The sequence below is a fragment of the Brevundimonas sp. MYb52 genome, from assembly GCF_002979535.1.
Taxonomy (GTDB): Bacteria; Pseudomonadota; Alphaproteobacteria; order Caulobacterales; family Caulobacteraceae; genus Brevundimonas.
Map to the genome: position 1 here is coordinate 609,557 of NZ_PCPB01000001.1, position 55,642 is coordinate 665,198.

55 protein-coding genes and 1 riboswitch (2 of these 56 cut by a window edge) are annotated in these 55,642 nt (G+C 66.9%); of the genes, 38 read left to right on the forward strand and 17 right to left on the reverse strand.

All coding sequences use genetic code 11. From position 1 onward, the window contains the following. A protein-coding gene (locus tag CQ039_RS02995; protein WP_105564496.1) for a DUF2177 family protein crosses the window boundary here: on the forward strand, nt 1–394 show its 3' portion. Its footprint begins 17 nt before the window's first position; only the last 394 of its 411 coding nucleotides appear in the window; its start codon lies beyond the left edge, outside the window; its stop codon occupies nt 392–394. Here the strand turns inward: CQ039_RS02995 and CQ039_RS03000 are convergent. Genes CQ039_RS03000 through CQ039_RS03010 form a run of 3 tightly spaced genes read right to left on the reverse strand, consistent with a single transcriptional unit; the run spans nt 391 to nt 2,404 of the window. Continuing rightward, nucleotides 391–1,194, reverse strand: coding sequence for a DUF1295 domain-containing protein (locus CQ039_RS03000; protein WP_105564497.1), 804 nt, complete (start codon nt 1,192–1,194; stop codon nt 391–393). The genes CQ039_RS02995 and CQ039_RS03000 overlap by 4 nt on opposite strands. After that, nucleotides 1,191–1,829, reverse strand: a complete 639-nt coding sequence (locus CQ039_RS03005; RefSeq protein WP_105564498.1) for a ChrR family anti-sigma-E factor — start codon at nt 1,827–1,829, stop codon at nt 1,191–1,193. Before CQ039_RS03005 ends, CQ039_RS03000 begins: the two co-directional genes overlap by 4 nt. Then, complete coding sequence (locus CQ039_RS03010) at nt 1,826–2,404, reverse strand: sigma-70 family RNA polymerase sigma factor (protein ID WP_233190306.1); 579 nt, start codon at nt 2,402–2,404, stop codon at nt 1,826–1,828. The genes CQ039_RS03005 and CQ039_RS03010 overlap by 4 nt, the downstream gene beginning before the upstream one ends. A gap of 124 nt (nt 2,405–2,528) precedes the next feature. On the opposite strand from CQ039_RS03010, the gene CQ039_RS03015 reads away from it, so the two are divergent. The 5 genes from CQ039_RS03015 to CQ039_RS03035 are packed head-to-tail and all read left to right on the forward strand — an operon-like array spanning nt 2,529 to nt 6,987. Further along, nucleotides 2,529–3,854 (forward strand): NAD(P)/FAD-dependent oxidoreductase, encoded by a 1,326-nt coding sequence (locus tag CQ039_RS03015; RefSeq protein WP_105564500.1) that lies wholly within the window; start codon nt 2,529–2,531, stop codon nt 3,852–3,854. Then, the gene (locus tag CQ039_RS03020) at nt 3,851–4,654 is read left to right on the forward strand and encodes a DUF1365 domain-containing protein (RefSeq protein WP_105564501.1); all 804 of its coding nucleotides are present in this window, start codon (nt 3,851–3,853) and stop codon (nt 4,652–4,654) included. The genes CQ039_RS03015 and CQ039_RS03020 overlap by 4 nt, the downstream gene beginning before the upstream one ends. Nucleotides 4,655–4,707: 53 nt before the next feature. After that, on the forward strand, nt 4,708–5,931 hold the full coding sequence (locus tag CQ039_RS03025) for a cyclopropane-fatty-acyl-phospholipid synthase family protein (protein ID WP_105564502.1): 1,224 nt from the start codon (nt 4,708–4,710) through the stop codon (nt 5,929–5,931). 20 nt (nt 5,932–5,951) lie between these two features. Next, the gene (locus tag CQ039_RS03030) at nt 5,952–6,134 is read left to right on the forward strand and encodes a lipocalin family protein (protein WP_105564503.1); all 183 of its coding nucleotides are present in this window, start codon (nt 5,952–5,954) and stop codon (nt 6,132–6,134) included. A 52-nt stretch (nt 6,135–6,186) separates the two neighbouring features. Continuing rightward, complete coding sequence (locus CQ039_RS03035; RefSeq protein ID WP_158256018.1) at nt 6,187–6,987, forward strand: DUF3313 family protein; 801 nt, start codon at nt 6,187–6,189, stop codon at nt 6,985–6,987. Nucleotides 6,988–7,215: 228 nt separating this feature from the next. On the opposite strand, the gene CQ039_RS03040 is transcribed toward CQ039_RS03035, so the two are convergent. From CQ039_RS03040 to CQ039_RS03060, 5 genes are all read right to left on the reverse strand, one after another. Then, entirely contained in the window at nt 7,216–8,751 is a 1,536-nt protein-coding gene (locus tag CQ039_RS03040) for a site-specific integrase (protein ID WP_105564505.1), read from the reverse strand. Nucleotides 8,752–9,054: 303 nt separating this feature from the next. Further along, nucleotides 9,055–10,062 (reverse strand): DUF2891 domain-containing protein, encoded by a 1,008-nt coding sequence (locus CQ039_RS03045; RefSeq protein ID WP_105564506.1) that lies wholly within the window; start codon nt 10,060–10,062, stop codon nt 9,055–9,057. Nucleotides 10,063–10,064: 2 nt separating this feature from the next. Further along, a complete protein-coding gene (locus tag CQ039_RS03050; protein ID WP_105564507.1) occupies nt 10,065–11,030 on the reverse strand; it encodes a DUF979 domain-containing protein in 966 nt (321 codons plus the stop codon). Further along, complete coding sequence (locus tag CQ039_RS03055; protein ID WP_105564508.1) at nt 11,027–11,764, reverse strand: DUF969 domain-containing protein; 738 nt, start codon at nt 11,762–11,764, stop codon at nt 11,027–11,029. The genes CQ039_RS03050 and CQ039_RS03055 overlap by 4 nt, the downstream gene beginning before the upstream one ends. Before the next feature lie 41 nt (nt 11,765–11,805). Further along, nucleotides 11,806–15,417: a hydantoinase B/oxoprolinase family protein gene (locus CQ039_RS03060; protein ID WP_105564530.1), complete on the reverse strand. Its 3,612-nt coding sequence runs from the start codon at nt 15,415–15,417 to the stop codon at nt 11,806–11,808. Between the two features lie 379 nt (nt 15,418–15,796). Here CQ039_RS03060 and ygiD point away from each other — a divergent pair, with 379 nt between their 5' ends. Beyond that, nucleotides 15,797–16,552 (forward strand): 4,5-DOPA dioxygenase extradiol, encoded by a 756-nt coding sequence (gene ygiD, locus CQ039_RS03065; protein ID WP_105564509.1) that lies wholly within the window; start codon nt 15,797–15,799, stop codon nt 16,550–16,552. A 21-nt stretch (nt 16,553–16,573) separates the two neighbouring features. On the opposite strand, the gene CQ039_RS03070 is transcribed toward ygiD, so the two are convergent. Together CQ039_RS03070 and CQ039_RS03075 are read right to left on the reverse strand one after the other, a co-directional pair. Further along, on the reverse strand, nt 16,574–16,993 hold the full coding sequence (locus CQ039_RS03070) for a DoxX family protein (RefSeq protein WP_105564510.1): 420 nt from the start codon (nt 16,991–16,993) through the stop codon (nt 16,574–16,576). Nucleotides 16,994–17,099: 106 nt separating this feature from the next. Next, a complete protein-coding gene (locus tag CQ039_RS03075) occupies nt 17,100–18,656 on the reverse strand; it encodes an AMP-binding protein (protein ID WP_105564511.1) in 1,557 nt (518 codons plus the stop codon). Nucleotides 18,657–18,853: 197 nt separating this feature from the next. Here CQ039_RS03075 and lipA point away from each other — a divergent pair, with 197 nt between their 5' ends. The 17 genes from lipA (at nt 18,854) to gcvA (ending at nt 33,167) form a co-directional block, all read left to right on the forward strand. After that, nucleotides 18,854–19,825 (forward strand): lipoyl synthase, encoded by a 972-nt coding sequence (lipA, locus tag CQ039_RS03080; protein WP_105564512.1) that lies wholly within the window; start codon nt 18,854–18,856, stop codon nt 19,823–19,825. A 7-nt stretch (nt 19,826–19,832) separates the two neighbouring features. Beyond that, nucleotides 19,833–20,285 (forward strand): type II toxin-antitoxin system RatA family toxin, encoded by a 453-nt coding sequence (locus tag CQ039_RS03085; protein ID WP_105564513.1) that lies wholly within the window; start codon nt 19,833–19,835, stop codon nt 20,283–20,285. Nucleotides 20,286–20,290: 5 nt separating this feature from the next. Then, nucleotides 20,291–21,409 carry an NAD(P)/FAD-dependent oxidoreductase gene (locus CQ039_RS03090; RefSeq protein ID WP_105564514.1) on the forward strand — a complete coding sequence of 373 codons (1,119 nt, stop codon included), beginning with the start codon at nt 20,291–20,293 and terminating at the stop codon, nt 21,407–21,409. Next, on the forward strand, nt 21,406–21,966 hold the full coding sequence (locus tag CQ039_RS03095) for a sugar O-acetyltransferase (RefSeq protein WP_105564515.1): 561 nt from the start codon (nt 21,406–21,408) through the stop codon (nt 21,964–21,966). Before CQ039_RS03090 ends, CQ039_RS03095 begins: the two co-directional genes overlap by 4 nt. Before the next feature lie 123 nt (nt 21,967–22,089). Beyond that, nucleotides 22,090–22,272, forward strand: a complete 183-nt coding sequence (gene rpmF / locus CQ039_RS03100) for a 50S ribosomal protein L32 (RefSeq protein ID WP_105564516.1) — start codon at nt 22,090–22,092, stop codon at nt 22,270–22,272. A 116-nt stretch (nt 22,273–22,388) separates the two neighbouring features. Beyond that, a complete protein-coding gene (locus CQ039_RS03105) occupies nt 22,389–23,003 on the forward strand; it encodes a hypothetical protein (RefSeq protein WP_105564517.1) in 615 nt (204 codons plus the stop codon). Nucleotides 23,004–23,101: 98 nt separating this feature from the next. Continuing rightward, a complete protein-coding gene (eno, locus tag CQ039_RS03110; RefSeq protein ID WP_105564518.1) occupies nt 23,102–24,379 on the forward strand; it encodes a phosphopyruvate hydratase in 1,278 nt (425 codons plus the stop codon). A 148-nt stretch (nt 24,380–24,527) separates the two neighbouring features. Then, nucleotides 24,528–24,848, forward strand: coding sequence for a septum formation initiator family protein (locus CQ039_RS03115; RefSeq protein WP_105564531.1), 321 nt, complete (start codon nt 24,528–24,530; stop codon nt 24,846–24,848). 114 nt (nt 24,849–24,962) lie between these two features. Beyond that, on the forward strand, nt 24,963–25,994 hold the full coding sequence (gene pdhA / locus CQ039_RS03120) for a pyruvate dehydrogenase (acetyl-transferring) E1 component subunit alpha (protein WP_105564519.1): 1,032 nt from the start codon (nt 24,963–24,965) through the stop codon (nt 25,992–25,994). 3 nt (nt 25,995–25,997) lie between these two features. Next, a complete protein-coding gene (locus tag CQ039_RS03125; protein ID WP_105564520.1) occupies nt 25,998–27,332 on the forward strand; it encodes a pyruvate dehydrogenase complex E1 component subunit beta in 1,335 nt (444 codons plus the stop codon). Beyond that, nucleotides 27,329–27,646: a DUF5076 domain-containing protein gene (locus CQ039_RS03130; protein WP_105564521.1), complete on the forward strand. Its 318-nt coding sequence runs from the start codon at nt 27,329–27,331 to the stop codon at nt 27,644–27,646. Before CQ039_RS03125 ends, CQ039_RS03130 begins: the two co-directional genes overlap by 4 nt. After that, on the forward strand, nt 27,646–27,954 hold the full coding sequence (locus CQ039_RS03135; protein ID WP_105564522.1) for a DUF5076 domain-containing protein: 309 nt from the start codon (nt 27,646–27,648) through the stop codon (nt 27,952–27,954). The genes CQ039_RS03130 and CQ039_RS03135 overlap by 1 nt, the downstream gene beginning before the upstream one ends. Further along, nucleotides 27,951–29,243 (forward strand): pyruvate dehydrogenase complex dihydrolipoamide acetyltransferase, encoded by a 1,293-nt coding sequence (locus CQ039_RS03140; protein ID WP_105564523.1) that lies wholly within the window; start codon nt 27,951–27,953, stop codon nt 29,241–29,243. The genes CQ039_RS03135 and CQ039_RS03140 overlap by 4 nt, the downstream gene beginning before the upstream one ends. Before the next feature lie 15 nt (nt 29,244–29,258). After that, nucleotides 29,259–29,738 carry a glutathione peroxidase gene (locus CQ039_RS03145; protein ID WP_105564524.1) on the forward strand — a complete coding sequence of 160 codons (480 nt, stop codon included), beginning with the start codon at nt 29,259–29,261 and terminating at the stop codon, nt 29,736–29,738. Between the two features lie 2 nt (nt 29,739–29,740). Beyond that, nucleotides 29,741–31,147 carry a dihydrolipoyl dehydrogenase gene (lpdA, locus tag CQ039_RS03150; RefSeq protein ID WP_105564525.1) on the forward strand — a complete coding sequence of 469 codons (1,407 nt, stop codon included), beginning with the start codon at nt 29,741–29,743 and terminating at the stop codon, nt 31,145–31,147. Nucleotides 31,148–31,215: 68 nt separating this feature from the next. Further along, nucleotides 31,216–32,220 carry a cysteine synthase A gene (locus CQ039_RS03155; RefSeq protein ID WP_105564526.1) on the forward strand — a complete coding sequence of 335 codons (1,005 nt, stop codon included), beginning with the start codon at nt 31,216–31,218 and terminating at the stop codon, nt 32,218–32,220. Next, a complete protein-coding gene (gene gcvA / locus CQ039_RS03160) occupies nt 32,217–33,167 on the forward strand; it encodes a transcriptional regulator GcvA (protein WP_105564527.1) in 951 nt (316 codons plus the stop codon). Before CQ039_RS03155 ends, gcvA begins: the two co-directional genes overlap by 4 nt. Before the next feature lie 5 nt (nt 33,168–33,172). Here gcvA and CQ039_RS03165 read toward each other — a convergent pair whose 3' ends face one another. The 4 genes from CQ039_RS03165 to cobU form a co-directional block, all read right to left on the reverse strand. Beyond that, the gene (locus tag CQ039_RS03165) at nt 33,173–36,562 is read right to left on the reverse strand and encodes an error-prone DNA polymerase (protein ID WP_105564528.1); all 3,390 of its coding nucleotides are present in this window, start codon (nt 36,560–36,562) and stop codon (nt 33,173–33,175) included. Beyond that, on the reverse strand, nt 36,559–38,112 hold the full coding sequence (locus CQ039_RS03170) for a DNA polymerase Y family protein (protein WP_233191902.1): 1,554 nt from the start codon (nt 38,110–38,112) through the stop codon (nt 36,559–36,561). The genes CQ039_RS03165 and CQ039_RS03170 overlap by 4 nt, the downstream gene beginning before the upstream one ends. Further along, entirely contained in the window at nt 38,009–38,734 is a 726-nt protein-coding gene (locus CQ039_RS03175) for an ImuA family protein (protein ID WP_233190319.1), read from the reverse strand. The genes CQ039_RS03170 and CQ039_RS03175 overlap by 104 nt, the downstream gene beginning before the upstream one ends. A 136-nt stretch (nt 38,735–38,870) precedes the next feature. Beyond that, nucleotides 38,871–39,392 (reverse strand): bifunctional adenosylcobinamide kinase/adenosylcobinamide-phosphate guanylyltransferase, encoded by a 522-nt coding sequence (gene cobU, locus CQ039_RS03180; protein WP_105564682.1) that lies wholly within the window; start codon nt 39,390–39,392, stop codon nt 38,871–38,873. A gap of 37 nt (nt 39,393–39,429) precedes the next feature. Beyond that, nucleotides 39,430–39,639: riboswitch (cobalamin riboswitch) on the forward strand. Nucleotides 39,640–39,770: 131 nt separating this feature from the next. On the opposite strand from cobU, the gene CQ039_RS03185 reads away from it, so the two are divergent. The 12 genes from CQ039_RS03185 to CQ039_RS03240 are packed head-to-tail and all read left to right on the forward strand — an operon-like array spanning nt 39,771 to nt 51,052. After that, nucleotides 39,771–41,729 carry a TonB-dependent siderophore receptor gene (locus CQ039_RS03185; RefSeq protein WP_105564681.1) on the forward strand — a complete coding sequence of 653 codons (1,959 nt, stop codon included), beginning with the start codon at nt 39,771–39,773 and terminating at the stop codon, nt 41,727–41,729. A 4-nt stretch (nt 41,730–41,733) separates the two neighbouring features. Next, a complete protein-coding gene (cobD, locus tag CQ039_RS03190; RefSeq protein WP_105564680.1) occupies nt 41,734–42,744 on the forward strand; it encodes a threonine-phosphate decarboxylase CobD in 1,011 nt (336 codons plus the stop codon). 38 nt (nt 42,745–42,782) lie between these two features. Next, nucleotides 42,783–43,592, forward strand: coding sequence for an ABC transporter substrate-binding protein (locus CQ039_RS03195; protein WP_105564688.1), 810 nt, complete (start codon nt 42,783–42,785; stop codon nt 43,590–43,592). After that, nucleotides 43,589–44,569, forward strand: coding sequence for an iron ABC transporter permease (locus tag CQ039_RS03200; RefSeq protein WP_105564679.1), 981 nt, complete (start codon nt 43,589–43,591; stop codon nt 44,567–44,569). The genes CQ039_RS03195 and CQ039_RS03200 overlap by 4 nt, the downstream gene beginning before the upstream one ends. Then, a complete protein-coding gene (locus CQ039_RS16920) occupies nt 44,566–45,342 on the forward strand; it encodes an ABC transporter ATP-binding protein (RefSeq protein WP_105564678.1) in 777 nt (258 codons plus the stop codon). Before CQ039_RS03200 ends, CQ039_RS16920 begins: the two co-directional genes overlap by 4 nt. Beyond that, the gene (gene cbiB / locus CQ039_RS03210; RefSeq protein ID WP_199183598.1) at nt 45,332–46,276 is read left to right on the forward strand and encodes an adenosylcobinamide-phosphate synthase CbiB; all 945 of its coding nucleotides are present in this window, start codon (nt 45,332–45,334) and stop codon (nt 46,274–46,276) included. Before CQ039_RS16920 ends, cbiB begins: the two co-directional genes overlap by 11 nt. Continuing rightward, a complete protein-coding gene (locus CQ039_RS03215) occupies nt 46,264–47,739 on the forward strand; it encodes a cobyric acid synthase (RefSeq protein ID WP_105564677.1) in 1,476 nt (491 codons plus the stop codon). Before cbiB ends, CQ039_RS03215 begins: the two co-directional genes overlap by 13 nt. Next, nucleotides 47,736–48,779 (forward strand): nicotinate-nucleotide--dimethylbenzimidazole phosphoribosyltransferase, encoded by a 1,044-nt coding sequence (gene cobT, locus CQ039_RS03220; RefSeq protein ID WP_105564676.1) that lies wholly within the window; start codon nt 47,736–47,738, stop codon nt 48,777–48,779. The genes CQ039_RS03215 and cobT overlap by 4 nt, the downstream gene beginning before the upstream one ends. Then, nucleotides 48,776–49,546 carry an adenosylcobinamide-GDP ribazoletransferase gene (gene cobS / locus CQ039_RS03225; RefSeq protein WP_233191903.1) on the forward strand — a complete coding sequence of 257 codons (771 nt, stop codon included), beginning with the start codon at nt 48,776–48,778 and terminating at the stop codon, nt 49,544–49,546. Before cobT ends, cobS begins: the two co-directional genes overlap by 4 nt. After that, a complete protein-coding gene (locus tag CQ039_RS03230; protein WP_105564675.1) occupies nt 49,543–50,070 on the forward strand; it encodes a tyrosine phosphatase family protein in 528 nt (175 codons plus the stop codon). The genes cobS and CQ039_RS03230 overlap by 4 nt, the downstream gene beginning before the upstream one ends. Then, nucleotides 50,067–50,675, forward strand: a complete 609-nt coding sequence (cobO, locus tag CQ039_RS03235) for a cob(I)yrinic acid a,c-diamide adenosyltransferase (RefSeq protein WP_105564674.1) — start codon at nt 50,067–50,069, stop codon at nt 50,673–50,675. Before CQ039_RS03230 ends, cobO begins: the two co-directional genes overlap by 4 nt. Beyond that, the gene (locus tag CQ039_RS03240; protein WP_105564673.1) at nt 50,675–51,052 is read left to right on the forward strand and encodes a DUF1636 domain-containing protein; all 378 of its coding nucleotides are present in this window, start codon (nt 50,675–50,677) and stop codon (nt 51,050–51,052) included. Before cobO ends, CQ039_RS03240 begins: the two co-directional genes overlap by 1 nt. Here CQ039_RS03240 and mazG read toward each other — a convergent pair. Next, nucleotides 51,049–51,837: a nucleoside triphosphate pyrophosphohydrolase gene (gene mazG, locus CQ039_RS03245; protein WP_105564672.1), complete on the reverse strand. Its 789-nt coding sequence runs from the start codon at nt 51,835–51,837 to the stop codon at nt 51,049–51,051. The genes CQ039_RS03240 and mazG overlap by 4 nt on opposite strands. Continuing rightward, nucleotides 51,838–53,202 (reverse strand): MFS transporter, encoded by a 1,365-nt coding sequence (locus CQ039_RS03250; RefSeq protein ID WP_105564671.1) that lies wholly within the window; start codon nt 53,200–53,202, stop codon nt 51,838–51,840. A gap of 112 nt (nt 53,203–53,314) precedes the next feature. On the opposite strand from CQ039_RS03250, the gene CQ039_RS03255 reads away from it, so the two are divergent. Both CQ039_RS03255 and CQ039_RS03260 read left to right on the forward strand, forming a co-directional pair. Further along, complete coding sequence (locus CQ039_RS03255) at nt 53,315–54,202, forward strand: D-alanyl-D-alanine carboxypeptidase family protein (RefSeq protein WP_105564685.1); 888 nt, start codon at nt 53,315–53,317, stop codon at nt 54,200–54,202. Beyond that, on the forward strand, nt 54,177–54,641 hold the full coding sequence (locus CQ039_RS03260) for a hypothetical protein (RefSeq protein ID WP_105564670.1): 465 nt from the start codon (nt 54,177–54,179) through the stop codon (nt 54,639–54,641). The genes CQ039_RS03255 and CQ039_RS03260 overlap by 26 nt, the downstream gene beginning before the upstream one ends. Nucleotides 54,642–54,687: 46 nt before the next feature. Here CQ039_RS03260 and hmpA read toward each other — a convergent pair whose 3' ends face one another. Continuing rightward, nucleotides 54,688–55,642, reverse strand: the 3' portion of a protein-coding gene (gene hmpA / locus CQ039_RS03265; protein ID WP_105564669.1) for an NO-inducible flavohemoprotein. It continues 251 nt past the right edge of the window; only the last 955 of its 1,206 coding nucleotides appear in the window; its start codon lies off the right edge, out of view; the stop codon is at nt 54,688–54,690.

Below are 55,642 nucleotides of genomic sequence, written 5' to 3' on the forward strand. Positions count from 1 at the left end.
CTACCTTCTGACCCTGGTCGCCTTCGCCGTGATCGACACGGCCTGGCTCGGGAGCATGGGGGATCGGCTATACCGCCCGTTGATCGGGTCAATGCTGGCTGACAACTTCAGGCTCGCGCCCGCCATCGCTTTTTATGCGCTCTATGCTGGCGGTCTCACCCTGTTCGCCGTCCTGCCTGGATTGGCCGAGGGCGGCTGGAAGAAGGCGTTGATCTGGGGCGGGTTGTTCGGCCTCTTCGCCTACGGAACCTATGACCTGACCAATCTGGCCACGCTGAAGACCTGGAGCCTGAAGCTGTCGCTGATCGACATGGCCTGGGGCGTGTGTGTCAGCGCCGGGGCGTCGTCGATAGCGTGCGCATTGGCGATGCGATTGCTTCGAACGCCTGTCTAGCGCCGGGGCGGTCGCGGGAAGAAGGCGCTGGTGCGGGCGACGTAGGCGGCGAAGGCTTCGGGGCGTGAGCGGCGCATATGGGCCTCCAGCAGCGGCACGCCCGATACCCGCGTCAGCAGCCAGTAGATATAGACAGGCCCGCTCAACGCCAACCAACCCCAGGGCCAGGCGCCGCTGAGTTCGATGGCGAACACCGGCCAGGCGCACCAGCTCAGCCATTCAAAGAAGTAGTTAGGGTGCCGCGACCAGCCCCAGAGGCCGACGTCGCAGACCTGCCCGCGATGGGCGGGATCAGCCTTGAAGGCCGCGAGTTGGCGGTCCGCGATGGTTTCGCCGAGCAGGGCGGACGCGAACATCAGGCCGGCCAGGCCGTCCTGCAAGGTCAGGCCCGGCGTCGGATTGCGCGCCGCCAGCAGGATGCTGAGCACCAGAAAGGCCGCGGCCCCGGCCTGCAACATGAGGAAACCAAACATCCTGGGCTGGAAGCTCGCGCCCCATTGGTCGCGCAGGTGGGCGTAACGCGGATCCTCGCTCTCATGAGCCGCGCGGGCGGCGATGTGCAGACCCAGCCGCAAGCCCCAAAGGCAGATCAACGCGGATGTCAGCCATTGGCGCGCGGATGGCGCTGCGTCGTCTATCGGAAACAGGGCGACGCCGACCCCCGCCGCGCCCAGACCCAGCGACCAGAAGGCGTCGGCCCAGCCGCCTTGGCCGGTGCGACGCTGGACAAGCCATGCAGCGGTCATCACGGCCACCATGAACAGCGCCGCCGCGCCCCAGAGCGGCAGCAGTCGGATCATAGCCGCACGAAGGGCTGCATCAGTCGGCCCAGCCATCCGTCGAGCTGGATCTGGCCGTCCAGGGCGACGACGCAGAGGCAAGGGCCGTCCGACACCACGCGCGGCTGGTGCAGAACCTCGGGGTCGGCTTCTTCCAGATCGCCGACGTCGAAGCGTTCGGTCTCGGTGGCGTAGGCGCCGAACAGGACGCAGGTCAGCTCGACCCCGCCGTGGGTGTGGCGCGGCGTTTCGCGCCCCGGACCGATCTCCAGCAGGATGACGCGGCAGTCGCCGTCGCGCGGAGCGTGGACGTCGCGCACCCGCATTCCCGGACCGATCCAGCGCCACCGACCCAGGGCGTAGCGGCGCAAGGGTTCGGGCAGTTCGGGCATGTCGTTGAGCGGCGCCGGGGCCTTTACCTCGCCCGCGTCGGTGTCGATCCGCGCCATGGCCCGCGCCAGGGCGTCGTCTGCCATGGGGGTGGGCGCGGCTTCGCTCAGGAACTCGCCGCCCACGGCCTGTAGCTGGCGCACCCAGGCGTCGTTGGCGGGGCGCAGGGCCAGATGCGCGGCGACCACCACGGCCTCGGGCGGGCTGAGGTTCCCCGCGGCATAGGCGAGGAGGCGTTCCTCGGAGGGGTTGCGAAGAGCCTTCATCGGGCGGCCTCCTCGGACGGTTCGAGGATCAGGCGCAGTTTGATCATGGCGTTGCGGATACGGGATTTGACGGTGCCCAGCGGCAGGTCGAGTTGGCGGGCGATTTCGGAATGGGGGCTGTCCATGAAGAAGGCGAGGCGCAGCACCTCGACTTGATCGGGTTTGAGCCGCGACAGGGCGTCGCGAACCCGCTCGGCGTCTTCGGACAGCACCAGAAGGTCGTCAGGTCGTTCGACCGTCTGTTCCGTCAGTTCGATCTCGGGGACGGGCAGGGGGCGGGCGTCGCGGCGCAGCATATCGAGCCGCCGGTTGCGGGCGATGGTGAAGATCCACGTGGCGGCCCGCGCCTTGCGCGCATCGAACAGGTCGGCCTTGCGCCAGACCGTCAGCATGGCGTCCTGGGCGAAGTCTTCGGCCGCGCCGGGCGTGGCGCCTGACTTGATCAGCCAGGCCTTCAGGCGGGGGGCAAAATAGCTGAACAGTTGGGCGAAGGCCTCGCGGTCGCGTCTCAGCGCCACGGCCTCGATCAGCCGGTCATGCACGAACGGATCGGGCGAGAGCGCGTCCAGGCTCATGCCGGACGCCCGCCGCGCAGGGGATGTGAATGACGAAGCCTCGGCATGCATGAAGCCTAATACGCTTCGTGGAAATGTCTGGATCATTCGCAATCCGATCGCGGCGCCGGTGCGTAATCGGGACATGTCCTATCCTGCCGCTGACAGTTTGAAGATCGCCGTGATCGGCTCGGGCGTGGCCGCCCTGTCGTCGGCCTGGCTGCTGTCGCAGCGCCATAGAGTGACGATCTATGAAAAGGCGGACCGTCTGGGCGGTCATTCCAACACGGTGACGGCGGGCGTGGCGACGGGGGTTGTGCCGGTCGACACCGGCTTTATCTGCTTCAACGACGCCACCTATCCCAACCTGATCGCCTTGTTCGCGCATCTGGGGGTCGAGACCCGCGCGACCGATATGTCGTTTGCCGTGTCGCTGGACGGCGGACGGTTCGAGTACGCCGCGCCCGGCCTGTTCGCCCAGCGCCGCAACGTCCTGCGTCCGCGCTTCTGGTCCATGCTGGGCGAGATCATGCGCTTCTATCGCGAAGCGCCGATCGATCTGGGCGACCTGACCGATCCCAATCTGACCCTGGGCGCCTATCTGAAGCGCGAGGGGTTCAGCGAGGCCTTTCGCGATGATCACCTGCTGCCGATGGCGGCGGCGATCTGGTCGTCGCCGGCGCATACGCTGATGGACTATCCTGCGGAGGCCTTCATCCGGTTCTGCGGCAACCACGGCTTGTTGAAACTGGTCGGACGCCCGCTGTGGCGCACTGTCGAGGGCGGCAGCCGGGTCTATGTCGAGCGCCTGGCGCATGAAATCGATGACGTGCGGCTGAACCACGGGGTGACAGGGGTGCGGCGCACGGATCAAGGCGTCATGGTCCACGACAGTGAGGGCGGCGTCGAGCGCTTCGACCATGTCGTCATCGGCGCCCATGCCGATCAGGCTCTGGCCATGCTGGCCGAGCCGACCGCGCGCGAGAAGGAGGTGCTGGGCGCCTTCCGCTACAGCCGCAACCTGACCGTCCTGCATACGGACGCGGGTCTGATGCCGCAACGCCGCCGCGCCTGGGCCAGTTGGAACTATATCGGGGCCGACGAGGGCCTGTGCGTGACCTACTGGATGAACAAGCTGCAAGGGCTGCCGGGTCAGGACCTGTTCGTCACCCTGAATCCGCCGCGCCCGCCCAGGCCGGACAGTCTGCTGCGCAGCGAGCTGTACGAGCACCCCATCTTCAACTCCGCCGCCATTCAGGCGCAGAAGCAGTTGTGGAGCCTACAAGGGCAGGGCGGCGTCTGGTTCTGCGGCGCCCACTTCGGCGCGGGCTTTCATGAGGACGGCCTGCAATCGGGTCTGGCCGTGGCCGAGCAACTGGGCGGCGTGCGGCGGCCGTGGTCGGTCCAGAACGAGAGCGGCCGCATTCATCTGTCGCCCGCCGCATCGAAGGTCGTGGAGCAGGCCGCGTGACCCAGGCCTCAGCCCTCTATCGCGGCGACGTCATGCACAGGAGGCTGCGGCCCCGGGCGCATCAGTTGAACTATCGCGTCTTCTGGCTGCTGCTCGATCTGGCCGAAATCGACGGGCTGGACCGACATCTTCGCCTGTTCTCGCGCAATCGGTTCAACCTGCTCTCCTTTCATGATCGTGATCACGGCGACGGGTCGGGAACGGCGCTGCGCCTTCAGATCGAAGACTTCCTCGCGCGCGCCGGGGTCGACATCGGCGACGGGCCGATCCGTCTGCTGACCATGCCGCGTGTACTCGGCTACGTCTTCAACCCGATCAGCCTCTACTACTGCCATCAGGCCGATGGCCGGCTGGCGGCCATGGTCTATGAGGTGACCAGCACCTTTGGCGTGCGCCACGCCTACGTCATCCCGGTGCGGAGCGAGGATCAGGCGGCGGGTCTGATCCGTCAGGGCGCGGCCAAGGCCCTCTATGTCTCGCCATTCATGGGCATGGAGATGGACTATGCGTTTCGCGGCCATACACCCGGAGAGAAGCTGGATCTGACGATTGACGGTCTGGACGCCGAGGGTGTCCTGATCACCGCCGCCATGTCCGGCGAACGACGACCGCTGCAGGACGGACAGTTGTGGGCGGCGGCGCTGGCCTTGCCGCTGATGACCTTCAAGATCATGGCCGCCATTCATTGGGAGGCGCTGAAGCTGTGGCTCAAGGGCGTGCGTCTGACCAGACAGCCGCCTCCAGCCCGGGAACCTTTCACGATCCAGCGACGGGCACGTGAGAGCCGTCTTGCGCGTTGATCTTTGGAAATCCCCGGGGCGCGCCGTCCTCCGCGCAAGAGTCGTCTGATCTCATGACCACCACCTTCTATGGCGAACGTAACGACAGGCGGACGGCGTCTCCGGTTTTCGTCCTGGTCATGCGCCTGCTATCCGCCAACTGGACCTGGGGGCGGCTGACCCTCATCCTGCCCGACGGCGCTCGCCATCAGTTGACAGGCAGTGACCCCGGCCACGCCGCGGTCCTGACCATCCGCGACCCTCGGTTCGCCAGGCGCGTGCTGAAAGGCGGGGATATAGGCTTTGCAGAAGGCTACATGGCGGGCGAGTGGGACACCCCCGATCTGGCGATCCTGCTGGAGACCCTGGTCAACAACTACGACCACATCCGACGCCTGTTCGACGGCAACCCGCTGATGAATGGTCTCAACTGGCTCGGGCATCGGTTGAACCGGAACAGTCGACGCGGCTCGCGCCGGAACATCCACGCCCACTACGACCTCGGCAACGCCTTCTACGGGGCTTGGCTGGACCCTTCGATGACCTATTCGTCAGCGCGGTATGAAGGGGCGGGACAGTCCCTACAGGACGCACAGCGCGCCAAATACGCCTCTTTGGCGAGGATGATGGACCTGCAACCGGGGCATAGCGTGCTTGAAATCGGCTGCGGCTGGGGCGGTTTCGCCGAGTTCGCCGCGCGCGAGGTCGGGGCGGTCGTCACCGCCGTCACCATCTCGCGAGAACAGCATGACTATGCGCGCCGTCGCCTGTTCGAGGCGGGGCTGGCCGAGCGTGCCGACATCCGCCTCATCGATTATCGCGATGTGGAGGGCCGGTTCGACCGCGTCGCCTCGATCGAGATGTTCGAGGCGGTGGGGCGCGAGTACTGGCCGACCTATTTCCAGAAGGTCCATGAGGTGCTGACGCCCGGCGGCCGCGCGGGCCTGCAAATCATCACCATTCAGGACGACCTGTTCGACGAGTATGACGCGCGTACAGACTTCATCCAGAAGTATGTTTTCCCCGGAGGCTGCCTGCCGTCCGAAGCGCGGATGGCGCCTGACATCTCCAGCGCGGGCCTGGTCGAGGCGGGGATCGTGCGTTTCGGCGGCGACTACGCCGAGACCCTCGCCGAATGGGCCCGACGCTTCGAAAGCGCCTGGGGCGAGATCGTCAGGACGGAGGCGAGCTTCGATGACCGCTTCCATCGCCTCTGGCGCTTCTACCTCGCCTACTGCGAGGCCGGCTTCCGGTCGGGCCGTACCGATGTGATCCAGATGGCCCTGCAGCGCGCCTGATCCTCAACCGTGGATTCCCGATGGCTTTGAGACGCGCGTCCATTCTCCTCGTCGTCGCGGCCGGCGAGCCGTCCGGCCGGTATCTGTGGCTGATGAGCCGGACGGCGAACCCCTCGGATGCGGTCAAGGCGACCATCATGACCCGCACGGCCGCGATCGGCTATGATCTCGCCCTCGTGCGCGAGACCCGGCATCTGCCGTAAATCTGATCACTCAATCCGTGCGTATTCCTCCGCAGAAGAGGGAGACACGAGGATGGCCGGCAAGGGGTTTCGCGGGATGGGGGCGGCGGTTCTGGCCATGGCCACGGGAGCCTGTGCCAGCGGCGCCGCGCCGTCGCACACTGGCTTTCTGACGACCTATGAAGGCCTGGCGCCCAGAACGGACGTGGTGCGCGCCTCGGTCTCGCAGCGGCGGGACGAGGCCTTGGCTTCCAGCATCACCCGGCTATGGGTGGCGCCCGCCGAGGTCTTCGGCGTCAAGGATCCAGTGCTTTCTGATGACGACCGGCGCGCGGTGATGAACGAGGTGGATCGGCAGCTCTGCTACGAATTGAGCGAGCGGTTCGAGATTTTGGATCAACCCGATCCCCAGGCCGGAACGGTGCGCGTCGGCGTTACCTATATTCGGCCGACGCATCAGGCCGGCTCGGCGGCGGCTGCCGTCGCCAACTTCTTCATCCCCGGTCCGATCAAGGTGAGGGCGCCCGGCGGCACGGGCGGCCTCGGCGCGGAGGCCGAGCTGCTGGCGCCGGACGGTCGCCAGGCCGCCGCCATTGTCTGGCGGCGCGACGCCATGGTGGTGGGCACCGATAGGCCGTCGCTGTCGCGCATCGGCGATGCTCATCAACTGGCGGAGCCCCTGGGCGACATGGTAGGCGACGCCCTTGCGCCCAGTGACCGTGCGTTGCGCCCGAGACCTGACCTGGATCCCTGTCGGCGGTTCGGTCCGCGCGTACGGGTCGAAGGGATCCTCGCCGGCATCGCCACGGGCCTGTACGAACCCGGTCTGAGCGGCGGGCGGCGGGCTCCTGAAAGCGAAGCGGACAGCGACTGATCGTGTGGCTCATCAGGAGCAGCCCGGGTGAGCCCGCGCTCCTGGAAGGAGGCTGGCCGCCGCGGACAGTTGCGGGATGCCTTTGACTCAGGCGGCGACGCCGAAAGGGCGGCCACTGCCTGCTGTGACGGCCATGGCGAGCGTGCCCCAGAAACCACGCGTCACAGATCAGCCGGTGGGCGCCTGATCGGGGTCTGGCCGAACGTCCCCAGGTTTCGATTTCACCGTTCAGCCAAAGCCGTTGATCCACGCCTCCAGCTCCGACCAGTCATTGCGGCTGGCGAGGTCCAGGCCGACGGCTGACAGTAAATCGAGGTGGGTCTGTGATACCGAGCCCTCCCGACTAGCCGCCATGCACATCGTCAGCACCGCCTGCTGTGCTCTGCCGTCAGCGCAGAGCGCGAGTGCACGGACCTTGGCCGCCGCCAGATCCTCGGTTCGCCTGGGAGCAACGGCCTCGTCGGCAACCAAAGCAGAAGCTGCATCGGATCGCGTTCCGGTAAGGTGCTCCGACCATTTGACGAGAGCGCAGCGCTTCTCCGGTATATAGGTGTGACGGTCGTAGACGGCCGTGACTGCGGCGCCGTCTTTTGGCGTATGGCCGAGAACGAGCCCGACGATGAAACGGGTGACGCCGTAGCGCCCCGTCAAGGTGGTCGCACCCGTTCGTCGGACATCGTGAGGCGATCGGAGCGGTAGTTTTCTACGCTCGAAGATGCGGGAAAAGGTTCGCGTGATCGCCTGCTCGTCAATGCATTGATCGGCGACGCGCGGGGAAGGGAAGACGAAGGGACTGTCGGGATCGAGCGCAAACGCCGCCGCAAGCACGGATAGAGCCTGAGGGCTCAAGGGGACGACGTGCTGATGATTGGCCTTGGCCCGGTTGGCCGGGATCACCCAGAGCGCGGCGTCCAGGTCGAACTCTGACTTGCGCGCACCCGCGACTTCATTGCGGCGCGTCAGGGTGAGCATGAGCAACTGGATAGCGAGCGCCATCACGGGCTCCGGCCGTGCTGCAAGGCCGATGTTGAGGTAGCCCGGCGGCCGCGGCTGTACGCCGTCCCGCGCAATGTCCCAGACCAGCCTCAGTCCGGCGTCGTCCAGCATCCGGTCGCGGGAAACCAGGGCCAAAGGTCGAGCAAGCCCGACCACCGGGTTGGCGTCGACCATCTCTTCCTGAACACAGAAGGCCATGACGCTGTGAAGAAGCCCGCCAATCGAAGCCGCGCTGGCGGCGGAGAGGCGCCGCTCGGTCACGAGCGAACGCATGAAGGTCTTGACCTCCGCGCGCTTCAAATCGCGTGGCGCAGACGTGCCGAGGGAAGACGAGATATGACGCTTCCAAAGGTGGCGCTCGTTGGCGATCGTTCGAGGGCGTTTGGGCCTTCGGCGGCCGCCATGCAGACCCAACTCCGCTGCAGCCCAGTAGGTCTGCGCGACTTCGTCCAAAGTGTCCTGCGGCGGGGCAGGAAGCTGGGCGGCGGCGCGCGCCGCTACGGGGTCGACGCCCTTGAGAAGTTCCAACCTGAGTTCCGTCGCCTTTTGCCGGGCGTCGGCGAGCGACACCTCCGGATAGTCGCCGAGGATCACACGCCGTCGAGGTCCGTCTTTGATCGCGAATCGCACCTCGAACTGCCTCAGGCCCGACGGCCATACTCTGACGCTGAGGCCTCGCGCGCCAGAAACCCGGCGCTCGAATCGACACTCGAGCGGCTTTAGGCCGGCGATCTGGCGATCGGTCGTGATGATGACCTGGGTTGGCATCGCAGCAGCGTCCTGAGCAAATCAGACGCCGCCAGCCTACCATCAAGGGGGGCAATAGGGGGGCAGTTAGTGCAAGATTCGCTGCAAACCCGTGCACAGGTGTGAAAATACCAACTTCTATAAATTCATGTGTTTAGGGCTATTTTGTAATGCAATGAAATACCCTGAAATGGCATTCGGGGCGATTTACACCGAGAGGGTCGGCGGTTCGAACCCGTCGCCGCCTACCATTCCCTTCCTGGCGTTGAAGGCTTCTAGCTGGCCAGGATCGCGCCTTCTTGCAGCCTGCGGGGCGCGCAACCCTCACTCGAGCGTCATCAAGGCCAGCAGGGCGAAGCTGGCGAGCCAGTGCTCGCCCATGTAGTCGCCGGTCACGTGGGGCAGAGCGGCGTCGAGGTGGGTCTTGGCCGCCTGCTGTCCGACCGCGCGGCGGCGGTCTTGGGCGGGCAGGGCGGCGATGATCTCGCGCCAGCACCAGCCTCGACTCAGATTCAGCCCGTCCAGATGGGCGATCTTGCCGTCGGTGCGGTCGCTGACGCGGGCAGGGGACAGCAAGGTGGCGGGCTGGCCGTCGCTGAGGCGCGGTAGGAAGGCGTCGAACCAGACACGGAACTCGGGCTCGGGAAGGACACGCCGCATCAGCACCGCCTCCATCAGGGCCGGCGACAGGAACTCGTCCTGCGACGGCTCCCAGGCCTGACAGTCGCGGTCCCCGGCATGCCAGCGCAGGGCGGCGTCGTGGCAGGCGGCGGCCAGATCGGCGTCGTGGGCCTCGGCGTAGTCCAGCGTCAGCCGCAGGGCGAAGGCGGTGTTGTAGTGCGTCCCGACCCGCACCGGATAGTCGGCCAGCGGCAGGAAGGCCTTGAAGCGGTCGGCGAAGACCTGGGCTAGCGGGCGTAGGGTCCCGGCCCAGCGACGACCTTCGTCCGTTTCGTGCCGTTCCAGTTCCGCCGCCAACATCAACAGCCAGGCCCAGCCATAGGGACGTTCGAAACCGCGCGCTTCGGGTCGGGCCAGATAGGCGGCTTCTCCGGCGACGTTCTGCGACGTGAATAGCTCGTCGGCCAGGGCGCTGATCTGCGCCGCCTCGGCCATGTCGGGGTGAAGGCGATAGAGGGTGAACAGGGTCCACCAGCCGTGGACGCAGGAGTGCCAGTCGAAGCTGCCGAAGAAGATCGGATGCATGTCGCGCGGCGTGCGGGCGTCTTGCGGTCCCGTCAGCACATGCATGATGTGGTTGGGATACTCGCGCGTCACATGGCCCAGCGCCGTGGCGGCGAAGCGGGAGGCGAGGGCGTTGTCTATCGTCATTGTCAGAACCGGAAGGCGAGGAAATACATCAGCAGCATGTTGGCGACGAGCATGATGGCCGCCGTGGGGATCTGGGCGCGGATCACGCCGTTCAAAGGCGAGTTGCGGTCAGGCAGTTCCAGCAGGTTTGCGGGCACGACGTTGAAGTTGGCGGCCATGGGCGTCATCAGGGTTCCGCAGAAGCCGGCCAACATGCCGATGGCGCAGACAATGGCCGGGTCTCCACCGAACTGATGCACCACGATGGGCAGGCCGATGGCGGCGGTCATGACCGGGAAGGCGGCGAAGGCGTTGCCCATGATGATGGTGAACAGGGCCATGCCCGCGCAATAGGCGAAGACGGCGAGGAAGGCCGAGGTCATGGGGATGACCCGCGCGATCAGATCGCCCACCACCTGACCCACGTCGGCGGCCAGAAACACCGCGCCCAGCGAGGCCAGCATCTGCGGCAGCAGCGCGGCCCAGCCGATGGAGTCCATCAGGCGACGGCCTTCCTGCACCGGCGCCATGACCGGCGGGCGGAACCAGACCATGGCGACGACCAGGGCCACAACACAGCCCAGCCCCAGCGAAATCAGCGTCGTCTGCACCGGCGAGATCAGCCAGGCTCCGGTGGGGGTGTGCTTGGCTAGAAGGGTGCCGCCGACCGCCACCAGAGGCACCATCAGGGCGGGCACAAACAGGGCGTTCTTCCAGCGCGCGGCGCTGGCCTGACGCTGTTCCGAGGTGGTGGTGTCGGGCTTGCCGACGCCCAGCTTGCCGCTGGCGCCGATGATGACCAGGGCGATGACCAGCAGGCCATTGCCCAGTCCGCCCAGCCAGGAGCCGAACAGCATCGACAGGGCGATCAGGCCCCAGAACAGGGCGCTGCGGAACCGCGTCGGGTTCAACGGATCACGCAGGCTGAGGATGGAGAAGGCCGCGAACATCAGCCCCGTCGCGATATAGGCGTGTTCTAACGTGATCATTGGCCCATCTCCGATGCGTCATCGGCGACGTCCGACACGGCCATGTCCTTCTTCACCTGTCGGTCGAACATCAGCAGCCGCGCGCCGTGAACCAGGAAGGCGATGATGGCCGTGGGGATGGCCCACAGCGAGACGTGCAGGGCTTCGACCCGGATGCCCGCCTGTTCCAGGAAGCCGACGATCAGGACAATGGAGCCGATGGCGATGAAGATGTCCTCGCCAAAGAAGAGCCCGATGTTGTCGGTGCCCGCCGCCATGCCGCGAATGCGGAAGCGGGCCTTGTCGGTCAGGGGGCCGTGCTGAGTCTCGGCCGCGCCTTCGGCCATGGGGGCGATCAGGGGGCGGACCATCTGCGGGTGGCCGCCCAGAGAGGTCAGGCCCAGCGCCGAGGTCGCCTGACGCACCAGCAGATAGATCAGCATCAGTCGTCCAGCGGTCGCCGCCTTGACCTTGGTGACGAGGTCGCGCGCCCGTTCCTGCAATCCTGCCCGTTCCAGCAGGCCGATGACCGGCAGCACCAGCCAGGTGATGTGGAAGTAGCGGTTGTCGTTGAAGGCCTGGCCAAAGCGCGAAATTGTGTCGATCCCGGCCGTCAGCAACCCTTGCGCGTCCACGCCAGGACCGACCGCGGCCAGCACCCCGGTGGCGATGGCCGCGACCAGAATGACCACCAGCGGATTGATCCGGGCGACAAAGCCCGCGACCACGATCAATATCCCAAAAAGCACCAGCATGGTTCGTCCTCCCCGACGAAGGGTTGCGCGGTTCGGTCGGCTCAGGAAGCGTCTTTTGCGCCGAAACCGCCGCCGCCGGGCGTCTCGATGACAAAGACGTCGCCAGGTTGCATGGCGACCTCAGCGGTGGCGGCCAGAGCCTCGACCGCGCCGCCCGCCCGCTCGACCTGGTTGATCCCGACCGCGCCCGGCTTTCCGCCCGCGACCCCGAACGGCGGCACGCGACGATGGTTGGACAGGATGGCCGCCGTCATCGGCTCTAGGAAGCGCACGCGACGCATGGCACCGTCGCCGCCTCTATGACGCCCTTCGCCGCCCGAGCCGCGCCGAATGGAGAACTCTTCCAGCAGGACGGGGAAGCGAGTTTCCAGCACCTCCGGGTCGGTCAGGCGGCTGTTGGTCATATGGGTCTGGACGGCGGCGGTCCCGTCGAAACCCGGCCCTGCGCCGGACCCGCCGGCGATGGTCTCGTAATACTGACGCGCCTCGTCGCCGAAGGTGAAATTGTTCATCGTTCCCTGGCTGGAGGCCAGGACGCCCAGCGCGCCGTAAAGCGAATCCACCACGGCCTGGCTGGTCTCGACATTGCCCGCCACGACGGCGGCGGGATAGCGGGGGTTCAACATCGAGCCTTCCGGCACGATCAGTTCGATCGGTTTCAGGCAACCTTCGTTCAGCGGAATGGCGTCGTCCACCAGGGTGCGGAAGACATAGAGGGTCGCCGCCCGCGCGATGGACAGGGGCGCGTTGAAGTTGGTCGGCAGTTGGTCGCTGGTCCCGGTGAAATCCACCACGGCGCTGCGATTTGCGGCGTCCACGTCGATGCGGACGCGGATGACGGCGCCGTCGTCCATCTCATAGGCGAAGGCGCCGGGCTTCAGCGCAGCGATGGCGCGGCGGACGGCTTCCTCGGCGTTGTCCTGAACATGGCCCATATAGGCGGAGACGACGGTACGGCCGAACTCGCCGGTCATGCGGATCAGTTCGTCGGCGCCGCGCGTGCAGGCAGCGACCTGGGCCTTCAGGTCGGCCAGGTTCTGATCGACATTGCGCGACGGCCAGGGGCCTGAGGCGAACAGGGCGCGGGTTTCGGCCTCGCAGAGCTTGCCTGCGTCGACCAGCAGGAAGTCGTCGATCAGCACCCCTTCGTCGTCCACGCTGCGCGAGTTGGCGGGCATGGAGCCGGGCGTGATCCCGCCGACGTCGGCATGGTGGCCGCGCGCGGCGACGAAGAAGGCCGGGGCGTCATCGCTGTCCAGAAACACCGGCATGATGACGGTGATGTCGGGCAGGTGGGTGCCGCCGTTGTAGGGGGCGTTCAGCATATAGACGTCGCCCGACTTCATGCCGCGCCCGTCCGCACCGTCGCCGCGCGAGGAGATGACGGTGCGGATGCTCTCGCCCATCGAACCCAGGTGGACGGGGATATGCGGCGCATTGGCGATCAGGGCGCCGCCCGCGTCGAAGACGGCGCAGGAGAAGTCCAGGCGTTCCTTGATGTTCACCGAATAGGCCGTGGCGCGCAGGGCCTCGCCCATCTGTTCGGCGCAGGCCATGAAGCGGCTGTTGAACACCTCCAGCATGATGGGATCGACGTCGGTGCCGATCGCGGTGCGGGCGGGCAGGGCGATGACCCGTTGCAGCAGCAGGTTGGCCGCGGCGTCGACTGTGGCGCGCCAGCCCGGTTCGACCACAGTGGTGCCAGTGTCCTCCAGCAGGATGGCCGGGCCGTCCACGGCGACGCCGGGCGTCAGGGCATCGCGGCGATAGACGGGCGTGTCGCGGTCCTCGCCCGCCATGCGAACGGTCAGTTGGGCCACGGCAGTCAGTTCGGCGGTGCTGGCCGTCAGCGTCGTCGTCGGGGCCTGATCCGAGCGCCCGACGGCCTCGACCTCCAGCGTCTCGACCACCAGGGCCTTGCCCTCGGCGAAGAAGCCGAAGCGGCGACGGTGCAGGGTCTCGAACGCCTCGGCCATCTCGGCGGCCGAACCGAAGGCCACGACCAGAGGCGTATCGGACCCGGCGAACTTGATCTCGGCGCGGGCGAGGGTGGAGGCGGCCTCGGCGGTGAAGCCCTGGGCTTCCAGATCGGCGCGGGCTGCGCGAGCCAGTTCGACGATGCGGTTGGCCAGTTCGGCGTCCTGATCGGCGCCCAGCGACGCGGCCACGGTGGTTTGGCGGATAGTGCGCACCTCGGCCAGACCCATGCCATAGGCCGACAGCACGCCCGCGAACGGGTGCAGCAGTACTTGAGTCATGCCCAGCGCATCGGCCACCAGGCAGGCGTGCTGACCGCCCGCGCCGCCGAAGCAGTTCAGCACATATTTCGTGACGTCATAGCCGCGCTGAATCGAGATCGAACGGATCGCCTCGGCCATGTTCTGAACGGCGATGGTGACGAAGCCTTCGGCCAGTTCGCCGGGCGTGACGGGGCGGTCGGTGGCTATGGCGATCTCGGTCGCCATAGCTTCGAATTTCACGCGCACCGCCTTTGCGTCCAGCGGCTGGTCGGCGTCAGGGCCAAAAACGGCAGGGAAGAAGTCGGGGCTCAGCTTGCCCATCATGACGTTACAGTCGGTCACCGTTAGCGGCCCGCCACGCCGATAGGCCGCCGGTCCCGGCGACGCACCCGCCGATTCCGGCCCGACCCTCAAGCGTCCGCCGTCGAAGCGGCAGATGGAGCCGCCGCCCGCCGCAACGGTGTGGATGCTCAGCATCGGCGCTCGCAGCCGCACCCCGGCGACCACGGCGTCCGAGGTCCGCTCATAGTCACCGGCGAAGTGGGACACATCAGTCGAAGTGCCGCCCATGTCGAAGCCGATGACGCGGTCGAAGCCGGCGGCTTTCGCCGTCTCGGCCATGGCCACCACGCCGCCCGCCGGTCCCGACAGGATGGCGTCCTTGCCGCGGAAGGCGTCCGCCGCCGTCAGTCCACCCGACGACTGCATGAACTGCAAGGGCGTGGCCTCGCCTAGGTCAGCGCCGACCTGGTCCACATAGGCGCGCAGGATGGGCGACAGATAGGCGTCCGCTACCGTGGTGTCTCCGCGTCCGATCAGCTTGATCAGGGCGCCGACCTCATGACTGGCGGAAACCTGTTCGAACCCAACCTCGCGCGCAATCTGGGCCAGCCGCCTCTCATGGGCGGTGAAGCGCCAGCCGTGGACCAGGACGATGGCGATAGCGCGCAGCCCAGCGGCATAGGCCGCCGTGAAGTCGGCCCGCGCCCTGTCCTCGTTCAGCGGGCGGTCCAGCGCCCCGTCGGCGGTCACGCGCTCGTCGATCTCGACCACGCGGTCGTAGAGCTGATCATTCAACACGATGTGGCGCACGAACAGTTCGGGCCGGGCCTGCCAGCCGATCCTCAACGCGTCGCCAAAGCCGGCGGTGATGGCCAGAAGCGTCGGCTCGCCCTTGCGTTCCAGCAGGGCGTTGGTCGCTACCGTGGTGCCCATGCGCACCTCATCGACTAGACCCTCGGCCAGCGGGCCGGGGGCGGCCTTCAGGATGCGGCGAATGCCCTCGACGGCGGCGTCGGCGTATTGCTCGGGATTGACCGACAGCAGCTTGCCGGTCTGCAAGGCCCCGTCCGGCGAGCGGGCCACGATGTCGGTGAAGGTGCCGCCGCGATCAATCCAGAAACGCCAGGTCATGTTTGCATCGCCCATGCTCGGTTTCACGCCTGACACCCAGAGCCGTGAATCAGATCAGGATCGCCCATATGATCAGCGTTTGGGAGCCGTGATCTTGCGATCGGACGCTGTATTTCACGCTTCTCTGATGGCAGGGTTGCACAGAAGAATCACGCAGCAGGAGGCTGAGATGGCCATCGGCCGTGCAGGATTTGAGGTGTACCGCGGCCGAGGTCGGCATGCCCAGCGGGTTAAGGCGTCGTCAGGCGGCGTGCTCCTGAGTCTGCTCATCGCGTGGTTGCGTCGAGGCGTTTAGCGCCGGCCTCTTGCATGGCCGAACTGATGCACTAGTTACTGTAACAGTAGTTGGCGCAATAGGCGCCGCAGGAGTGGTCCAGCCATGCGTCAGCCCGCTATCTTCTTTGGTCATGGTTCCCCGATGAACGCCTTGGGCGGTCCCTATGCGGATGCCTGGCGCGCGCTGGGTGAGGCGATCGGCAAGCCCAAGGGCGTCGTCATGGTCTCTGCCCACTGGGAGACGCGGGGGCTGGGCGTGACGGCGCAGGAACAACCGGAAACTATCCATGATTTCGGAGGCTTCCCGCCCGAACTTCATGCCATGCAGTATCCTGCGCCCGGCTCGCCTTCGCTGGCGACACGGGTGGCGGAACTGACCGGGGCGCAAGCGACGACACAATGGGGTCTGGATCACGGAACCTGGTCGGTGCTGGGCCACGTCTGGCCCGAGGCCGACGTGCCCATCGTGCAGTTGTCGCTGGACCGCACCATTGATGCGCGCGCCCATTATGAGCTGGCGAAGAAGCTGCAGCCCTTGCGGGACGAAGGCGTCCTGATCGCCGGATCAGGCGATTTCGTGCACAATCTGCGGACGTGGAAGCGCGACGGCGGCGCACCCTATGACTGGGCCATCGACTTCAACGAGGCGGTGAAGCGGGCCTTCGTGAATGGCGACCACGAGGCCCTGATCGACTGGGTGAACCTGGCCGAGCAGGCCCAGCTCAGCGTGCCGACCGACGAGCACTATCTACCGCTGCTCTATGTGGCGGCTCAGCAGGCGCCGAGCGAGGCGGTCAGCTTCTTTACCGACGCTATCGAAGGCGGCTCTATCTCGATGACCGGCGCCCGGATCGGCTGATCCAGGCGCCGTCTCAGGCAGTCAGCGGCGGCGACCGCCGCGCATCATGCTGTCCAGGGCGATCGGGCCGGGACCGGCGAAGAACAGGTAGAGGAAGACAAAGCAGTAGAGAGCCGCGAGCTCGCCGCCGTTGTTGATCGGGTAGGGGCCTTGCGGCGCGTGCACCATCCAGTAGGCGACGGCAGTGAAGCCGGACAGGATGAAGGCGGTCGGGCGGCTGAACAGACCCAGGACGATCAGGACGCCGCCGACCAACTCGATCGGGCCGGACCAGCCGGCGAGGGTGGAGAGGCTTGAGACGTCGAACGCACCTCCATGTCCGCCGGGCGGAAAGCCCAGGATCTTCTGCGCGCCGTGCTGAAGCAGCAGCAATCCTGCCACGATCCGCAGAACGCTCTGAAAACGCGGGGCCCAGCCTGAAATAGACGCTGCACTCGCCATATGTCTCTCCTCCCGATGGCGCACGACCGCCGGGTCCGCATACCGGATCGACGCAAGGCGCAAAGGCGGAGGTTAGGCGAAGTCGCGGGCTCTGCAAGCCGTCCCGTCAGCCTGCCTGCAACGCATCCTCGACCAGCTTCTGGATGGCGACATAGTCGGTCTTGCCGGTGCCCAGAACCGGAATGGCGTCCAGCTTGATGAGCTTCTTCGGCACCGCCAGTTCAGGCGCGCCGTTTTCGCGAGCCCATTCCGTCAGGCGCGCGGATTCAGCCCCGGCATGGTCGGTGACCAGGATCAGGCGCTCGCCCTTCTTGCTGTCCGGCACGGAGACTGCTGCGTGACGATGATCGGGCCAGACGGCGCCGGCCATGTCCTCGACCGCCAACAGGGAGACCATTTCCCCCCCGACCTTGGCGAAGCGTTTCACTCGGCCAAGAATGGTGATGTAGCCCTCGTCGTCGATGTCGACGATGTCGCCGGTGTCATGCCAGCCGCCTTCCAGCGGCTCGATGCCCTCGGGATTGTTGGGTGAGATATATCCGGCCATGACGTTGGGGCCGCGCAGATACAGGCGACCGCCGCCCTCGATGCCCTCGACCTTGTCCAGGCGGTATTCCATGCCCGGCATGATTTGGCCGACGGTGCCAGGACGGTTGCGGTCGGGATGGTTCACGGCGACCACGGGCGCGGCCTCGGTCGCGCCATAGCCTTCCAGCAGTTCGACGCCGCCGAACTTGGTGTTGAACATCTGGCGCGTCTCGTCGCGGACCTTTTCGGCTCCGGCGACGGCGAACTGAAGGGTGGCGAAGTCGCCGGGCTCGGCCACGCGCGCATACTGGTTCAGGAAGGTGTCGGTCGCGAACAGGATCGAGGCCTTCACCTGGGGCAACAGGTCGGTGATCTGTTTGGCATGCAAGGGGGAGGGGTATTCAAACGCCTTCATCCCTTGCAGCAGCGGCAGGATGACGCCGCCGGTCAGGCCGAAGCAGTGGAAGGTCGGCAGTGGGTTGAACATCACCCACTCAGGCTTCAGGTCGATGTGGGCTGCGACCTGACGCGCATTGGCGACCAGATTGCGCTGGCTCAACACCACGCCCTTGGGCGCGCCGAAGCTGCCCGAGGTGAACAGGACCACGCCCGGCGAATCGGGATCGGTCTTCGTGCAGAAGCGTCGCGGCGCCATACCGGCGCTCAGGCCATACAGCTTGTCGGCCAGACCGATGGTCTTGCGCACGTCGTCCAGCCAGATGATCTCGGCGACTTCGCCGAGGGCCGTCATCAGGTCGTCCAGCTTGGCCTGGGTGACAAAGCGCTTGGCCGACAGGATCTTGGTGACGCCCGCCGTCTTCAGCGCCGCCTTCAGATTGGCCTCGCCTGAGGTGAAGTTCAGCATGACCGGCACGCGCCCGAAGGCGTGAAGACCAAAGAAGGTGACGACCACGCCCGCGCTGGACGGCAGTAGGACGCCGACGCGCTCGCCCGGCTTCGTCATGGCCGCGATCTTGCGCCCCAGCACAAAGGCGGCGCGGATCAGGCCGGTGTAGGTCAGGGGATGGCGATCCTGGTCCTCCAGGATCTCCTTGTCGCCAAAGCGGGCGCGCGCGTCGATCAGCGCGTCAAACAGGGATTCATCATAGACCTTAGGGTCCAGGGCAGCCCGCAAGCACGTCCTCCTTCGGAGAGCTCTCAGCGGCTCTCTCGGTTACAAGAGGCCGGAACCTAGTGACGTAAGGTCGCCTTGAAAAGATGCGTAACGTCGCGTGAACGTCGCATCTTCATCACTGAAACCGTCTGTGGCTTGCCATTGGCGGTCGGAAAGCCGACATACCGCCCTTCTGCACAGGAGCCAGACCGCCGGCTATGGTCACGCTGATCGACACCCTGACGAAGAAGCCTTCCGAGCTGCGTCACCCGGAAAAACAGAATCGCCCGGAATCGGCGGTGCTGAAGAAGCCTGACTGGCTGCGGGTCAAGGCACCCGGTTCGGGCCAGTACAACGCGACCAAGGACATTGTCCGCTCCAAGGGGCTGGTGACGGTCTGCGAGGAGGCGGCCTGCCCGAATATCGGCGAGTGCTGGAGCCAGAAGCACGCCACGCTCATGATCATGGGCGACACCTGCACGCGGGCTTGCGCCTTCTGCAACGTCAAGACCGGCCTGCCGCAGGCCCTGGACCCTGAAGAGCCCGCCAAGGTCGGTCTGGCTGTTCAGCAGATGGGTCTGAACCACGTGGTCATCACCTCGGTGGACCGCGATGACGTGGCCGACGGCGGCGCCGCTCACTTTGCTGAAGTGGTGCGCCAGATCCGCTTGCAGGCGCCCAACACCACCATTGAGATTCTGACGCCTGACTTCCTGCGCAAGGATGGCGCGGCCGAGGTGATGATCGACGCCACGCCTGACGTCTTCAACCACAACCTTGAGACGGTTCCGCGCCTCTATCTGAAGATCCGCCCCGGCGCCCGCTACTTCCACTCCCTGCGCCTGCTGCAGATGGTCAAGGAGCGCGATCCGAACCAGTTCACCAAGTCCGGCATCATGGTCGGTCTGGGCGAGACCAAGGAAGAGGTCATGCAGGTGATGGACGACATGCGGTCCGCCGGCGTCGACTTCATCACCATCGGCCAGTACCTGCAGCCGACGCGCAAGCACGCCGCCATCGACCGCTTCGTCACGCCCGAAGAGTTCAAGGCCTATGAGGCCATCGCGCGCGCCAAGGGCTTCCTGATGGTGTCGTCGTCGCCGCTGACGCGGTCGTCGCACCACGCCGGTGACGACTTTGCTCGCCTGAAGGCCGCGCGTCTGGCGCAGGCAGGCCGTTCGGCGCGCTAAGCCCTGAATGGCGGTTCATCGCGTTACGCGCATCCTTCCCTATGCGCCCGAGCAACTGGCGAGCCTGGTCGCGGACGTAGAAGCCTATCCCGCCTTCGTGCCGTGGATCACGTCGATGCGGGTCTGGAACCAGCGCGAAGAGGCGCCGGGCGTCCGTCTGCTGGACGCCGAGGCGGGCGTGGGATTCGCCTTCCTGACCGAGCGGTTCTCGACCTGGGTGCGTCATGACATCCACGCGCCCAAGGTCGAGGTCGGCCTGATCCGCGGACCGTTCAAGCATCTGAAGAACCGATGGGAGTTCCACCCGCACCCGGAGGGGACGCGGCTGGAGTTCTTCATCGACTTCGCCTTCAAGTCGCGCATGCTGGACATGATGCTGCACGCGAATTTCGACCGGGCGGTCGATAAGTTGATTCAGTGTTTCGAGGGGCGCGCCAAGGCCCTCTACGGCAAGAGGTAGGACCCATGAACGCGCCTTTCGACTTCGATGCGACGGTCGTGGGCGCGGGGGCTGTGGGGCTGGCCTGCGGGTGGGCGCTGGCCAAGCGCGGCCTGACGGTCCTGGTGCTAGAGAGCGAGCCCCACATCGGCCAGGGCGTGTCTTCGCGCAATTCCGAGGTCATCCATGGCGGGCTCTACTATCCGACCGGCTCGCTGAAGGCGAAGTTCTGCGTCGAGGGACGGCGGGCGCTCTATGACTTCCTGAGCAGCCACAAGATCGACCATTGGAAATGCGGCAAGCTGGTCGTGGCGACCGAGGAGACCGAGGTCGCGCGCATCGAGGCCATATTCGAGCAGGCGACGGCGAATGGCGTCGAGGGGCTGGAGCATCTGACGGGCGCCCAGGCGCGGGCGCTGGAGCCCGCACTGAACGCCCGCGCCGCCATCCTGTCGCCCGAGAGCGGCGTCTTCGCCAGCCATGACTATATGCTGGCTCTGCAAGGCGAGATCGAGGACGCGGGCGGATCGGTCGTGATCTCCACGCCGTTCGAACGGGCCGAGCCTCTGTCGGGCGGCGGTTTTCGCATCACGGCGGGCGGAGAAGGCGGGGCGGTGCTGACGACGCGCTTGCTGGTCACCGCGCCTGGCCTGTCGGCTCAAAGTGTGGCGGCGGCCATCGACGGCTATCCCGCCGCTGACATCCCGATCCGCCATCTGGGCAAGGGCGTCTATTTCCGCCTGACAGGGCCTGCGCCCTTTAATCGCCTGATCTACCCGCCGCCCATCGCCGGGGCCCTGGGCACCCACTATCGCAAGGATCTGGGCGGGCAGGGGGTGTTCGGTCCCGACCTGGCCTATGTCGAGACCGAGGACTATTCAGTCGATCCGGCCAAGGCCGATGAGTTCGCCCATTACATCCGCCGCTTCTGGCCCGGCGTGACGGTCGAGCGGCTGACGCCCGATTACGCGGGCATCCGCCCCAAACTGCACGGACCGGGCGAGCCTCAGCCGGACTTCCAACTGCATGGCCGCGAGCATCACGGCATCGAGGGTCTGATGGTCCTGTTCGGGATCGAGAGCCCCGGCCTGACCAGTTCCCTGGCCATAGGCGAGGCCGTGGCCGAGGCGTTGTGCAAAGCATGAGCATGACTGAGCGTGAGAAGATGTTGGCGGGTCTGAACTACGACCCCGGCGACGCCGACCTGGTCGCGGGTCGCGCGCGAGCGGTCGGCCTGACCATGCGAATCAATCAGGAACCGGATCGCGAAAAGCGCCGCGTCCTGGTGAATGAATTGGTCCATGCCGGCGACGGACGCGCCGCGATCATGCCGGGCTTCTTTTGCGACTACGGCGACAATATTCACTTCGGGGCGCGGGCCTTCGTCAATGCTAACAGCGTCTTTCTGGATTGCGCCGAAATCGTCATAGGCGACGACTTCCAGTGCGGCCCAGGCGTGCAGCTTTTGACGCCCGAACACCCGCTGGACGCGGCGGAGCGGCGTTCTGGCGTGGAGAGCGCTCGCCCGATCCGTATCGGGAATGACGTCTGGATCGGTGGCGGAGCAGTCGTTCTGGCAGGGGTGACGGTCGGAGATCGCTCTGTAATCGGAGCTGGATCAGTCGTGACGAAGGATGTTCCAGCCGATGTCGTGGTCGCGGGAAATCCCGCCAGGATCATCAAGCGGCTGTCATCCGACTGACGCCCTTGAAATCGGTTGCGGCTTCATGCATAAGCCCGCCCTCGCGTGGCGGCTCTTATCGGGGGGCCGGCACTGTATGTTTTCGCGTCTTCACGGCGCACCGACTTAGAGATTGAGACGGACATGGCCGTTCCGAAGCGCAAAGTATCCCCCTCGCGTCGCAACATGCGTCGTGCACACGACGCCCTGGGCGCCAACACCTATGTGGAAGACAAGGACACCGGCGAACTGCGCCGTCCGCACCACATCGACCTGAAGACCGGCATGTACAAAGGCCGTCAGGTCATGACCCCGAAGGAAGACTAAGGTCTTCACGACGGTCCCGGTTTCGACCGGACGATAGAATTCAACGGCGCGCGATGACATCGCGCGCCGTTTTCGTGCGTTATGCGCGGCGAAGCTGAATCCTTGGAGCGCTCCGTATGATCCGCAACGTCGTCCTCAGTTCCGTCGCCCTGCTGACCCTGGCCGCCTGCAATGCCCCCGAAGCCGCCAAGACGCCGGAGGAAAAGGCCCCCGAATCGATCGCTCCGGCGGCTAGGCCTGACGCCGCCTCGAGCGCGGTGCTGACTCCCCAGGGCTATGGTCCGCTGAAGATCGGCATGACCCAGACAGAGGTCGACGCCGCCGTAGGTCCGCCGCCCGCCAACGCCGCCGAGGCGGAGCCGTCGGAGTGTCGTCAGTATCATCCGCCGCGCGCTCCCGAGGGGTTGCTGGTCATGACGGAGAAGGGCGTGCTGACGCGGCTGACCGCCACCAAGGGGGCAACCATCAAGACTGCGGACGGCGTGGGCGTCGGCGATGACGGCGAACAGTTGAAGGCCCGCTATGGCGCATCGGCGCGCTTTGGCCCGCACAAGTATGAGGCGGCGCCGGCAGGCTATCTGACCCTTTGGCCGGGGGCGGAAAATCTGTTGGGGACCTATGTCTCCGACCCCGCCGCGCGCGGCCTGGTGTTCGAGGTCGGAGGCGACGGCAAGGTCGCCTTCATCCAAGCCGGCGGGCCCAGCATTCAGTATGTCGAAGGCTGTAGCTGACGTCCTGAGGAAGGAAGGCGGCGCCGCCGGTTGGCGATTCGGTGATGGCTGGTTTAAACCGGGAGCAGAACTTCTCCTCCTGACAGAGCGCCTACCTCATGACCGACATCGCCGACATCGTCGCCCGCCAGATCATCGACAGCCGGGGCAATCCGACGGTCGAGGTGGACGTCACCCTGGAAGACGGCAGCTTTGGCCGCGCCGCCGTGCCGTCGGGCGCCTCGACCGGCGCCCATGAAGCGGTCGAACTGCGCGACGGCGACATGGACATGTGGGGCGGCAAGGGCGTCCAGAAGGCGGTCGACGCCGTCAACGGCGAAATCTTCGACGCCCTCTCGGGCATGGATGCCGAGGACCAGCGCCGTCTGGACGAAGCCCTGATCGAACTGGATGGCACAGACAACAAGGCTCGCCTGGGCGCCAACGCCATCCTGGGCGTCTCGCTGGCCGCGGCCAAGGCTAGCGCCATCAGTTCGAACCTGCCGCTGTATCGCTACATCGGCGGCGTCTCGGCCCGCGTCCTGCCGACCCCGATGATGAACATCATCAACGGCGGCGCCCACGCCGACAATCCGATCGACATTCAGGAGTTCATGATCCTGCCGACCGGCGCTGACAGCTTCTCGGACGCCCTGCGCATGGGGGCTGAAATCTTCCACGCGTTGAAGAAGGCGCTGAAAGACGCGGGCCATAACACCAACGTCGGCGACGAGGGCGGCTTCGCTCCCAACCTGGCCTCGGCCGAAGAAGCTCTGGCCTTCATCACCAAGGCAGGCCAGGCGGCCGGCTATCTGGCGGGCGAGGACTTCCATCTGGGCCTCGACGTGGCCTCGACCGAGTTCTTCAAGAACGGCAAGTACAACCTGACGGGCGAGGGCAAGTCCTTCGACGCCGACGGCATGGTCGGCTACCTGGCCGATCTGGTGGAGCGTTTCCCGATCGTCTCGATCGAGGATGGTTGCGCCGAGGACGACTTTGACGGCTGGAAGCTGCTGACGGATCGTCTGGGCGACCGTGTTCAGCTGGTTGGCGATGACTTGTTCGTGACCAACCCGCGCCGTCTGGCCGCGGGCATCGGCGAGGGCCTGGCCAATTCCATCCTGATCAAGGTCAACCAGATCGGCACCCTGTCCGAGACCCTGGACGCCGTCGATATGGCCCACCGCGCTGGCTATACCTCGGTGATGAGCCACCGTTCGGGTGAAACCGAGGACTCGACCATCGCCGACCTGGCCGTCGCCACCAACTGCGGGCAGATCAAGACCGGCTCGCTGGCCCGTTCGGACCGGACGGCCAAATACAACCAACTGCTGCGCATCGAAGAGATGCTGGGCGACCAGGCCGCCTATTTCGGCGACGGCATGCTGCTGAAATAAGTCTTCTCACGAAGAAGTGCGTGACGCCGTCTCCGACCTCGGAGGCGGCGTTCGCAATTACGGCCAAGCTACGGTTCGTTAGGCATTTTCGGTCAGGATCAGGAAACCGTGTTCACGCTCAGAAGGAGCGTCAGTCGTGCCCGAGCAGATGAAGCCCTATCTTCCGTCCGCGTTCCTGCTGTTCCTGATCGTCTATCTGGGCGTTCAGGCCCTGACTGGGCAACGCGGCCTGCTGAGCGGGGGCGAACGCGATGCGCTTCTCGCCAAACGGGAGGCGCAGTTGGCGCACCTGACAGAGCAGCGTCGGGATCTGGAAGTTCGAGTGCGTTATCTGCGGACCGAGAGTCTTTCAAAGGACCTGTTGGAAGAGCGGGCGCGGGCGGTGCTCGGCTTTGCTGATCCGCGCGACTACGTGGTTCGCCTGAGTGCTCCTGCTGAGCACAACCGTGACGCGATCCGCGCCTCCTGAACTATTGTTACAGCTTGACCGGCTCGCTTTGCGTTTCGGGAACGAAGGCTGCTAAAGCCCCTTTCCGTAACGATAAGAGTCCCTGACAATTGGGGCGCAGCCGGGAGATGCCGGATGGCGAAAGCCGCCGCTCAGAAATCATCGTCCAGTGCGGGCGACAACAAGATTCCGAACACGCCTCAGGCTTCGAAAGAAGACCTGCTGCGCTTTTACCGCGAGATGGTCCTTATCCGCCGCTTTGAAGAGCGCGCGGGCCAGCTTTACGGCATGGGCCTGATCGGCGGCTTCTGCCACCTCTACATCGGCCAGGAAGCCGTGGCGGTGGGCGTTCAGGAGAGCGTCAAGCAAGGCCACGACAAGATCATCACCGGCTACCGCGACCACGGCCATATGCTGGCCGCGGGCATGGACCCGAACGCCGTCATGGCCGAGTTGACCGGTCGTATCGGCGGTTCGTCCAAGGGCAAGGGCGGCTCGATGCACATGTTCGACGTGCCGACCGGCTTCTATGGCGGTCACGGTATCGTCGGCGCTCAGGTGGCTCTGGGCACGGGCCTGGCCTTCGCCGGCAAGTACCGGGGCGATGACTCGGTGGCCTTCGTCTACTTCGGCGACGGCGCCTCGAACCAGGGTCAGGTCTACGAGAGCTTCAACATGGCCCAGCTGTGGAAGCTGCCGGCCATCTACATCATTGAGAACAATCAGTACGCCATGGGCACGAGCATCGAGCGCTCGTCGTCCACGACCGAGCTGTTCATGCGCGGCGCCAGCTTCGGCATCCCCGGCGAACAGGTCGACGGCATGGACGTCCTGGCCGTGCGCGACGCCACCGCCCGCGCCGTAGCCCGCGCCCGCGCTGGCGAAGGTCCCTACATCCTCGAAGTGAAAACCTACCGCTATCGCGGCCACTCCATGTCGGACCCGGCCAAGTACCGCACCAAGGAAGAGGTGGACGAGGTCAAGAAGACCCGCGACCCGATCGACCACCTGAAGATGCTGCTCGCCGCCGCCAAGGCGACCGAGGAAGAGCTGAAGGCCATCGACAACGAGGTGAAAGCCATCGTCGCCGAAGCCGTGCAGTTCGCACAGGAAAGCCCTGAGCCGGACCCGTCCGAGCTCTATACTGACGTCTACGTGGAGGCCTGATCCGTGACCGACATTCTGATGCCGGCGCTGTCCCCCACGATGGAAGAGGGCACGCTGACCAAGTGGCATATCAAGGCAGGCGACACCGTGTCGGCCGGCCAGGTGATCGCCGAGATCGAAACCGACAAGGCGACGATGGAAGTCGAAGCCGTGGATGAAGGCGAGGTGCTGGAGATCCTGGTGCCGGAAGGCTCCGAGAACGTGAAGGTCAATACGCCGATCGCCCGTCTGGCCGGCGAAGACAGCGCCCCTGCGCCCGCGCCCAAGGCTGAGGCTGCTCCCGTCGCCCCGGCTGCGGCCGCCGTTTCGGCTGCGCCCAAGGTCGAGCTTCGCGATCCGGAAATTCCGGCCGACGCCAAGCTGGTCAAGACGACCATTCGCGACGCCTTGCGCGACGCCATGGCCGAAGAAATGCGCCGCGATGACCGCGTCTTCCTGATGGGCGAGGAAGTCGCTCAGTATCAAGGCGCCTACAAGGTCAGCCGCGACCTGCTGCAGGAGTTCGGCGACCGCCGCGTGGTCGACACCCCGATCACCGAGCACGGTTTCGCCGGTCTCGGCGTCGGCGCCGCCATGGCGGGCCTGAAGCCCATCGTCGAGTTCATGACGTGGAACTTTGGCATGCAGGCCATCGACCACGTGATCAACTCGGCCGCCAAGACCCTCTACATGTCGGGCGGTCAGATCCGCGCGGACATCGTCTTCCGAGGCCCGAACGGCGCCGCCAGCCGCGTCGGCGCCCAGCACAGCCAGGATTACTCGGCATGGTACGCCCAGGTTCCGGGCCTGAAGGTCATCGCGCCCTATGACGCCGCTGACGCCAAGGGGCTGCTGAAAGCCGCCATCCGCGACCCGAACCCGGTCGTCTTCCTCGAACACGAGATGCTGTACGGTACTGAGTTCGACGTGCCGGACGTGGAGGACTACGTCCTGCCGATCGGCAAGGCCAAGGTCCGCCGTGAAGGCACGGATGTCACCATCACGGCCCACAGCCGCATGGTCGGTTTCGCCCTTCAAGCCGCCGAGAAACTGGCTGAGGAAGGCATCTCGGCCGAGGTCGTCGATCTGCGGACGCTGCGCCCGCTGGATCATGAAACCATCGTCGAAAGCGTCAAGAAGACCAGCCGTCTGGTCTCGGCCGAAGAGGGCTGGGGTCCGATGGGCGTCGGCGCCGAGGTCGTGGCCCGCGTGATCGAGCACGCCTTCGACTATCTGGATGCACCGCCGCTGCGCGTGCACCAGGAAGACGTGCCGCTGCCCTACGCGGCCAACCTGGAAGCCTTGTCGCTGCCTGGCGTGGACAAGATCATCGCCGCGGTGAAGCAGGTGATGGCGTGAGTGAAGCGCCAGAGTTCCAACTGACGACGCCGGACAGCGTCGCGGCCGATCCGCAGGCCATCGAAATCCTGCGGATGTGGTGGTCCAAGGATGAGCCGGTCATGTCGGTGAAGCCTGCCTTCAACGACCCGATCAAATTCGGGGAACTGCTGGCCTATGCCGCGCGTCACATGGCCCACGGCTATGCCGTTCGTCACGGCCACAATGAGCGTGAAGCCTATAACCGCATCCTTCAGGGTCTTTCCGAGGTTGTGAAGGCGGACAATGTGCAGACCGTGGCCGAGCCTTCGACCAAAACCAAGGGGAACGCCTGATGGACGCCGCAGCTCTGGAACAGCGTTCCTTGCCGGTTCCCGAGGGCCTGGACGCCCCCGAGGAACAGGTCATTGAACTGGCTCGGGTCTGGTGGAACGGCACGGGTCCGATCATGAACCTTCGCCCGGCGCTCGCTGAGCCGGGCAATATGGGCGTGGTGCTTGCTGAGATGGCTTGGCTCTATTCGCACGCCTATGCCGAGCATCATGGCCTGGACCGGGCGGTGGCGTTCAAGGCGATATGCGACAGCTGGGACAAATCGCACGCCCAAGTGGCGCAAGCGGCAGAAGCGGAGACCGCTAAATGACCGACATCCTGATGCCGGCCCTGTCGCCGACCATGGAAGAGGGCGTTCTGGCCAAGTGGCACGTCAAGGTCGGGGATGTTGTCTCCGCCGGCGACGTGATCGCCGAGATCGAGACTGACAAGGCCACGATGGAAGTCGAGGCCGTCGATGAAGGCGAAGTCACCGACATCCTGGTCGCCGAAGGCACGGAAGGCGTGAAGGTCAACACCCCGATCGCCCGCCTGAAGGACGAAGGCGGCGCGGCCGCGCCAGCGCCCGCAGCCAAGGCTGAAGCTCCTAAGGCTGAGGCCGCTCCTGCTGAAACGCCCAAGGCTGCTGCACCGGTCGCTCCGGCGCCGGCCGCGCCGAAGTCGGACACCGGTGAGCGCATTTTCGCCTCGCCCTTGGCCCGTCGCATCGCCGCCCAGAACGGCGTTGATCTGAAATCGATCAAGGGCACTGGCCCGCACGGCCGTATCGTCAAGCGCGATATCGAGGGGGCTCCCCAAACCGCTGGAAAGGGCGCTGCCCAACCGGCCGCTTCCACGGCGACCGCCGGCGCGACCTCGGGCATCGCCCCGCGTCAGGCCCAGTCGCTGGCCCAGATGGGCATCCCGGATGGCAGCTACGACCTGATCCCGCTGGACGGGATGAAGAAGGCCGTCGCGCGTCGCATGGTCGACAGCATCCAGAACGTCCCGCACTTCCCGCTCTTCATCGATGTCGAGATCGACCAGTTGATGGCTGTTCGCGCCAAGGTGAACAAGATGCTGGAGCCGCAGGGCATCAAGGTCTCGGTCAATGACTTCGTCATCAAGGCCGCGGCTCTGGCGCTGAAGATGGTGCCGGAGGCGAACGCCTCCTACACCCCCGAAGGCATCGCCATGCACCACAACGCCGACGTCTCGATGGCGGTGGCGATCGACGGCGGCCTGATCACCCCGATCATCAAGAAGGCCGAGACCAAGGGCCTGGCGCAGATCGCGACCGAGTCCAAGGACCTGGCCAAGCGCGCCCGCGAACGCAAGCTGAAGCCCGAAGAGTTCCAGGGCGGCACTTTCTCGGTGTCCAACCTCGGCATGTTCGGCATCAAGTCGTTCAGCTCGATCATCAATGAGCCGCAGGGCTGCATCATGAGCGTGGGCGCCGGCGAGCAACGGGCTGTCGTCAAGGACGGGCAACTGGCCGTGGCCACCGTCATGACCGTGACCCTGACCTGCGATCACCGGGTGGTCGATGGCGCGACGGGCGCTCGCTTCCTGCAAGCGTTCAAGCCGCTGATCGAAGATCCCGTGGCGATGCTGGCTTAAGGGAGGAGAGAGGTCATGACCTCGGTCTATGACTTCTCCGCCCGGGCCATCGACGGCACGGACGTGGCGCTGAACCGCTTTCGCGGTCAGGCGCTGTTGATCGTCAATACGGCGTCCAAGTGCGGCTTCACCGGTCAGTATGACGGGCTGGAGAAGCTGCACCGCGACTTCGCCGATGCGCCGTTCGAGGTCCTGGGCTTTCCCTGCAACCAGTTCGGCCAGCAGGAGCCGGGCAGGGCGGCGGAAATCGCCGCCTTCTGCGCCACCAGCTTCGACGTCACCTTTCCCCTGTTCGACAAGGTGGATGTCAACGGGCCGAACCGGCACCCGCTCTATGCCTGGCTGACCCGGCAAAAGCGCGGCTTCTTCGGCTCCCAGAACATCAAGTGGAACTTCACCAAGTTCCTGACCGACCGCGAAGGCCGCGTCGTCGCGCGCTATTCGCCCCAGACTGAACCCGCGGCCATCAAGGCCGACATCGAGAAGTTGATCTGATCATGGCTGCTGAATTCGATCTCGTCGTCATCGGTTCGGGCCCCGGCGGTTACGTCGCGGCGATCCGCGCCAGCCAACTGGGCCTGAAGGTCGCCATCGTCGAGCGCGAGAACCTGGGCGGCATCTGCCTGAACTGGGGCTGCATCCCGACCAAGGCCCTGCTGAAGTCAGGCGAGAAGTTCGAGAGCCTGTCGCACCTCAAGGAATACGGCCTGTCCGCATCGGGCGCCTCCTTTGACTTCGACGCCATCATCCAGCGCTCGCGCGGGGTGGCGGCGACGATGAACAAGGGCATCGGCTTCCTGATGAAGAAGAACAAGATCGAGGTGATCGAGGGCTCGGCCACGCTCGAGAAGGGCGCCGCGGCGCCCAAGGTCGTCGTCGCCCTGAAGGCTGGCGGCACGCGCGCGATTGAAGCCAAGACTGTCATGCTGGCCGTCGGCGCCCGCGCCCGCGCCCTGCCGCAGATCGGTCTGGAAGCTGACGGCGACAAGATCTGGGCCTATCGCGACGCCCTGGCCCCCAAGAAGCTGCCCAAGACCTTCGTCGTCATCGGCTCGGGCGCTATCGGCATCGAGTTCGCCAGCTTCTATCGCGCCCTGGGGGCCGAGGTCACGGTCGTTGAAGCGGTCGATCGCATCATGCCGGTCGAGGATGAAGAGGTCTCCAAGGCCGCTCAGAAGTCGTTCGAGAAGCGCGGCATCAAGTTCAAGGTCGGCGCCAAGGTCACAAAGGTGTCCAAGGATTCCAAGGGCGTGAAGGTCGCTGTTGAAGTGAACGGCAAGGCCGAGACGCTGGAAGCCGAGGTCTGTATCTCGGCCGTCGGCATCACCGCCAACACCGACGGCATCGGCCTGGAGGCGCTGGGCGTCGAACTGGACCGCGGCCATATCAAGACCGACAGCCACTGCCAGACCAACGTCAAAGGCCTGTACGCCATTGGCGACTGCGCCGGCGCGCCCTGGCTGGCGCACAAGGCGTCGCACGAAGGCATCCACGCCGCCGAGCACATCGCTGCCTACAAGACCCCGAACGTCCATTCGCCCATCGCCGGCTGCACCTACGCCCAACCGCAAGTCGCCTCGGTCGGTATCACCGAACAGGGCGCGCGCGAGGCCAAGCGCGAGGTCAAGATCGGCCGCTTCCCGTTCCGCGTGAACGGCAAGGCCGTGGCGGCGGGCGAGATCGACGGTTTCGTCAAGGTCATCTTCGACGCCAAGACCGGCGCCCTGATCGGCGCCCACATGATCGGCCACGAAGTGACCGAGATGATCCAGGGCTACGTCACCGCCATCACCATGGAAGCGACCGAGGAAGACATCCACGGCATCGTCTATCCGCACCCGACCATGTCCGAAGCCATGCACGAGGCGGCTTTGGACGCCTATGGCCGCGTAATCCACATCTGATCCGGTTGTTAGAAAATCTGAACTGTGGCTAAGAGGATCGCCCTCCTAGTCCACGGTTCGGAAGTTTCATGATCGTCGCGCCTGATGTTCTCGGCCTGATCGGCAATACGCCTCTGGTGCGCCTGAAACGCGCGTCGGAACTGACGGGCTGTGAGATCCTCGGCAAGGCCGAGTTCATGAATGTCGGCGGCTCGATCAAGGACCGCGCGGCGCTCAGCATTATTCGCAAGGCGCGGGCGTCGGGCGCGCTGAAGCCCGGCGGCGTCATCGTCGAGGGGACAGCGGGCAATACCGGCATCGGCCTGGCTCTGGTCGGCGCGGCGCTGGGCCATCCGGTCGTCATCGTCATGCCGCGCAGCCAGACGGACGAGAAGAAGCGGGCGGTTCGTCTGCACGGCGCGCGTCTGATCGAGGTCGATCCGGCCCCCTTCGCCAGCCCCAATCACTTCGTCGCCTATTCCCGCCGGTTGGCCGAGGAACTGAACGAGAGCGAGCCGAACGGCGCCTTCTATGCCGACCAGTTCGACAACCTGGCTAACCGTGAGGCCCACTACGAAGCCACCGCGCCTGAAATCTGGAAGCAGACGGACGGGAACATCGACGGCTTCATCTGCGCCGTCGGATCGGGCGGAACCCTGGCCGGATGCGCCACCTATCTGCGCGAACAAAAGCCGGAGATCGCCATTGGTCTGGCCGACGTGCCGGGCGCCGCCCTCTACAGTTGGTTCACCGAGGGCAAGCTGAGCGGCGAGGGCTCGTCGATCACCGAGGGGATCGGCGTCAACCGCATCACCGGCAATCTGGACGGGCTGGCGGTCGATCATCCCTATCGGATCGAGGATGCGGAGTTCCTGCCCATCCTGTTTGATCTGGTGAAGCATGAGGGCCTGTCGCTGGGGCCGTCCAGTGGGGTCAACATCGCCGGCGCCATTCGCATGGCGCGCGACCTGGGACCCGGCAAGACCATTGTCACCGTCCTGTGCGACTCCGGCCAGCGCTATTCCAGCAAGGTCTATGACCCCGCCTTCCTGACCGCGCGTGGCCTGCCGACGCCGGAGTGGCTGAACCGATGAGCCGCAATAAGGACGCAGCCATTGAAAGTCGTATTCCGCCGCTGAACGCGCTGAAGGCGTTCGAGGCCGCGGCGCGCCGCCTGAACATCACCCGCGCCGCCGAGGAATTGTCGGTCACCCCCGGCGCCATCAGCCAGCAGATCCGTATTCTGGAGGAACACGCGGGCGCGCCCCTGTTCCACCGCGAGGGGCGTCAGATCGCCCTGACCGACCTCGGCGCCGAACTCTATCCGTTGCTGCACGACGGCTTCGACTATCTGAAACGGGCAGGGGACCTGCTGTACCGTCCCGACCGGCGCCACGCCCTGGCCGTCAGCGTACCGCCGTCCTTCGCCGCCAAATGGCTGGCGCCCCGCATCGCCCGGTTCGCGGCGGCGCACCCCGAGGTCGAGGTCTGGATGTCGGCGGACATGCGGTTGGCCGACGTCGGCGGCGGACGTGTGGATGTGGCGGTTCGCTATGGCCGGGGCGATTATGCCGGCGTGCGGTCCGAGCGGTTGCTGTCGGCCGATGTGACCCCGGTGTGCAGCCCGGCCTTGCTGACGGGGCCGAAGGCGCTGAAGCGCCCGTCCGATCTGGCCCAGCACGTTCTGATCCATCTGCGCGCTGGCGAACTGGAAGAACCGCGCCCGGACTGGGCCGCCTGGTTGAAGGCGCGAGGCGTCGAGGGCGTCGACCCCACGATCGGACCACGTTTTGACCAGACAGCCCTCGCGATTGAGGCGGCTGCACATGGTCAGGGGGTAGCCCTCGCGCCCTATGCCTTCGTGGCTGAAGATCTGGCCTCCGGACGGTTGGTGTCGCCGTTCGCGGACGGCGCCTTCTCAACGGATATGGCCTATCACGTCCTGACCCGTCGCAGCGGCGTTTCTGAACCGGCCCGCGCCTTCGTCCGCTGGATGAAGGCAGAGGTTCAGGCGGCGGAACAGCGTGTGGACGATCTCTGATCGGGTCAGTGGAAATCTCGCGATCCCGGCAGGATGCGCACGTCGCGCGGATGCCGGTGCTGGGGATAGCGCGGCGGCTGCGGGTGGGCGACGATGTCGGCGCGGGCCAACTCGATTTCGGTTTGATGATCCTCTGACAGGCGGGACAGTTCGGCGCTGCGGTCGATGACGCGGCGGGCGACGACGTGGACGACGCCCTCGGGGCTTTTCTCGACCACGCCTTCGACCTGCATCAGGCGGGCGCTCATGACCTCGCGGCGGAACTGCTCCAACATCCGCGCCCACAGGACGATGTTGGTGATGCCGGTCTCGTCCTCCAGGGTGACGAAGACGGCGTTGCCCTTGCCCGGCCGCTGACGCACCAGGACCACGCCCGCGACCCGCACCATTGATCCGCCGCGTCTGGCCTCGGTCTCGGCGCAGGTCAGCACGCGGTCGGCGGCGAAGACGGGGCGTAGAATGCTCATCGGGTGGGCCTTCAGCGACAGACGCGCGGTCTGATAGTCGGCGGCGACGTGTTCGCCCAGCGGCATCAGGGGTAGATGGGCGTCGGGCTCTGCGCCTAGTTCGCGGGCGCCGCGTTCGCGCGCCTCAGCGGCGGCGAATAGGGGCAGGGGATCATCGTCGGGCAGGCGCCGCACCGCCCATAGGGCCTCGCGCCGGTCCTGTCCCAGCGAGCGGAAGGCGTCGGCGTCGGCCAGCTTGCGCATGGCGGCTGCGGGAAGGTTGGCGCGCCGGGCCAGGGTTTCGACATCGGCGAAGAGCGCCAGGGCCCGCGCCGCCGACAGGGCCCTGGCCCAATCCTCCCTGAAGCCGTCGATCTGGCGCAGACCCAGACGCAGGACGGGCGCATCCTCAGGCCCCTCCAGGCTGTTGTCCCAGTCGCTGTGCGAGACGTCGATGGGGCGCACCTCGACTCCGCCGACTTCCTGCGCCTCGCGCACGATCTGGGCGGGGGCGTAGAAGCCCATGGGCTGGCTGTTGAGCAGGGCGCAGGCGAAAGCCCCCGGGTGACGGTGCTTGATCCATGACGAGACATAGACCAGTCGGGCGAAGCTGGCGGCGTGGCTTTCAGGGAAGCCGTAGGAGCCGAAGCCCTTGATTTGCTCGAAGCAGCGCCGCGCGAAATCGGGATCATAGCCGCGCACGATCATCCGCCCGACCATGCGGTCTTCGTAGGTGTGCAGGGTCCCGTCGCCGCGAAACGTGCCCATGGCCTTGCGCAGGCCGTTGGCCTCGGCGTCGGAGAACCGGGCGGCGACCATGGCGACCTTCATGGCCTGTTCCTGGAACAGGGGCACGCCCAGGGTTCGGTCCAGCACCTGCTCCAACTCGTCAGGCGGACCATAGAGGCGGCCGGGCGGAGGATAGTGAACCTTTTCCACGCCGTTGCGACGGCGCAGATAGGGATGGACCATGTCGCCCTGGATCGGGCCAGGGCGGACGATGGCGACCTGGATCACCAGATCATAGAACTCTCGCGGTTTCAGCCGCGGCAGCATGTTGATCTGGGCGCGGCTCTCGACCTGGAAGACGCCGATGGACTGGCCCCGGCACAGCATGTCGTAGACCTCCGCCTCCTCCGGCGGAACGGAGGCCAGGTCGTGCTCGACGCCCGAATGGGCCTTCATCAGGTCGAAGGCCTTTCGGATGCAGGTCAGCATGCCGAGGGCTAGGACGTCGACCTTCATCAGACCCAGGGCGTCGATGTCGTCCTTGTCCCACTCGATGAAGGTGCGGTCCGGCATGGCGGCATTGCCGATGGGGACGGTCTCGTCCAGCCGCCCCTGGGTCAGGACGAAGCCGCCGACGTGCTGGGACAGGTGGCGGGGAAAGCCGAGCAGGCGCGTCGCCATGCGCACGGCGCGATCGACCATGGGATTGGCGGCATCCAGACCCGCCTGTTCGATCTGGCGTCCGCTGATCTCGGAGCCCCAACTGCCCCACTGGGTCGAGGCCAGACGGGCGGTAACGTCCTCGGTCAGGCCCAGAACCTTGCCGACCTCGCGGATGGCGCTGCGGGGACGATAGCGGATGACGGTGGCGGCGATGCCGGCTCGATGACGGCCATAGCGGTCATAGACATACTGGATGATCTCCTCGCGCCGCTCGTGCTCGAAGTCGACGTCGATGTCGGGCGGCTCGTCGCGGCTGGAGGACAGGAACCGCTCGAACAACAGGTCGTGGCGGGCCGGATCGACGCTGGTGATCCCCAGGACGTAGCAGACCGCCGAGTTGGCCGCCGACCCGCGTCCCTGGCACAGGATGCCCTTGTCCTCGGCCGTGCGGACGATGTCGTGGATGGTCAGAAAATAGGGGGCCAGGCTGCGCTCGGCGATGAAGGCGAGCTCCTTCTCAAGCAGGGCCGTGACCTTGGGCGGCGCGCCGTCCGGATAGCGGACCAGGGTGCGGCTTTGCACCAGTTTCTCCAGCCAGCCCTGAGGCGTTTCGCCCGGCGGCACGGGCTCCTCGGGGTATTCATACTTCAAGTTGCTCAGATCGAAGGTCGCGCGCGACATGAAGGCGGTCGTCTCGGCCACCGCATCCGGCGTGTCTTTGAACAGACGGGCCATTTCGCCCACGGGCTTCAGCCAGCGTTCGGCGTTGGCCTCCAGCCGGCGGCCGGCGGTTTCGATGGTCGCGCCTTCGCGGATGCAGGTCAGGACGTCCTGCAGGTCGCGGTCTTCGGGGGCGGCGTAGAGGACGTCGTTGAGCGCCAGCAGGGGAACCTCCATCCGCTCCGCCATGGCCTTGAGCCGGGCCAGCCGACGCCGGTCGTCGCCGCGCCTGTGCAGGGCGGCGCCCAGCCAGATCGCGCCCGGCGCCGCCGCGTTCATGCGGGTCAGCACCTCTTCCAGCCCCGTCAGTCGGTCCGGCGGCATGAGGATCAACAGCAGGTCCTCCGGATCGGCCAGCAGGTCGCGCAGGCCGATCTCGCACTCGCCCTTCCTGGCCCGACGATTGCCCAGGGTCAGCAGGCGCATCAGACGGCCCCAGCCCGCCCGCGTCTCCGGATAGGCGATGATGTCCGGCGTCCCGTCGTTGAAGACCAGCCGCGCCCCGGTCAGCAGGCGGAAGTCTGCCGCGCGGCGCTTCACTTCTTCGGACAGGGCCGGATCGTTCAGCGGGTCCTCGATGAAGGCGATCTCGCCGGGACTGCCGCCGTCGCGCACCCTGTCCGGCGGGGCCAGACCCTCGGCCCGCAGTTCCTTCAGCGCGCTCCAGGCCCGCACCACGCCCGCCACGGTGTTGCGATCGGCCAGCCCCAGCCCGGCATGGCCGCGCTGGATTGCGGTCAGCACCAGGTCCTTGGGATGCGAGGCACCGCGCAGGAAGGAGAAGTTGCTGGCCGTCGCCAGTTCGGCGTAGGCGCCGCAAGGGTCGAGCCTCCTCATGCGAACAGGCCGTGGATGAACCAGCGCGGCTCGGGTGTCTCGCCATAGAGGCCCTGGCGGAACAGCCAGAAGCGACGGCCGTCCCGGTCCTCGACCCGGTAGTAGTCGCGGGTGCGCTGGTTCGGCGCGCGCCACCATTCGCCGTTGATCCGCTCGGGCCCTTCGGCGCGCGTCACCTCGTGCAGGACGCGGCGCCAGCGGAACTTCAGGGGATAGCCGTCGGGGACCTCGGCTAGAGTCTCGACCGGCTGAGGCGGGTCGAACATCTGCAGGGGACGCAAGGGCGGATCGTCGGGATCGAGGTCGGGCCAGACTTCGCCGTTGGGGCGCATCGAGGCCGGGACCAGTCGCGCGGCGCGTTCGGGGATGTGCGAGGCGAAGGGTTCGAAGCGCAGCACCGCCTCTGGTCCCAGGCGCGCCGTCAGTCGGTCGATCAGACGGCTGAAGGCCTCTTCGCCAGGCATCTCGCGCTCCAGCCCCTGCTGAGTAGGCGACAGGATCTGGGTCCAGGGCACGGACATCCGCATCTGGTCGAAGCCGAAGCCGGGGTCCAGCGGGTTAGACAGGGCCGCCACCCGCTCGCGGAACAGCCGCAGGACAGCGGGCGCGTCGCGGGTCGGGCGACCGGTGCGGACGACGACGCGACGCACCTCGCCATCGACGCGATAGAATCCGGCCTCAAAGGCGCGGCCGCCCTGACCGGCCTGATCCAGCCGGTCCATGGTCTCGATCAGCAGGTCGGTCAGAACACGCTCGATGTCCTCGGGCGCCGAGACGGGCTCGAAGAAGACGCGGTCCAAGACCACGGGGGCGGGCGGGCGATGCGGGGTGATGCGCACGTCCTCGTCGCCGAGAACCCGCGCCAGCCGCGCGGGAAAGTCGGCGCCAAAACGGGCGGCCAGAGGTGCGCGCGGGCGATCGTCCAGATCGGCCAGACGTTTCAGACCGGCCCGACGCAGGGCCTGCTCCTCCTTGTCCGACAGCTCCAGCGCCGCAACCGGCAAGGCGCGGGCGGCGGCGCGGTCCTGGCCCGGTGCGAACAAGCCGCCGGGACCGAAGCGGGTCAGGGCGCGGGCGACCTGGGGCGTTGCGGCCAGAGTGCTGCGGGTCTGAAGCCCAGCGCGTTCAGCGCGGGTCTGGACGGTCTGGATCAGGCCCACCTCGCCGCCGAACAGATGGGCGCAGCCGGTCACGTCCAGCATCAGGCCGTGCGGCGGGTCGAGCGCGATCATGGGGGTGAAGCGGCCGAAATCCTCCAGAACCTGCGCCAGCAGGGCGTCGTCGGCGTCAGGGCGGTGGGCGACGGTGCGCAGGGCGGGCGTCCGCGCCCGCGCGTCGGCCAGGGTCAGACCCGATGTCAGTCCTGCCTGCGCCGCCGTGGGATCGACGGCGGCCAGCCGCAGCGCGCCTTTGACCTTTTCGACCAGAACGACGGGCGGGGCGCCATCAGGCGGCGCGTCTCTCTCCTGACGCCGCAGCCGGTCGCTGGGCAGCCAGGGGAACCAGACCGCCAGATAGCGGCGCGGGCGGGCGGAAGGTTCGCTGTTCACGATCCCACTCCATGATCCAGGCTCCGGTCGCCCCGCCGCCGCGCCGCCGCAGCAGGGTCGCGAAAAAAGACGGGCGGCCCGGCGCTCCGCCTTCCAGAGGTTCGGAGGCGCAGGCATCGATAGACCAACGGGTCTCGGCTGCGCTGGGGCAGGGGGCGGCGCCCGTTCGCGCCAGGAACAGCGTCGCGCCGCCGGTCTCGGCCGCCAGAGCCAGTCGTCGGCTAGCCGTCAGGCTAAAGGCCTTGGCCTCGCCCCAGGCGCTCAGCAGCACGGCGCCGACGGCAGGACTGCGCAGGGCTTCTTCGCCCACGGCCAGCAGGGTCTGTACGTCGCGCGCCCGCACCAGCAGCAGGTCGCGCGGCGACAGGCCCATTTCGTGTAGGCCGGACCCGTGCGGTCGCCCGGCTTCCTGTCCTATCATCTCATGCAGGCCCCAGACGATCGGTCGTCCCGCCGCCGCCTGCAGCGCCAGCCCCAAGCCAAAGGCGTTGACCGCCACGGCGTCGGCGGGGGCGGCGGCGTAGAGGTCGTGCACAACCCCTGTGGCCAGCGGCGCGAAGATGTCGTCGTCTCCTTCACGCGCGACCGTCTCGACGCGACGGGCGCCGGATCGATCCAGCATCTCCAGCCGAGTTTTCAGCGCCGTCAACGCTTCAGGTTGTGAACAAATGTTCTTCATTTGTTCTGTATGCGCTCTTGGCCCCGGGGGGTGTCAAGCGGAGCGGGATCGGTCGCTTATAAAATCCTCGCCCGGACCTTCAGCTTCTGTGCAGGTCCAGCTTCATCCCGGCGACGATCAAACAGGCGCTGTCGGCGATGGCGGCGATCCGTTGGTTCAACCGTCCGGCCTCGTCACGGAAGCGGCGGCCCAGGGCGTTGTCGGGCACCAGGGACCAGCCGACCTCATTGCTGACGACCCAAAGGCTGGCGGGGCAGGCGGCCAGGGCGGCCGTCAGATCATCGACGGCGGCGGGCAGGTCGTGATCTCCCAGCATCTGATTGCTGAGCCACAGGGTCAGGCAGTCAACCACCGCGACATCCTTGGCGCCCAAGCCTCGCACGGCAGCGGCCAGATGCAGCGGCGCTTCCAACGTGCGCCAACCCTCGCCGCGTTCGTCCCGGTGGCGGGCGATGCGGTCACGCATTTCGTCGTCGAAGGCCTCGGCGGTGGCGATCATCAGGGGGAAGCGACCGGTTTCCGCCGCCGCCTGTTCGGCCTGTTTCTGGGCGTAGGCGCTCTTGCCCGAGCGGGCGCCGCCGAGGATCAGGGTCAGGCTCATGAAACGTCTCCGGTTGACCTCTGGGGCGCGCGGTCCTACTGCCACGGTCGCGTCAGGTTCCCCGAAAGGGGATCAAAAGGGAACGGAGTGTGAAACTCCGGCTGTTCCCGCAACTGTAAGCGGCTAGCCCGCGCGTCATACGCCACTGGCGGTCCGGAAGGCCACGGCCTGAACGACTACTGGGAAGGCGACGCGCACCGGCCTTGATCCGCGAGCCAGGAGACCTGCCTGTCGCCGTCGTTCTCCGCGCGGTCGGGATGTGCCGAGCGGTCGAGGCAACTCGTGTGACGACAGTCGTAAACCAGCCGCGTCAGCGGCCGCTTTCGCTCATCCGGGCGAAGGCTGGTCCGGCGCGGCGTCGTCATATGGAGACCCGGAATGAACCGGACCGCATTCGCTACCCTGGCCGCCGCCAGCCTTCTGGCCGCCGCGCCCGCCTTCGCTGCCGAAACCGTCGATCAACAGGCCGCCGCTCCTGACGTGGCGGGCCGCGCCGGCGCCACCGCCGTCGAGGACGTGGTCGTCACCGCCAACCGCTCGGCCCAGCCGATCGAGCGCGTCGGTGCCTCGGTCACCGTCCTGACCCAGGCCGCCATCGAGGCGCGCCAGACCCCGGCCGTGGTCGAGCTGCTGGCCCAGACGCCGGGCGTCAGCTTCACTCGCAACGGCGGCGTCGGCACCTCGACGGGCGTCAACATCCGCGGCGCCGAGAGCCAGCACACCGTCGTCCTGATCGACGGGGTCAAGCTGAACGACCCGTCCTCGACGCAGGGCGGCTTCAACTTCGGCAATCTGCTGATCGGCGACACGGCGCGCATCGAGGTGCTGCGCGGCGCCCAGTCGACCCTGTGGGGCAGCCAGGCCATTGGCGGCGTGGTCAACATCGTCACCGCCGAGCCGACCGAAGCTCTGCAAGGCAGCCTCGACGCCGAGGCGGGCGCGCGCGGCACGACCTATTTCCGCGGCGGCGTCGGTGGCGCCAATGAGCGTCTGAGCTGGCGCCTGGCGGCCAGCCGCTATGACACCGACGGCTTCTCGGCCTTTGCCAAGGGGACCGAGGACGACGGCTACACCAACACCGGCCTGTCGGGTCGCCTGAACGTCAAGGTGACGGACGCTGTTTCTCTGGATCTGCGCTCGGTCTGGTCCAGCGGTCGCAATGATTTCGACGCTTTCAACGGCGACAGCCGCGAATACGGCAAGACCCAGGAGTTGGTCGCCTACGCCGGCCTGAACTTCGACCTGCTGGACGGCCGGTTCCGCAACCGCATCGGCTACGCCCACACCGACACCGATCGCCGCAACTTCAACCCGGACAACAAGGTCCAGACCCTGACCTTCGACGCTGAGGGCCAGAACCGTCGCTGGGAATATCAGGGCGCCTTCGCCGTCACCGAGGCGCTGAACGCGACCTTTGGCCTGGAGCACGAGAAGTCGGAGATGAAGACCCGCTCGCCCGGCGATTGGAACCCGAACCCGGCCTTCGGTCGCGGCGAGGCCGAGCTGAACAGCGCCTATGGCCAGGTGCAGTGGACGGTGCTGGATGGCCTGACCCTGACCGGCGGCCTGCGCTATGACGACCACGCCCAGTATGGCGACAACCTGCTGGGCCAGGTCGCGGCGGCCTGGGCCCTGAACGAGGGCGATACGGTGGTGCGCGCCAGTTGGGGCCAGGGCTTCCGCGCGCCGGGCCTGTATGAGCTGTACAGCGAGTACGGCAATCTGACGCTGCAGCCAGAAGAGTTCGACAGCTGGGAAGTCGGCGTCGAGCAGCGCCTGTTCGACCGCGCCGTGGTCTCGGCGACCTACTTCAATCGTCAGGCGGACAATGAGATCCGCTACAACGGCTGCTCGACGCCCTCGACGGACCCGCTGTGCACCGTCAACGGCGCGGGCCGCTGGGGCTATTACCGCAACGTCCAGAAGACTGAGGCCCAGGGCGTCGAACTGATCGGCCGCGTGGACGTGACGGAGCGCCTGAACCTCAGCGCCAACTACACCTGGACCGACGCCAAGAGCGCCTCGGGCGCCACGGACGGCAAGCGTCTGACGCGCCGTCCCGAGCACATGGCCAACCTGGCCGCTGACTACGCCTTCGCCTTTGGCCTGAAGACGAGCGTGGCGGTGCGTTACGTGGGCGAGACGTTCAATAACGACGCCAATACCGTTGTCGTCGGCGAATACACCCTGGTCGATATTCGCGCCTCCTATCCGATCAACGACAACCTGGAAGTCTATGGTCGGGTCGAAAACGCGTTCGACGAGCAGTATCAGACGGTCCTGAACTACGGCACGGCTGGTCGTGGCGTGTTCGGCGGCGTTCGCATCAGGTTCTGATCTGATGCAGGACGCCGCGTTTCTGACGACGGCGACCCGACACGGCGGCGGTCTGCTGAAGGCCGCCGCCGCCTGTCCCCACGCGCCGCGACCCTGGCTGGACCTGTCCACCGGCATCAACCCCGAGCCGTGGCGCGGGCCGCGTGCAGCGGAGGCGGAACTGAACCGTCTGCCCGATCCCGACGCGCTGGTCGCGTTGGAAGCGGTCGCGGCGTCCGCGTTCGGTTGTGCGCCGGATCGGACGGCGGCGACCGCCGGGGCCGAGGCGGCGATCCGTCTTCTGCCCCTGTTGCTGGGCGTTCGCTCGGTCGAGATCGTCGGTCCGACCTATGGTGCTCACGCCGAGGCCTGGCGGACAGCGGGCGTGGCGACACGCCTGATCGCAACCGACCAGGCGGCGGCATCGCAAGCCGGGGTGCTGGTCATCGTCAATCCGAACAATCCCGACGGCCGCCTGACCCGGCGGGCCGACCTGATCGCCATGGCGCGTGCGCGCTCGGCGGCGGGGCGATGGCTGGTGGTGGACGAGTCCTTCATCGAATGCGCGCCCGGCGACAGCGTGTCGGACGTGGCCGAGCCGGGGCTGATCGTCCTGCGCTCGTTCGGCAAGTTCTATGGACTGGCCGGGGTGAGGCTGGGCTTCATGCTGGCCGCGCCCGATCTTGTGCTGCGGCTGCGCGCCCTGCTGGGAGACTGGCCGGTTGGCGCCGACGCCCTGATCATGGGGCGCGCGGCCTACGCCGATCTGAACTGGCGCACGCGGACCGAACGGGCTCTGGTAGAGCGCACGGAACGGCTCGACGATCTGCTGGCGGGCTCGGGGTTCCAGATCGTCGGCGGGACAAGCCTGTTCCGCATGACGCGCTCGCCTCACGCCGCGCGCTGGTTCCAGCATTTGTGCGAAGCCGGCATTCTGACTCGCCCCTTCGACCATACGCCGGACGCTCTGCGTTTCGGCGTGCCGACCGAGCGCGACTTCCCGCGTCTGCAACACGCGCTGGAGACCTTCGCATGAGCGCGACGCGGCGAGGAACCTTGATAGGCGTCGGGGCCGTGCTCATCGCCGCTCCGGCGGTGGCGAAGGCCGCGCCGCGCCGCGTGGTGTCGCTGAACGCCTGTCTCGACGCCATCCTGGTCCATGTCGCCGACCGGGGGCAGATCGCGGCCCTTAGCCACTATGCGCGCGAACCGGTCGGCTCGACCATTTCCGAGGTGGCCAAGACCCTGCCTTTCACCTGGGAGACGGCCGAGGAAGTCATCGCCTTGCGTCCCGATCTAGTGCTGACCAGCCGTCACAGCGCCCTGGCCACCCGCAATGCCCTGGGCCGCATGAACATTCAGACAGAGCTGTTCTCTGTGCCCGACAGCGTGGCCGCCAGCCTGGACCAGGTGCGCGAGGTCGCCCGTCTGGTGGGGCGCCCGGCGCGGGGCGAAGCCCTGATCGCTCGCATCGAGGAGGCCATCGCCGAGGCGGCCCCGCCGGCGGGATCACAACCGCTGAAAGCCCTGATTTATCAGCCCAACGGCTTCGCCGCCGGGCGCGGCACCTTGATGAATGAGATGATGACCCGGTCGGGATTTGAGAATGTCGCCGGGCGATACGGCCTCGGCAAGTGGGGCAATGTCCCGGTCGAGCGCCTGCTGGCTGATCCGCCTCAGGTCCTGCTCAGCGGCACTCCCGCCCTGGGCTCGCGCACCTGGGCCGATCGGGTGATGGGTCACCCGGCGCTGGCCTCGCTGTCCGATCGAATGGTGCAGGCGCGGCTGGACGAGAAACTGCTCTATTGCGGCGGCCCGGTGTTGATCCAGACCGCCGCCGCCCTGGCTCGGGCGCGCCGCACGGCGCTGGAGGCCCTGACATGACCCTGCCACGTCCCCTGGTGATGATCGGGCTGCTGTTCCTGATCGCCGCCCTGTCCGTCGCCAGCATGAGCGCGGGCCGGGTCTGGATTCCGTGGAGCGATTGGGCGAGCCAGAAAGGCGACCCGGCTTGGGCCATCCTGTTCGAGCTGCGCCTGCCGCGCACGGTGCTGGCCCTGATGGTCGGGGCGGTGCTGGGCCTGACTGGGGCGGCGCTGCAAGGCTATACGCGTAATCCGCTGGCCGATCCGGGCATGCTGGGCGTCTCGACCATGGCGGCCCTGGGGGCGGTGCTGACCTTCTATCTGGGCGCGGCGGCGAGCGCGCCCTGGGTGTTGCCGGTCGCGGCCATGATCGGGGCGGGGATCGGCGTCCTGCTGTTGCTGGCCCTGGCGGGGGCGACCAGCAGCGTCGTCACCTTCATCCTGGCCGGGGTGGTGATCCAGACCATGGCCGGAGCCGGGGTGGCGCTGGCGCTGAACCTGGCCCCCAATCCCTGGGCCGTGAACGAGATCGTCAACTGGCTGATGGGATCGCTGGCCGACCGCAGCGTGGTCGAGTTGAAGCTGGCCGCGCCGGGGATGATCCTGGGCTGCCTGCTGCTGGTGACGCAAGGAAGGACGCTGGACGCCTTGACCCTGGGCGAGGCGGGGGCGCGGTCCCTGGGCGTGCGGCTGGATGCCGGACGTCTGATGTTGGCGCTGGGCGCGGCCTTGGCGGTCGGGTCGGCGGTGGCGGTGACGGGGTCGATCGGCTTCGTCGGCCTGATCGTGCCGCATCTGCTGCGGCCCTTGATCGGGGCTCGGCCCGGCGGCCTGCTGCTGCCCTCGGCTCTGGGCGGCGCGGCCCTGGTGCTGGCGGCGGATATTCTGGTGCGGCTGACCCCTTCGGCGGAGATCAAGCTGGGCGTGGCCATGGCGGCGCTGGGCGGCCCCTTCTTCCTGGCCCTGTTGATCGGCATGAGAAGGAAACTGGCATGAGCCTTCTGAGCGCGAAGACCCTGTCCGTCCGTCTCGGCGACAAGGCGGTGTTGGACGGCGTCGGCGCGGCCTTTGCGCCGGGTCTGGTGACGGCGGTGGTCGGGCCGAACGGGGCCGGCAAGTCGACCCTGCTGGACTGTCTGGCGGTCCTGAGGAAGCCCGACACTGGGCAGGTGACGTTGGACGGGCGCGCGCTGCACGCTCTGCCGCCACGCGAGCGAGCGCGTCGGATCGCCTACCTGCCCCAAAACGCCGAGATCGCCTGGGCGGTGGACGGCCGCACCTTCATCGGCCTGGGCCGCACCCCCTATGTCGGGGCCTGGGGGCTGACGACCGAGGACCGGGCGGCGGTGGCGCGCGCCATGGCGGTGACGGGCGTGGAAGGCTTTGCCGATCGCGTCGTATCTACCCTGTCGGGTGGCGAGCGGGCACGGGTGCTGATCGCGCGGGCGCTGGCGGGCGATCCGCAATGGCTGTTGGCCGATGAGCCTCTGGCGGGGCTGGACCCGGGCCATGTGCTGGATGCTTGCGACCTGTTCCGGCGGCTGGCGGATGAAGAGGGGCGGGGCGTCGTCCTGACCCTGCACGATCTCGACGCGGCCCTGCGCGTGGCGGATCGGGTGATCGTTCTGGCCGAGGGGCGGGTGCTGGCCGACGCCGCCCCGGTCGAGGCCCTGTCGCCCGCCGTGCTGAAGGCGGCTTACGGTGTTGAAGCGCGGACGCTGGAGGGCGCGCGCGGCCCGGTGCTGGAGATGGTCGGTCGTGCCCGCTAGCGTCGCGACGCCTTGGATCGTCGCGGGGGCCCTGCTGGTTGAGGGGGCGATTGGTTGGCCGCGCCGTCTGAGCCATCCGGTCGTCTGGATCGGTGGTCTGATCGCGAGGCTGGAACGGCGTTGGAACCGCCCGGAACAATCGGCGAAGACTCGGCGCGCACTGGGTGTTCTGACTGTCCTGATCTTGCTTTGCGTGGCAGGCGGCGCGGGGTGGGGCATCGAGCGTCTGGCCGCCGCGGCGCCCTTCTGGCCGGGGTTGGCGCTGCTGTTGATCTGGGGCGCGACGGGCCTGGCGGCGCGCAGCCTGTTCGAGCACGTCCGCGCCGTTTCTCGTCCTCTGACGGCGGGCGACCTGTCGGCTGCGCGTTGCGCCGTTGGCATGATCGTCGGCCGCGATGTCGAGGCGATGGACGAGGGCGAGGTCGCGACTGCCGCTCTGGAGAGCCTGGCTGAGAGTTTCTGCGACGGGGTGGTGGCGCCGGCCTTCTGGTTCGTGGTCGGCGGCCTGCCGGGGCTGTTCGCCTACAAGGCCGTCAACACCGCCGACAGCATGATCGGCCACATGGAGCCGCGCTGGCGGGCCTTCGGATGGGCGGCGGCGCGGACTGATGATGCCATGAACTGGATTCCGGCCCGGATCGCGGGGGCGTTGATCGCGCTCGGCGGTTGGCAGGGCTGGCGGATCATGTGGCGCGATGCGCGCAAGCATGCCTCGCCCAACGCCGGATGGACCGAAGCCGCCATGGCTGGTGCGCTTCGGGTTCGGCTGGGCGGTCCGGTTCGCTATGAGGGCGTCATGACCTACCGACCTGACTTCGGCGATTGGGCGCGGCCCCGCGCGCATGATCTGCAACGAGGTCTGCGCGTCTATGGCGTCGCGTGCGCTGTGCTTTTGATTTCGCTGATCGCAGGAGGCTTCGCATGGCCGCGTTGATGATACAGGGGTGCGGCTCCGATGTCGGAAAGTCGGTTCTGGTCGCGGGGCTGTGCCGATTGTTCGCAAATCGCGGTCTGACGGTCCGGCCGTTCAAGCCGCAGAACATGTCCAACAACGCCGCCGTCACGGCTCCAGACGCCGAGGGGCGCGTCGGCGAAATCGGTCGAGCTCAGGCGCTTCAGGCCCTGGCCTGCCGCACGCCGCCGACGGTGGACATGAACCCGGTCTTGCTGAAACCGCAGAGCGATACGGGCGCTCAATTGGTCGTGCGCGGGCGGGTCGAGGGCGTGTGGCAGGCGGCGGGCTATCAGGACCGCAAGGCTGCGCTTCTGGACGTGGTTCTGGACAGCTTCCGGCGTCTTCAGGCCGAGGCTGATCTGGTGATCGTCGAGGGGGCGGGCAGTCCGGCGGAGGTCAATCTGCGCGCCGGCGACATCGCCAACATGGGCTTTGCGCGAGCCGCCGACGTGCCGGTGATCCTGGTTGGCGACATTGATCGGGGCCATGTGATCGCCGCCCTGGTTGGCGCCCGCGCCGTGCTGGACCTGGCGGATGGCGAAATGATCAAAGGATTTTTGATCAACAAGTTCCGGGGCGATCCTGAGCTATTTGATCAGGGGCGTGCCGAGATCGTGAGGCGCACCGGGTGGGCCGACCTGGGGATGGCGCCGTGGCTGGCCGACGCTCGCGCCTTGCCGGCCGAAGATGCGGTGGTGCTGGACCATGCGATGGCGCCGGGAGCGGGCCGGCGTGTCCGCATTGCCGTGCCCATGCTGTCGAGGATTGCCAATTTCGACGACTTCGACCCGTTGAGACATGAACAGAGCGTGGATTTTGGCTTCGTTCCGCCGGGACAAGCCCTGCCGGGTGACGCGGATCTGATCATTCTACCGGGCACCAAGGCGACGCTGGCGGATCTGGCCTTTCTGCGGGCGCAGGGCTGGGACGTGGACATCAATGCTCATGTGCGGCGCGGCGGGCGGGTGCTGGGCGTGTGCGGCGGCTATCAGATGCTGGGCCGGACGATCAGCGACCCCGACGGCGTCGAGGGCGTTGCGGGCTCGGCGCCGGGGCTTGGGCTGTTAGACGTCGAGACCGTGCTGGCCGGGGACAAGACCTTGCGACGCGTCGAAGGACAGTTGGCGTCCTCGGGCGGCGCCTTCGACGGGTATGAAATCCATATCGGCCGCACTGATGGTCCCAATACCGCATGTCCGGTCGCTCGTATTGACGATCAGCCGCATGGCGCGACTTCGGCGGACGGCCGGATCGCGGGTCTCTATGTCCATGGCCTGTTCGACCGGCCAGAAGCGCGAGCGGCCCTGTTGGCCGAGCTGGGAGCGGTGTCGGACGGCGTGGATCAAACGGGTCGCGTCGATCAGGCCTTGGATCGTATCGCCGCCGTTCTGGAAACCCACTTCGACATCGCGGCGCTGAGCCGGATCGCAGGCCTGACATGAGTAATTTGACCGACCTTCTGACCGTGCCTGCTCTGGATGGGGCATGGCAAGGCGCGCTGAAACAGGCGCTGGACGGCAAGGCCAAGCCTCCAGGCGCGCTGGGTCGGGTCGAGGAACTGGCGCTGAGGCTGGGCCTGATCCAGGGACAGTTGCGTCCTTCGGCGGCGCGACCTGTGCTCCTGGTTTTCGCTGGGGATCATGGCCTGACGCGCTCAGGCGTGGCGGCCTTTCCATCGGGCGTGACCGTGGCCATGGTGGACACGCTTCTGGCGGGCAAGGCCAGCGCCAACGCCTTTGCGCGCGTGACCGGCGTTGAGGTGCGTGTGATCGATGCGGGCGTGGCGGCGGACATGTCGGATCGGACGGGTCTGGTTCACGCCAAGATCGCGCCGGGCACAAAGGACGCGTCGTTGGAACCGGCCATGACGTCTGCTCAGGCTGAGGCCGCGCTCTCGGCAGGGGCGCGGGTGGCTGCAGACGCCATCGCCGACGGCGCCGATCTGATCGCCCTTGGCGAAATGGGTATAGGCAACAGCGCTGCGGCCGCCTTGCTGATGCACCGACTGGCGCCAGCGCCGCTGGACGACTGCGTCGGGCAGGGCGCGGGCCACTCACTGGAAGGCATGGCGAGGAAGCGTGCGGTCCTGGCAAGGGCGGCGGCGCGATCGGACGCCAAGGAGCCGCTCGAGGTTCTGACCCAGTTCGGCGGGTTCGAGATCGCCATGATGGCTGGCGCGCTGCTCGGGGCGGCGAGAGGGCGTGTGCCGGTGATGGTGGACGGTTTCATCGGCTCGGCGGCGGCTCTGCTGGCGGTGCGCCTGGCGCCAAATGCGCGCGATTATTGCCTGTTCGCTCACGCCTCGGCCGAGGCGGGGCATCGGTTGATGCTGGAGGCCCTGGACGCCCAACCTCTGCTGCACCTGGACATGCGGCTGGGCGAGGGGACCGGCGCGCTTCTGGCTGTGCCTCTGGTCCGGGCCGCCTGCGCCCTTCTGGCCGAGGTGGCCGAACTGGCCGACGTCTTGGAGGCGGCGGGTTGATCCGGCGTGAGGCGCGCCTGTTTGTTTGTGCTGTGCAGTTCCTGACGCGAATTCCGACGCCGCAACTCGCCGGTTTTCAACTGGAATGGATACAGCAGAGCGCGCGCTACTATCCCTTGGTGGGCCAGATCGTAGGCGGGGCGTCGGCCCTGGTCCTCTATGGCGCTGCCCATATCTGGAGCCCATGGATCGCGGCGATTCTGGCGATGGCCGTCGGGGTTGTCTTGACGGGCGGCTTCCATGAGGATGGCCTGGCCGATACGGCGGACGGGTTGGGCGGGGGGCTGACCCGCGAGCGGCGGCTGGAGATCATGAAGGACAGCCGGCTGGGCTCCTATGGCGCGCTGGCGCTGGGGCTGGTCTTGGCGCTGCGGGTGGCGGCCCTGGCTATGCTGGTGCAGTTCTCGCCCTTTTTTGCGGCCATCGCATTATTGGCCGCGCATGGTCTGGGACGCGCGGCGGCGGTGGGGGCGATGACGGTCATGCCCTACGGCGGCGACCCCGGCATGGCCAAGGAGGGCAGGCCGGACCGGGCCTCGCTGTTGGGCCTGACCGTGGCGGTCCTGATCGCTCTGTGGCCCCTGGTCTTCTTCTCGCCGGCTACGGGAGCTGCCGGCTTGGCCCTGGGCCTAGTGTTTGGCGTGGTTCCAGCCTGGCTGGCGTGGCGCCTGATCGGCGGGCGCACGGGGGACGTGCTGGGCGCGGTGGAGCAGGCATTTGAGGTCGGCTTCCTTCTGGCCGTCGCCGGGTTGGCGGCTGCAGGATGAAGCTGATCGTCGCGCCTCTGCACGAGGTCGCCGGGCTGGCGGCTCGGCATCAGCCGTCGCATCTGATCAGCCTGGCCTCGCCAGGCCACGTCGATGCGACGCTGACAGATGCTTCGCCGCACCGACTGGACCTCAGGTTCAATGACATCGCCGAGTCACGCGCCGGGCTGACGCCGCCGACCGAGGCGGATGTCGCCGCTTTGCTGGCCTTTGCCGCAAGCTGGGACGGGGCGAGGCCCCTGCTGATCCATTGCTGGGCGGGGGTCAGCCGCTCCACGGCGACGGCCTATGTCATCGCCTGCGCTCGCTCAGAACCGGGCAAGGAGGCGGCGTGGGCCGAGCGCCTGCGCGCCGCCGCCCCGACCGCCACGCCGAACCCTCTGATCGTGAGCCTAGCCGACCGCCTGTTGGTGCGCGACGGGGTCATGAACCGCGCCATCGCCGCCATCGGGCGGGGCGCGGAGACTGCCTGGGGAGAGGCCTTCGAACTCGACCTGTCGTCCCAAGGAGCCGCATCCCTATGACCGAAGCCGAACTGAACGCCCGCCACGCCGAGAAGATGAAGAAGGTTCAGGCCGCCCGCGCCCGGATGATGCAGTCCAAGACGGTGGAGCGCGGTCTGGTCATCGTCCACACAGGGACCGGCAAGGGCAAGTCGACGGCGGCCATGGGCATGGTCTGCCGCATGATCGGTCACGGCATGAAGGCGTCGATCATCCAGTTCATTAAGGGAGCGATGGAAACGGGCGAACAGAACCTGTTCGACGCTTTTCCCGATCTGGTCGAGATGCGACCCATGGGCGAGGGCTTTACCTGGGACACCCAGGATCGCGCGGCCGACATCGCCAATGTCCGACGTGCCTGGGAGGCGGCCAAGGCGCGGATCATGGACCCAGAGTGGAAGATGGTGGTCTGCGATGAGTTGAACATCGCCCTACGCTACGATTATCTGCCGGTCGAAGAAGTGCTGCAGGTTCTGGCCGCCCGTCCCGTCGACACCCATGTCGTCATCACCGGCCGCAACGCCCCCGACGCCTTGATCGAGGCGGCGGACCTGGTCACCGACATGCAGATGGTGAAGCATCCCTTCCGTAGCGGGGTGAAGGCGCAGGCCGGGGTCGAGTTCTGATGACGGCGCGTCTGGTCGTCTGCACGACCTGTCGTTTCTCGGCCGATGCGCCGACTGACGCCGCCGGTCTATCCGGAGGGCTCCGCCTGCTGGATGTCGTCTCAGCGGCTGTGGAGGGCGTCGATGAACTGCGCGTCGAGGAGCAGGCCTGTCTGTGGGCGTGCGTCAGTCATTGCGCCGTCTATCTGGCCGAAGCGGGCAAGCCGGGCTATCTGGCCGGGCGTTTCGCGCCGACGCAGGAAGCGGCGCAGGCCGTGATCGCCTTCGCTCGCCTCTACGCCGCCAGCCCAAACGGCGCGGTGGCCTATCGTGACTGGCCCGAGGGCATGAAGGGCCACTTCATCGCGCGTCTGCCGCCAGACCGGCTTGAAACCTAACTCCGTTCAGCGACCTTGGCGGCGTCCCACAGGGCGTCCATTTCGGCCAGATCGGACTGTTCGGGCGTGCGGCCGTCCTTGGCTAGTTCGGCTTCGATGAAGCCGAAGCGGCGGATGAACTTGGCGTTGGCGGCGCGCAGGGCGTCTTCGGGTTCGACCTCCAGCTTGCGGGCCAGATTGGCGACCACGAACAGCAGGTCGCCCAATTCCTCGCGCGCCTTGTCCTTGTCGCCGGCGGCGATCTCGACGCGCAGTTCCTCGACCTCTTCGGCCAGCTTGTCGAAGACCTCGTCGGTCGAGGGCCAGTCGAAGCCGACGCGGCCGGCGCGCTTGGTCAGCTTGGCGGCGCGGGTCAAAGCGGGCAGGCCAACCGGCACGTCGTCCAGCACGCCGTGCTGGGCCTTGGCCTTGCGCTCGGCGGCCTTGATGTCCTCCCAGCGCGCCTTCTGGGCCGAGCCGCTGGGCTTGGCGGCTTCCTCGGCGAAGACGTGCGGATGGCGACGGACCAGCTTGTCGGCCATGGCGTTAGCCACGTCGTCAAAGGCGAAATGTCCGGCTTCCTCGGCCATCCGCGCGTGGAAGACCACCTGAAACAGCAGGTCGCCGAGCTCGACCTTCAGCTCCTCCATGTCGGCGCGCTCGATGGCATCGGCGACCTCGTAGGCCTCCTCGATCGTATAGGGGGCGATGGTCGCGAAGGTCTGCTCGACGTCCCAGGGACAACCGCCGTTCGGATCGCGCAGGCGAACCATGATCTCTTTCAGGCGGTCGACGGAGTGGGTCATTCAGGCGGTCCCGGCGTCGCGGGCAGCCAGGGCCTCGCGGATTTCATCATGACGCTGGGGCGTCAGGGGATAGCCCTTCAACACCCAGGCGGTCGCTGCCAATAGCAGGCCGGGCAGGGCGATGAACATGACCTGCAGCATCAGCAGCGAGAAGTCGCTGTTGCCCTCTGGCCCCGGCAGGGCCTTGAACCCTAACCAGGGCAGGATGGCGTAGGGGGCAATGGCGAAGACGTGGCCCAGCTTGGTCGTGGCCGACAGGATGGAGAACATCAAGCCGGTGCGGTCCACACCCGTTTCCAGCCGCACCTCGTCGCCCGCGTCGGCCATCATGGCGCGCAGCAGGAAGAGGCCCGCCGCATAGGGCAGGCCGGCGATGAACATGGCCGTCGCCGTGAGGGCGAAGTTGCCGCCGGGAACAAGCGTCGCGCCGACATAGAAGACGGCGAAGATCAGGCTGGCGGCAGCCAAAGCCTTGTCCTTGCCGATCCTGGTGGCCAGCCAGGCCCAGATCGGCGCTCCAACCAGACCGGCCATGAAATAGATCAGCATGAACAGCGACGCCTGGGTGTGGTCGTAGCCCTTAATCTGGCCGAAGAAGAAGAACAGCAGCGACCCTGTGATGCCCGGCGCAATGCCCAGCAGCAGGTCGGCGATCAGCAGCTTGCGCACCGTCTTCATCTTGAACAGGGCCAGGTAGGCGCTGGGTCCGCCATGCGGGGCGGCGCCGGCGTTGACCGGCTCGGGCACCGCGAACATGGCCAGACCGATAGTCAGCGGCAGGGCGATGATGATGGCCCACCCCATGATCCGCACGCCGTCGGCGTAGTCGCCGATCCCAGACTTCACCACCACGGTCGGCAGGATCAGGATCAGGATGACCCCGATGATGTTGAACACCTGCCACCACCCATAGACCCGGCTGCGCTGGTCATACTGGGGCGCCAGCACCGCGGCCCAGCCGAGCTGGCCCAGGGTGCCGATGGAGAAACCGAGGTAGAGGACCAGCAGCCAGGCGAACAGATAGGCCGGTCCCGCGCCCGGCTGGACCATGACAAACATCATCAGCGCCGACAGCATCAGGATCGGCGTCGAGATCGCCATCCACGGACGATAGCGGCCGAAAGCCGTCCTGGTCTTGTCCATGCCCCAGCCGATGAAGGGATCGAACAGGATGTCGATCACCCGCACCGCCATGAAGACGGCGGCGACCATGCCCATCTCCATCCCGACATGGGTGGCGTAGAACTCGGGCAGGGTGACAGGCAGGGCCACGCCGAAGGCCGCCAACGGCAGGCAAGGGCCGGAAAAAGCGGCCAGGACAGCGTTGGAGCGGCGGGGAGCGTCAGCGACGACAACAGATGACATCAGGCGTCCGGGCTTGGTCGGCCTGAGTCGGCCGCAGCTTCACCATGCCGGTTTTCCGCCGACAGGCGAAGTCGCCCTTGCGGTTCGCGGCAAGCTGGGGCCTGCTGGCCTCATGTCAGTACGATTTGCAATCCTCGCCGCGGCCTTTGCGGCGGTCATCGGCGGCGCCGGAGCGGCTCAGGCCCGAGATACCGCCGTAGCCGATGGCGGCGCCCAGATTTGCGACCGGCCGACCAGCGCCTGGGATGGCGCGGCCCAGGCCAACGGGATTTCGCTTTACACCTTGGAATGGTCGCCGTTCGGGTCGCCGGAATGGGGCTGGGAGACCTATTCCCCCCTGATCCAGCGCGAGATCGGCAGCCCCTGCGATCCGGCCTCGCCCGCCTTCGCCGAGGCCCTGGCTGGGTTTCAGGCGCGATACGGACTGACGGCGACAGGTCAGTTCGATCAACCGACCTTCCAGGTGTTTCGCGGCCTGTGGCAGGAGCGCCGGCCCTTCGTCATGGCGCGGGTGAGGGGCGAGTGCCCCGAGCCGCCGCCGATCAGCCTGCTGGGCTATCTGTCGCCGCAGGAGGAGCACGCCGAGCGCCTGACCCGTCTGCTGCGCCGCGACGTTCTGGACGCCTATCGCCGCATGGCCGCCGCCGCCCGCGCCGAGGTTCCGGCCATCGCCGCCGACCCAGAGCTCATGCAGATATTCTCAGGCTTCCGCGACCCGGAGGCCGACGCTGCAAGATGCGCCGCGCAGGGCAATTGCGACGGGGTGCGACGCGCCGTCTGTTCGCCGCACCGGACTGGCACGGCCATCGACATCCACGTCGGCCATGTCGCGGGGATGGGGGTGGATTCCACCGATCCGATGAGTCGTCGTCATATGGCGCAAGGACCGGCCTATCGCTGGCTGGTGACCAATGCTTCGCGCTTTGGCTTTACGCCCTATGTTTTCGAGCCTTGGCATTGGGAATGGACAGGCAATGATACGGCCGCTGGCGGACGGTGAGGCGGCGCTGGCGCGCGAGGTGTTCGGCGCGGCGCTGCGGCTGGATGACATCCGTTTTCTGGGATCGCCCTGGCCGTTCGACCGAGCCTTCGTGCCGGGTGCCTGGTTCGGGCGCGACTGGATCGTCTGGCCGAAGAAGACGCTGGAGCCGGACCTGTCGCGAGCGCCGCTGCGGACCCAGGCCGTTTTCATCCACGAACTGGTCCATGTCTGGCAGGCGCAGAACGGGCTGAACCTGCTGCTGAGCAAGCTAAGGGCGGGTGACGGTCCTGCCGCCTACGCCTATCCGCTGGACGACTTGTGCGACTGGACAGGGCTGAACATCGAGCAGCAGGCCATGGTGGTCGAACACCGCTTCATCCTGTCGCGCGGCGGGCGAGCTCCGGCCAGTCAGGCCTTCTACGACCGGGTCTGCCCGCTGGCGCAGCGGACCATGTAGGTCCACGCCTGACGGACGAGCCGTCAGGCGTGGCATAACGTCCGTGTCAGGCCGCCAGGTTTTCGTCGGCGGGGCCGAAGAACTCGTAGTGGATGCGATCAGCCGGCACGCCGGCGGCGGCAAGGTCCGACACCAGGGCGCGCAGGAAGGGTCGGGGACCGCACAGATAGTAGTCGGCGTCGTGGATCGGCGTCTGCTCGGCCAGCCAGGCGCCCGAGATCACGCCTTGGCGGTCGTGGCGCTCGGCGTCGTTCGCTGCAGCGGTTTCATAGAAAACCGTGCTGCGGGCCTTGGGATGGGCGGCGGTCAGGGCGCGAACATGCTCGCCCATGGCGTGGGAGGCCGCGTCGCGCGCGCCGTGGACATAGTGGACCTCGGCATCCAGTCTTTCAGCCACGATCGTCTCCAGCATGGAGACCATGGGGGTCAGACCGACGCCGCCGGACAGCAGGACGACGGGTCGTTGAGGCGCTTCGGGCAGGAAGAAGTCGCCGGCCGGGGCGCCGACCTTCAACACCATGCCGACGCGGGCGTTGTCGTGCAGCCAGCCAGAGGCCAGCCCCTTGTCCTCGCGTTTGACTGAGATGCGATAGGTCTCGTCGTTCGGCGCGCTGGAGATGGAGTAGTTGCGCTTGACCGGGGCATGGCCGGGCACATCGAACCAGAAGGTCAGATACTGACCGGGGCGGTGGCGCAGAACCGGACCGCCGTCCTTGGGCTTGAGCACGAAGGAGGTGATGACCGAGCTTTCGGGACGAACCTCGACCACTTCAAAGGCGCGCCAGCCGTTCCAGCCGCCCTTGGCTGCCGCCAGGCTCTCATAGAGCGCTGCTTCCCGGGTGATCAGGATGTTGGCCAGGAACCAGTAGGCCTCGCCCCAGGCCGTCATGATCTCTTCGGTCGCCGCATCCCCCAGGACGTGGGCGATGGCGCCCAGCAGGGCGTTTCCGACATGGGGATAGTGCTCGGGCAGGATCTGCAGGCCGACATGCTTCTGGGCG

Bases quoted from the DNA above. Each gene is read 5' to 3' on its own strand.
- CQ039_RS03000 (WP_105564497.1), bottom strand. From the start codon at position 1,194: ATGATCCGACTGCTGCCGCTCTGGGGCGCGGCGGCGCTGTTCATGGTG.
- CQ039_RS03005 (WP_105564498.1), bottom strand. From the start codon at position 1,829: ATGAAGGCTCTTCGCAACCCCTCCGAGGAACGCCTCCTCGCCTATGCC.
- CQ039_RS03010 (WP_233190306.1), bottom strand. From the start codon at position 2,404: ATGAGCCTGGACGCGCTCTCGCCCGATCCGTTCGTGCATGACCGGCTG.
- CQ039_RS03015 (WP_105564500.1), top strand. From the start codon at position 2,529: ATGTCCTATCCTGCCGCTGACAGTTTGAAGATCGCCGTGATCGGCTCG.
- CQ039_RS03025 (WP_105564502.1), top strand. From the start codon at position 4,708: ATGACCACCACCTTCTATGGCGAACGTAACGACAGGCGGACGGCGTCT.
- CQ039_RS03030 (WP_105564503.1), top strand. From the start codon at position 5,952: ATGGCTTTGAGACGCGCGTCCATTCTCCTCGTCGTCGCGGCCGGCGAG.
- CQ039_RS03035 (WP_158256018.1), top strand. From the start codon at position 6,187: ATGGCCGGCAAGGGGTTTCGCGGGATGGGGGCGGCGGTTCTGGCCATG.
- CQ039_RS03040 (WP_105564505.1), bottom strand. From the start codon at position 8,751: ATGCCAACCCAGGTCATCATCACGACCGATCGCCAGATCGCCGGCCTA.
- CQ039_RS03045 (WP_105564506.1), bottom strand. From the start codon at position 10,062: ATGACGATAGACAACGCCCTCGCCTCCCGCTTCGCCGCCACGGCGCTG.
- CQ039_RS03050 (WP_105564507.1), bottom strand. From the start codon at position 11,030: ATGATCACGTTAGAACACGCCTATATCGCGACGGGGCTGATGTTCGCG.
- CQ039_RS03055 (WP_105564508.1), bottom strand. From the start codon at position 11,764: ATGCTGGTGCTTTTTGGGATATTGATCGTGGTCGCGGGCTTTGTCGCC.
- CQ039_RS03060 (WP_105564530.1), bottom strand. From the start codon at position 15,417: ATGACCTGGCGTTTCTGGATTGATCGCGGCGGCACCTTCACCGACATC.
- ygiD (WP_105564509.1), top strand. From the start codon at position 15,797: ATGCGTCAGCCCGCTATCTTCTTTGGTCATGGTTCCCCGATGAACGCC.
- CQ039_RS03070 (WP_105564510.1), bottom strand. From the start codon at position 16,993: ATGGCGAGTGCAGCGTCTATTTCAGGCTGGGCCCCGCGTTTTCAGAGC.
- lipA (WP_105564512.1), top strand. From the start codon at position 18,854: ATGGTCACGCTGATCGACACCCTGACGAAGAAGCCTTCCGAGCTGCGT.
- CQ039_RS03085 (WP_105564513.1), top strand. From the start codon at position 19,833: ATGGCGGTTCATCGCGTTACGCGCATCCTTCCCTATGCGCCCGAGCAA.
- CQ039_RS03090 (WP_105564514.1), top strand. From the start codon at position 20,291: ATGAACGCGCCTTTCGACTTCGATGCGACGGTCGTGGGCGCGGGGGCT.
- CQ039_RS03095 (WP_105564515.1), top strand. From the start codon at position 21,406: ATGAGCATGACTGAGCGTGAGAAGATGTTGGCGGGTCTGAACTACGAC.
- rpmF (WP_105564516.1), top strand. From the start codon at position 22,090: ATGGCCGTTCCGAAGCGCAAAGTATCCCCCTCGCGTCGCAACATGCGT.
- CQ039_RS03105 (WP_105564517.1), top strand. From the start codon at position 22,389: ATGATCCGCAACGTCGTCCTCAGTTCCGTCGCCCTGCTGACCCTGGCC.
- eno (WP_105564518.1), top strand. From the start codon at position 23,102: ATGACCGACATCGCCGACATCGTCGCCCGCCAGATCATCGACAGCCGG.
- CQ039_RS03115 (WP_105564531.1), top strand. From the start codon at position 24,528: ATGAAGCCCTATCTTCCGTCCGCGTTCCTGCTGTTCCTGATCGTCTAT.
- pdhA (WP_105564519.1), top strand. From the start codon at position 24,963: ATGGCGAAAGCCGCCGCTCAGAAATCATCGTCCAGTGCGGGCGACAAC.
- CQ039_RS03135 (WP_105564522.1), top strand. From the start codon at position 27,646: ATGGACGCCGCAGCTCTGGAACAGCGTTCCTTGCCGGTTCCCGAGGGC.
- CQ039_RS03140 (WP_105564523.1), top strand. From the start codon at position 27,951: ATGACCGACATCCTGATGCCGGCCCTGTCGCCGACCATGGAAGAGGGC.
- CQ039_RS03145 (WP_105564524.1), top strand. From the start codon at position 29,259: ATGACCTCGGTCTATGACTTCTCCGCCCGGGCCATCGACGGCACGGAC.
- lpdA (WP_105564525.1), top strand. From the start codon at position 29,741: ATGGCTGCTGAATTCGATCTCGTCGTCATCGGTTCGGGCCCCGGCGGT.
- CQ039_RS03155 (WP_105564526.1), top strand. From the start codon at position 31,216: ATGATCGTCGCGCCTGATGTTCTCGGCCTGATCGGCAATACGCCTCTG.
- gcvA (WP_105564527.1), top strand. From the start codon at position 32,217: ATGAGCCGCAATAAGGACGCAGCCATTGAAAGTCGTATTCCGCCGCTG.
- CQ039_RS03165 (WP_105564528.1), bottom strand. From the start codon at position 36,562: ATGAGGAGGCTCGACCCTTGCGGCGCCTACGCCGAACTGGCGACGGCC.
- CQ039_RS03175 (WP_233190319.1), bottom strand. From the start codon at position 38,734: ATGCTGGATCGATCCGGCGCCCGTCGCGTCGAGACGGTCGCGCGTGAA.
- cobU (WP_105564682.1), bottom strand. From the start codon at position 39,392: ATGAGCCTGACCCTGATCCTCGGCGGCGCCCGCTCGGGCAAGAGCGCC.
- CQ039_RS03185 (WP_105564681.1), top strand. From the start codon at position 39,771: ATGAACCGGACCGCATTCGCTACCCTGGCCGCCGCCAGCCTTCTGGCC.
- cobD (WP_105564680.1), top strand. From the start codon at position 41,734: ATGCAGGACGCCGCGTTTCTGACGACGGCGACCCGACACGGCGGCGGT.
- CQ039_RS03200 (WP_105564679.1), top strand. From the start codon at position 43,589: ATGACCCTGCCACGTCCCCTGGTGATGATCGGGCTGCTGTTCCTGATC.
- CQ039_RS16920 (WP_105564678.1), top strand. From the start codon at position 44,566: ATGAGCCTTCTGAGCGCGAAGACCCTGTCCGTCCGTCTCGGCGACAAG.
- CQ039_RS03215 (WP_105564677.1), top strand. From the start codon at position 46,264: ATGGCCGCGTTGATGATACAGGGGTGCGGCTCCGATGTCGGAAAGTCG.
- cobT (WP_105564676.1), top strand. From the start codon at position 47,736: ATGAGTAATTTGACCGACCTTCTGACCGTGCCTGCTCTGGATGGGGCA.
- CQ039_RS03230 (WP_105564675.1), top strand. From the start codon at position 49,543: ATGAAGCTGATCGTCGCGCCTCTGCACGAGGTCGCCGGGCTGGCGGCT.
- cobO (WP_105564674.1), top strand. From the start codon at position 50,067: ATGACCGAAGCCGAACTGAACGCCCGCCACGCCGAGAAGATGAAGAAG.
- CQ039_RS03240 (WP_105564673.1), top strand. From the start codon at position 50,675: ATGACGGCGCGTCTGGTCGTCTGCACGACCTGTCGTTTCTCGGCCGAT.
- mazG (WP_105564672.1), bottom strand. From the start codon at position 51,837: ATGACCCACTCCGTCGACCGCCTGAAAGAGATCATGGTTCGCCTGCGC.
- CQ039_RS03250 (WP_105564671.1), bottom strand. From the start codon at position 53,202: ATGTCATCTGTTGTCGTCGCTGACGCTCCCCGCCGCTCCAACGCTGTC.
- CQ039_RS03255 (WP_105564685.1), top strand. From the start codon at position 53,315: ATGTCAGTACGATTTGCAATCCTCGCCGCGGCCTTTGCGGCGGTCATC.
- CQ039_RS03260 (WP_105564670.1), top strand. From the start codon at position 54,177: ATGATACGGCCGCTGGCGGACGGTGAGGCGGCGCTGGCGCGCGAGGTG.